Here is a 56,818-nt window from a genome sequence, read left to right as displayed (position 1 = left end):
GCGTGTATTTCGGGCTGGACCGTGGCGCGGTCGTGTTGCTGCTCGGCGGCGGCGACAAATCGAGTCAACGGCGCGACCTCGACCGTGCAGTGGACGCCTGGCGAGATTATCAACGGAGGACGGAACATGACGAAGCCATGGCGTAGCCATGATGAAGCGACGGCGGAAATGCTGCGCAACGACCCTGCGTTCGCTGCGCTGTACCTGGAAAGCGTCCTTGCCGACGGCGATCAGGTGGATGTGCTTGGCGCACTTCGCCACATCGTCAACGCTTTCGGCGTCCAGCAAGTTGCGGCGGATGCCGAACTGAACGCAAAAACGCTTTATCGAACGCTTTCCGCGGAAGGCAATCCGGAACTGCGCAGCCTGACGCGCGTGCTTGCGGCGGTCGGGCTGCGCCTTTCAGTCCAACCGATCGTCAAAAAGCCGCGGCGTACCCGGACCCCACGATCGCCTTCTGCAACTGCTCGCTGAGCTTGAGGTTGCCCGCCACCAGTTGTCGGCCGAGGATGCCGCGCTGGTCCATCGGGCCCGTCGCGGCGCCACGGAAATCGGTGACGCGGCCACCGGCTTCGCGCACGAGCAGCACGCCCGCGGCGATGTCCCACGGCTTGACGCCCGCTTCGAAGTAACCGTCTGCGCGGCCGCAGGCGACGTACGCCAGGTCGAGCGCGGCCGAACCGGTGCGGCGGATGTCCTCCGCTTCGCGCAGCAATTCGCCGACGCACGCCAGGTGCGGCGCGAGGCGTTCGCGTTCGCGCGGCGGGAAGCCGGTGATCAGCATCGCGCCGGTGAGGTCCTTGCGTTCGGTCACGCGCAGCTTGCGATCGTTGAGCACCGCGCCACCGCCCTTGCTGGCGGTGAACAACTCGTTGCGCAGCGGATCGAAGATCACCGCGTGCTGCGGTTCGCCGCCTTCGACCAGCGCGATCGACACGCACCAGTGCGGGATGCCGTGCAGGTAATTGCTGGTGCCGTCGAGCGGATCGATGACGAAGGTCGAACGGCCGCGGCCGCTGGCGCCCGTTTCCTCGCCGAGGATCGAGCAGTCGGGCATCGCGCGCTTGAGTTCCTTGACGATCTCGGCCTCGGCCAGGCCGTCGACCTCGCTCGCGTAATCCATGCGTTCCTTCTCGACCACGTTGATGGCGTCGAGGCGGTTCATGTGGCGCAAAAGCACGTTGCCCGCCGCGCGGGCGGCCTTGACCATGACGGTGACTGCGGGTTTCTGCATGGACGGGGCCGATCGCGAGGGGCGCGGAGTTTAACATTCGCGCCATGAGCGAACCGATTCCGAATGCCTCCCCCCTCGAAACCCTCGCGCGCGATCGCGTCCGCATCGTGCTCGTCGGCACCCAGCACCCCGGCAACATCGGTGCGGCCGCCCGCGCGATGAAGACGATGGGCCTGGCCCGGCTGGTGCTGGTCGCGCCCGAAAAGGCGCCCGACCTCAACACCACCGCCATGGCCGCCGGTGCCGACGATCTGGTCGAACAGGCCCCGGTCTTCGCAACGCTGAGCGAGGCCGTCGCCGATTGCGCCCTCGTGCTCGGCTGCACGGCCCGCAGCCGGCGCGTGCAGCTGGAGCAGCTCGAGCCCGACGAAGGCGCCGCCCGCGCGCTGGCCCTCGCGGTGCAGGGGCCGGTCGCGCTGGTCTTCGGCCGCGAGCGCACGGGCCTGGACAACAACGAGCTCCAGCTCTGCCATGCCTCGATCCACATTCCCTCCGACCCGGCCTTCAGCTCGCTCAACCTCGCCGCTGCGGTGCAGGTGCTGAGCTACGAGGTGCGTCGCGCGGCGCTGGGCGGGCAGGGCGTCGCACGGCCCGCGCCCGCGTCGGCGGTCGTGGCATCGGAAGAAGGCCCCGCGCCCCACGCCGAACTCGAAGGCTTCTTCGCCCAGTTGTCCGAAACGCTGGAGGCCATCGACTTCCACAAGGGCCGCACGCCGGATTCGGCGATGCGCAAGCTGCGTCGCCTGTACCTGCGCGCGGGCCTGGGCAGTGCCGAAGTGCGCCTGCTGCGCGGGGTGCTGGCCGATACCCAGCGGATGGCGATGCTCGCAGGGCGCACGAACCCGCCCGCCGACGACTGACGAAACTGCGCTGGAACAACGACGTAACGCTGTTTCCTGCCGGTTAAATGGGCTAGGCTTCCAACACTTGGGGGAGTCAGCAGGGCTTTCGCTTTGGTTGCGTTCCGTCGCATTACCGCTGGGCTGTTGTGCCTCGCCGCGGTCCTTTCGCTCCCCCTTCTCCAGCGCGACGCCCGTGCGGCGGATGCGGTGAACGTGGACGACGCGCACGTCCTCGTGCTCGGCCGCATCAGCGACGACCCCAAGGAACATTACGAACAACTCAAGCCGCTGCTCGACTACGTCGTGCCGCGCATGGCCAACGTCGGCATCCGCGAAGGCCGCATCCTGATGGCCCACGACGTGCAGCAGATGAACAGCTATCTGCGCCGCGGCCGGGTCGACTGGGTCACCGAAACCGCCGGCACCGGCATGCTGCTGGAGCAGGGCTCGGGTGCGCGTCCGCTGCTGCTCACCGAACGCGACGGCGTCAGCCAGTACACGAGCGTGTTCTTCGTCCGCAAGGACAGCGGCATCCGCAGCCTGAAGGACATGCGCGGCCGGCGCGTCGCGTTCCAGAATCCGTATTCGACCAGCGCGTACTACGTGCCGGCTTCCGAACTGCTCGACCAGGGCCTCAAGCTCGAAATCCTGCTCTCGCCGATGGACCGCGCCGAACCCAATCGCGTGGGGTATCTGTTCGCGCGCACCGAGTTGAACATCGCCACGTGGGTGCACAAGCGCATGGTCGATGTCGGCGTGATGAGCAACCTCGACTGGCAGAATCCGCAGCGCGTGCCCGCGGCCTTCCGCGTCGACCTGCAGATCGTGCATGAAACCCCGCCGTATCCGCGCGCGCTGGAAATGGTGCGCGGCACGATGGATCCGAAAGTCGCCGCGCGCCTGCGCGAAGTGCTGATCGAAGCCTCGCACGATCCCGATGCGCGCGAAGCGCTGCTGCGCTTCTTCAAGACCACGCGCTTCCTGCCGCTCGACGATCGCGCGCAGCAATCGCTGCAGCGCATCGGCGATGGCGTGAAGCGGATCCGCGCGGAGGTCGAATGACCCTGCGTTTCGGCCTGCAGGCGAAGTTCCTTGCCGGCATGGCCCTGGTCCTGCTCGCCGTGCTCGCGCTGATGGCGGTGATGTGGCAGCGCCAGGAAACGATGCAGGCGCAGGTGTTCGACGTCGGCCGCCAGACCATGCGCGAATTGGTGGGGGAGCGCCTCAAGCGCCGCGGCGAAGCGGGCGTGACGGAACTCGCCGAATCGCTCACCAACCCGATGTACTACTCGGACCTGGATGCCATCGGCACGCTCGCACGCGCCGCGATGCGCCAGCCCGATGTCGCGTATGTCCTCGTGTACGACCCGCAGGGCCGCATCGTGCACGACGGCTCGGGCGACATCCCGGCGTTCGGCCAGCCGATGGGCGACGAGTTCGCCTTCGAAATCGTCAATGCACGCACCACGCACGTGCAGAGTTCCGACCAGGTGATCGACATCTCCGCGCCGATCATGATCGGCGACCAGCGCCTGGGCGGCGTGCGCGTGGGGTATTCGCTGTCGGCGATCAAGCGCGACGAAGACAGCGCGAACGGCGCGATGCACGCGCGCCTGGAAGCGATCGGCCGCAAGCACGTGGTGTGGATCACGATGATCGGCGCGGGGCTGCTCGCGCTCGGCGCGCTCGTCGTCGCGCTCGTGCAAAAAACGCTCGTGCGCCCGATCCGGCAACTGGCCGATGTCGCGCAGGAAATCGAGGCCGGCAATTTCGAAACCGATGCACCGGTGACCAGCCGCGGCGACGAAGTCGGCGACCTGGTGCGCGCCTTCGGCCGCATGAGCAGCAGCGTGGCGCGCCACGACCGCGACATCCGCCGCATGGCCTACAGCGATGCGCTGACGGGGCTCGCCAATCGCCTGGCGTTCCGCGAATCGCTCGATCGCCGCTTGCTGCAATTGCGCGGCGCGGGTCGGCAGTTGGCGTTGCTGTTCGCCGACATCGACGACTTCAAGCGCGTCAACGACACGCTCGGCCACGACGCCGGCGACGAAGTCCTCGTGCAATTCGCCAACCGCATCCGCGAAACCGTCGAACGCATGGGCGGCGATGGCGCGATGCTCGCGCGCTTCGGCGGCGACGAATTCGTCATCCTCATCGAGAGCGTGCTTTCGCCGACGGGCAACCACGGCGACGTGCGCACCGCCGCCAGCCGTCTTGCCGAAGCGCTGGTCGCCGAACTCAGCCGCCCGATCGTCGTGCAGGAACGCCAGGTGTTCCTCGGCACGTCCATCGGCATCACCTTGTTCCCGGAAGATGCGTCGGGTTCGACGATGCTGATGAAGAACGGCGACATCGCGATGTACCAGGCGAAGGTCGCCGGCAAGAACTGCCACCGCTTCTATTCGCGCGCGATGGACCAGGCCGTCGAACGCCGCGTGCGCATGGAGCAGGACCTGCGCGGCGCATGGGAACGCGGCGAACTCAGCCTGGCCTACCAGCCCGTCTACAGCCTCAACGACAACCAGCTGCGCGGCGCCGAAGCGCTGCTGCGCTGGCAACATCCGGAACACGGTGCGATCGCGCCGTCGGTGTTCATCGATGTCGCCGAACAGAGCGGCCTGATCGAAACCATCGGCCCGCAGGTGTTGCGCGCTGCGTGCGAAGACACGATGCGTTGGCAACAGGCGCATCCGAAGTCGAACAAGTTGTTCGTGTCGGTCAACGTGTCGCCGCGCCAGTTGCGCAGCGGCGATCTGCCGCGCGTGGTGGCGACGACGTTGAAGGAAACCGGCCTGGAAGCCGAGCGCCTGCACCTGGAACTCACCGAAACCGCGGTCATCGGCGACGAGATCCACGCCAGCGGTTTGCTCTCGCGCCTGCGCGCGTCGGGCGTGAAGATCTGGCTCGACGATTTCGGCACGGGCTTCTCGGGCCTGAGCCATCTGCGCCGCGTGCCGGTCGATGGCGTGAAGATCGATCGCAGCTTCATCGCCGACGTGTTGCGCGATCCGGACGATCTCGCGCTCACCACCGCGATCATCGCGATGGCGCATTCGCTGGGCATCACGGTGGTCGCCGAAGGCGTGGAGAAGGAAGGCCAGTTCGACATCCTGCGCGAACGCGGGTGCGATCTCGCGCAAGGCTACTGGCTCGGTTATCCGATGAACGCGCACGAGTTCGCGCAGTTGCTGGCGTAACGCAAACCGTCAGATCAGCAGGTCGATCCCGTGCGCGGCCTGCACCGCGAGGTTCCAGCTCAACGCGGCCGCGATCAATCCCACGACCCACGCGCAGATCATCAGCACGCCGTCGCGTTCCAGCAGCGCGAGTGCGAAGGCGAGCAGCGTGCCGCCGAACAGGTAGTTCGTCAGCGGAATCGGCAGCGACAACAGGAAGCCGAGCAACAACAACAGCAGGCCCGTGACGACGCCGGCGATGCGGCTGTCCAGCATCCACGGCATGCGCGGACGAACGAGTTTTTCCAGGCGCGACAACACCGGCGCCAGGCGCTTGTCGAAGGTCACGATCGCCCGGCGATGCACGCCGCGCTTGCCGATGAATTCCGGCAACCACGGCTTGCGCAGGCCGATGGCCAGCTGGATGCCGATGAACATCATCAGCGGCCCGCTGATCGCGCCGCCGATCGGGATCGGAATGAAAGCGGGCAGCACGCACACGAAGGCGAGCATGCCGAACGCGCGTCGGCCCAGGCCCGAGAGCAGGTCGCGCAGCGTCAACAATTCGTCGGGATTGCCTTCGGCGAGCGCGTCGAGGATGGCGCGCGTCCCGCGCTCACCGTTCGGGACGTTCTTCTCGCCCTCATGCATCGTGGGTTTCCCGATCCAGGCGTTGCAGCAGCAGTTTGTCGACGCGCGGGCCGTCGAGGTCGACCACTTCGATGCGCCAGCCGTCCCAATCGAAATACTCGCCGACGTTCGGGATGCGCCCGAAGTGCGCGATCGCCATGCCCGCGGCCGTGTGGTAGTCGAGCGTTTCGACATCCGGCAACGCGATGCCACCGAGCAATTCGCGCACGTCTTCGATCGGCAGCGCGCCATCGACCAGCAGCGAACCATCTTCGCGGCGCGCGACCATCGCGTCGGCTTCGTCGGTTTCCATCGACTGCAGGCGCCCGAGGATCGCGCCCATCACGTCGGTGACGGTGACCATGCCCTGGATTTCCCCGTACTCGTCGACGACCAGCGCGATGGACTGCTGTTCTTCGCGAAAGATTTCCAGCAGCTTGAGCGCGTGCGTGGATTCGGAAACGAAGACGGCCGGGCGGATGTCGCGGAACAATTCCGGTTCGGTCTTGGCCAGTTCGTCGAGCAGCGTTTTGACTTCGAGCACGCCGATCACGTCCGCATCCGTGCCGCGATACACCGGGTAACGCGAGTAGGGTGTCTCGCGCATGGTTTCGAGGTTTTCTTCGCGATCGGCCGCGGCATCCAGCCAGGCGATGCGCATGCGCGGCGTCATCAGGCTTTCGGCGGTGCGATCGCCCAGGCGCAGCACGCGCGTCATCATGTTGCGTTCGTCGGCGTCGATGACGCCCTGTTCGTGGCCTTCGCTCACGAGCAACTGGATTTCTTCTTCCGTGATCGCACCGCGCGCGTCGTCCTTGATGCCGAGGATGCGCAACACGAAGCGATTGACCGCGGACAGCGCGCCGACGAGGGGTCGGGCGGCGCGCGAGACCCAGTCGATCGGGATCGCGACAAGACTGGCGATGCGTTCGGGATTGGTCAGCGCCAGGCGCTTGGGGACCAGTTCGCCGAAGATCACCGACGCCGCGGTAATGAGGACGACGGCGACGGCCGTTCCGATCTTGCCCGAGTAGGCCTGGACCCAGGTCACGTCGGGCAGGTGCGTGGCGATCATCAGGCCCAGCGATTCGCCGCCGTAGAAGCCGGTGAGCACGGTGATGGCGGTGATGCCCACCTGGACGGTGGAGAGCAGGTTGTCCGGGTGTTCGGCCAGCGACAGCGCGGTGCGCGCGCCGCGGCTGTCTTCGGCCAATTGCTTGAGCTTGTACTTGCGCGAGGTCATCAGCGCCATCTCCGACATTGCGAAGAAAGCGTTCACGACGATCAACAGGGCGACGATCAGCAGCTCGAGCACGCGGGCGCGTCCATCCGGGCGAAGGGCGTGGGGTGTTCGGCGGCGGCGGTAGGGGCGTCTTCCATGGGCGTGCGCGGGGGCGCGGCGGCATCATAGCAGCCGCCCCGGAGGCGGGCTGTCATACGTTTGTAATACAACGGCCTGTCATAATTGCGCCTTCTTCCCGTCATTACCGTGAAACGGAGCCACCCCGCATGTTCTCCCTGCAGACGATCTTCGGACAGGGCAAGCAGTTCTACAGCCTGCTCAACGACGCCGCGGTCGCCGCCCACGACAGCACGGTGGCCCTCCACGACATGCTGAAGTCGCCGGAACGTACCCCGGCCCTGGAAGCGTTCAAGCTCGCCCGCCAGCGCGAGCGCGTGGCCTCCGACAAGATCAGCCAGGCGCTGGTGGACAGCTTCATCACGCCGATCGAGCGCGAGGACATCGAGTCGCTCGCCTCGGCGCTGTACAAGATACCCAAGCAGGTCGAACGCTTCGCCGACCGTTACGCGCTCGCGCGCCATCGCCTGGACGGCATCGACTTCGCGCCGCGCGCGGCGATGCTCGAGCAGGCCGCGCAGGTGGTGGTGAAGATGGTCGCCGAGCTGACGCAGTTGCGCCTGGAGCCGATGAAGCAGCTCAACGATCGCCTGCGCGTGATCGAGGCCGAAGCCGACCGGCTGATCCTCGAATTGCACCGCGACATTTATTCCGGTCGCCTGGATGCCGCGGAGATGTTCCTGCTGAAGGAATTCTTCGAGATCCTGGAGAAGGCGATCGACCGCTGCCGCGAGGCAGGCGTCGTCGCCTATTCGATCGCGCTCAAGAACAGCTGACGCAGGCGCCCGCATGCTCACCCTCGTGCTGCTCGTGGTGGCGTTCGCGCTGATCTTCGAGTTCATCAACGGTTTCCACGACACCGCCAATTCGATCGCGACGGTCGTCGCGACCAAGGTGTTGTCGCCGGGCCAGGCGGTGATCCTCGCCGCGGCCATGAACCTCATCGGTGCGTTCTACGGCACCGCGGTGGCGAAGACCATCGCGTCGGGCATCGTCGATACCAACGTGGTCGCCGTTACTTCGCAGGTGCTGATCTGCGCGCTGCTCGGCGCGATCGCCTGGAACCTCATCACGTGGTGGCGCGGCTTGCCGTCGTCGTCGTCGCACGCGCTGATCGGTGGTTTGTGCGGCGCCGCGTTGTCGGCCGCGCACAACAACTGGCATTCGCTGATCTGGTCCAAGCTCGGCGATGGCGACTGGGCGACCAACAAGGGCCTGCTCTGGAAAGTGTTCCTGCCGATGGTGAGCTCGCCGTTCTTCGGCTTCCTGCTCGGCGTGCTGATCCTCGGATTGCTGTACGCGATCATCGCCGGCTTTTATCGCATGGGCGGGCCGTTCCGCCGCGCGGCGCGCCCGCGTTGGGTCAACGCGTTCTTCGGCAAGGCGCAGTTGGGTTCGGCGGCCTACATGGGCTTCGCGCACGGCAGCAACGATGCGCAGAAGACGATGGGCATCATCGCGCTGGCGATCTTCGCCGCGCAGACGGAAGGTGCGTTGAACGGATTGCCGGATTGGCTGTCGTTCCTGCACCCGGATGGCGGCAAGGATTCGATCGACAGCTGGATCGTCGCGACCTGCGCACTCGTCATGGCGGCGGGTACGGCGGCCGGCGGTTGGCGCATCATCAAGACGCTCGGCCACAAGATGGTGAAGCTGCATCCGGTCGATGGTTTCGCCGCGGAAACCGCGAGCGCCACGATCCTCGTCACCGCCGCGCACTTCGGCATGCCGGTGTCGACGACGCATTCGATTTCCACCGCCATCATGGGCGTGGGCTTCGCGAAGAACCCTCGCGCGCTGAAGATCACCGTGATCGAGCGCATCGTGTGGGCGTGGATCCTGACGATCCCCGCGGCCGGCGGTATCGCGTACGGGATGTTCCGCCTGGTCGAGATGTTGGGCTGGGCGTAGTTGCGCGGGAGCTTTATCCCCCTCGAGCGCGCGTTGCGCGCTCGATCCCCCTTGGGAGGGGGATGACGGCGCGCGCTTCCTTGGATCAGGGGTGACGGCTTAGAGCAGGTCGCCGCCTGCCGACAGCATGCGTTCCATGCGATCGCCCATGCCGCCGATTTCCAGGATCAGGCGGTCGACTTCGGACGGCGACACGTGGTCGTACGGGCGGTTCTCGCACAACTGCAGGTACGGCACGCCGTCGAGTTCGCCGATGGCGAGATAACCCACGCGGCTTTCCCAATTGAACGCGAGCGCACGGCGCGCATCCAGGCCTGTCGTCGGCGCGACCGCCGTGCTCACGCGCAGGTAATTGCGACCATCGTCGTCGACCATTTCCGACAGGAAGATGGCCTGGTGACGCGTGCCCTGTTCGAGCGAGAGTTCGACGCACATGACGTAAGGCTCCGTCATCGTGATGCGGAAGCTGCCTTGGGCAAGGTGCGTACGGATCTGCTCGAAGTTCTGCATGCGGGGGTCCGGGGGGCGCGGAATCGCTATGCTAGACCCTCATGGCCGACCTGTCTCCCGCCGAGCGGATTCTTGCCGCCATTCGTGCGATTCCCCCGGGCCAGGTCGCGGGTTACGGCCACGTGGCGCGCCGCGCCGGGCTGCCGGGCCGCGCACGCATGGTCGCGCGCGTGCTGCGTGAACACAGCGCGCCCGACTTGCCCTGGCATCGTGTCTTGCGCAGCGACGGCAAGATCGCATTCCCGCCGAATTCCAAGGGCTATCGCGAACAGACGCAACGGTTGCGCGCCGAAGGCGTCGACGTGCGCGCAGGTCGCGTGCGCATCGCAGCGTCGGTTCCGGATCTCGACGGCAACCTCGACGCCGCACTCTGGCGGCCGCGCTGACATCAGCGCGGGCGGCGGCGCATCCACGCGGCGATGCTGCGGCGTTCGCGCGTGGCGGGCAGCACTTCGTGTTCGAGTTCGCTGAGGAAACAGATGCTGCCGGTGCGCGGCACGACGTCGATGTCGCCATCGTCGAGCGACAGGCGCAGCGCGCCGCCGTCGTCGTCGCGCCAATCGGGATTGAGATAGGACACGAAGGAGATCACGCGCGCGTCGTCGTCGCGGAAACGATCGCGATGCCGCGCGTAACGCGCGCCCGCGGGATACGCGGCGTAATGCGCTTCGACTTCATCGGCGCCGAGGAACAGGCGGCGGTTGAGTTCGATGCGCAATCCGTCGAGTGACGCCAGGAACGCGGCCGCTGCGCGGCCGGTGCGCGCGTCGTCGAGCCAGAGGGTCGCATCGCCACGGATTTCGGCGCGCTGCCCGAGCGAGGCGCCATGGCCGACCGCGGCGGAGGCGAGGGCACCGGCGGCTTGCAGCCGGTCGAGGTCTTCACGCAGCGCCCGCGCGGCGGCAGCGTCGGGGAAGTCGGGCAACCGGCACGCGCCGCGGGCGCGCAGGGCGTCGGCGATGGTCGCGACGTCGTGCACGGCGGCATGCGGGATCATGCCGCTATGATAGCCGCGCTCCCCCCGAATCCCCCGTCGAAGAGAGCCTCTCCCGCATGTTTCCCCGCCTGCCGCCCGTCACCAAGGCGTTGCTGATCGCCAACGGTGTTGTGTTCGCATTGCAGCTGCTGCTGCGCAACTCCAGTGCACTCGACATCTTCGAGCTCTGGCCGATCGGGCTGGACCAGCGCTACACGGACGCGTCGCCGTTCATGCCGTGGCAGCTCGTGACCTACGGGTTCATGCACGATCCGAACAGTGTCTTCCATCTGCTCTTCAACATGCTTGCGCTGGCGATGTTCGGTGCGCCGCTCGAGTACACGTGGGGCAACAAGCGGTTCGCGACGTATTACTTCACCTGCATCGTCGGCGCGGCGTTGTGCCAGCTCGGCGTGGCGTGGTGGTCGATGCAATCGGGCGGCGCGGTCGCCCCGACGCTCGGCGCCTCCGGCGGCATCTTCGGCCTGCTGCTCGCGTACGGGATGTTGTTCCCGAACCAGCGCGTGATGTTGTTGTTCCCGCCCATTCCGATGAAGGCGCGCACGCTCGTCATCGGGTACGGTGTCATCGAGTTGCTGCTCGGCATTTCCGGCGCGCAACCCGGGGTTGCGCACTTCGCGCACCTGGGCGGGATGTTGTTCGGCTGGTTGTTGATTCGTTACTGGCGCGGGCAGCCGCCGTTCGGCCGCCGCCCGCCACCTAGGCCGCGCATCGTTCGCTGATCTTGTGGTTCCACCAGACGGGCGCAGTGGCGCGCCGCATTGGAGGCCACATTGCTCCGTGACGAGCAAACACTCCGCAATGTGGCCTCCAACGCGACGTCCACTGCGCACCACGCTCTAGATTGCGCGACATCCGCTTTTGAGTTGGCGCGTCTCGATTTGATGGTGCCGCGCCAACTGCCAGCCCACCAGACGGACGGAACGTCGCCCACCTCGGCGCGCGCACCGTCGTGACTTCGTCGCCTCTGGCAGGCGCCGTTCCTCGCGGCGATCTGAGGGGTGAAGCGGCGGCGACGAGGTTCACTGGGTCGAAGACCAGATCCTGCTTGCACCAAGACGAGGTGCGCATGGGCGGAGCGAAACTCCGCTTTGCCATCAGATCGCCGCGAGGAACATCGCCTGCCAGAGGCGACCATGCATGACGATGCGAGCGCCGAGGTGGGGAATGTTCCGACCCACTGGAGTGCTGGCAGTTGGCGCGAATCGATCCACTAGCGACGCACACATTCAGCAAGGGCTGTCGCGAAACGCTCAGGCGTTACGCGCAGCGGTGCGTCGTGCTGGATGTCCTTTTGCGGAGCGTGGCTCGCTCTTCGTGTAGCAAAAGGACATCCAGTGCGGCGTGCCGTCGCGCCGCACTGGTGGAGCCGAACTACGGCCAGATGCGGATCGGATCCTTCGACACCATCGCGCTGCCGGCCTTGCAGGTGTAAGCCTCGCCGAACGCCGGGAGATTGATCAGCGGACCGTTGACGCGCCACTTGCCCGGCGCGTGCACGCTCGTCGCCGCACGTGCGGTGGCGTCCTGTGCGCTGCTCTGCTGCGCCCACAGGTTCGCCCAGCCCTGGTAGAAGGCCTTTTGCGCCGTGGCATCGGCGGCGGCGTTGCCGTTGCGCCATGCATCCCACGCCAATTCGATGCCCGACAGGTCCGCCATGTTCGCGTTGAGCGTCTGCGAGGCGTTGATCCTGACGCCCGTCAGCGCCGGATCTTCGAACTGTCCGTATTGCGCCGTTACGCGCTGGCCGAGCGCATTCCACGCATCGTTCTCCGCCGGCGTCCACCAGTCGCGAATGGTGTCCTTCGAATCGATCAGGCGCCCCTTGTTGTCGACCGCGTGGCCGAGTTCCATGCCGACCAGCGCGCCGAACGAACCGTACTGCGACGCCGGATCCGCACTCATGTCGAGCACCGGCGCCTGCAACATCGCGGCGGTGACGATCAGGCGGTTCTGCGCGATGTCGTAGGCGAGCGTCGGCTGCTGCGGCAGCACGTCCCAACGACGATCCGCGTTGCCGCGGCCGATGCGCTTCATTTCTTCGCGATGGCGCCAGGTCGAGGCGATCAGCATGTTGCCGCCGAAACTGCCGCGGCCCATCGGCTGCACGCTGTAATCCAGGTCGCGGCGCGGCGTGCCGATTTCGATCTTGAGCTTGTCGAGCTTGGCCTTCGCTTCGGCCTTCGCGCTCGCGCCCATCCACGGGCTGCGATCCACCGCGCGACCCAATGCGCCACGCACGTCCGTCGCGATCTGCTCGGCGCGCGCCTTCGTTCCCGCCGGCACGTAGCGCGCGGCGTATTCGTGGCCGAGCATCGGGCCGGCCGCGGTGTTGATCGCGTCGAGCACCTGGCGCCAGCGTTCCGGCGGCGTGGACTGGCTGCGCAGCACGCGGCCACGGAATTCGAATTCGGCGTCGCGCCAGGCCTTCGCAAGATACGGCGCCATCGCATTGCCGACGTGGAAGCGCAGGTACGCCTGCCATTGCGACGGCGGCAGGCTGCCGGCCATCGCTTCGAGTTGCGCGAACAACTGCGGGTTTGCGATCGACACCGTGTCGTCGGTGACGCCCTGTGCCTTGAGGAACTCGGCCAGCTGCAGGCGCTTGTAGGTCTTGGCGATGTCCGTCACCGCCACCGGCGCGTAGTTGGCCTGGTAGTCGCGCAACGACACGATCGGCTTGCTGGCCTGTGCGATGCGCGTTTCCAGATCGATGACGGCCTTCGCATCGGCATCGAGGCGATCGGCCGGCGTGCCCGACAGCGTGAGGATCTTCTTGACGTAATCCTCGTAGCGCGACATCACCGCCTTGGTGTCGGCATCGCCGCGCGTATAGAACGCAGGGTCGGGCATGCCCAGGCCGCCCTGGCTGAAGTAACCGATGTGGCGCGAGAGATCGCGCAGGTCGATGTCGGCGCCGAAGTTGAACGCGACCGGGATGCCGACCTGGTGCAGCGCCGCGATGGCCGGCGCGATGTCCTTCGCCTTGCGGATGCCGTCGATGCGCGAGAGCAGCGGTGCGACGGGATTTGCGCCGTCGCGTTCGACCGCGGCTTCGTCCAGGCCGCTCGCCCAGAAATCGCCGAGCAGCTTTTGCACGTTGCCTTGCGGGCCTTGCATCGCCGCGTCGAGCAGGTCGCGCTGTTGCTGCAGCGAACGCTCGGACAACTCGCCCATCGCCGACACGCTGCCCGTCGCCGGCACCGGATGCGCCTTGGCCCAGTCCGCGGTGGCGACGCTGTAGAAATCGGTGCACGCCGTCGGCGCGGGCGGCGCCTTGGGCTTGGCGGATTTCTTCTTCTTCTGCGCCATCGCGTCGGGCGAGGCCAGCCCCGCGACGAGGATCAGGCCGAGGGCAAGGGCGAGGGGTCTTTGCGTCATCGCGTGTGCAACCTGATGAAAAAGTCCGGACGAGTGTAGCAAGCGCTTGTCCACCAGCAGGATGAACGGAAGCGGCAGCGGATCACAAAAGGAAAAGGCCCGGTTTCCCGGGCCTTTTCTCGATCGCGCAAAGCGGGACGCCCTGAACGGATCAGGATTACCAGATCACGATCCGCTTGCCTTCGCCACGCACCATCGGGTCGGTCGGCTTGCACGAGAACGCGGTGGCGAACTCGGGCATGTTCGACGGCGCGCCGATCGCGCGGAAGCTGGCGAGCGCGTGCTCGTCGGTCGCGATGCGGCGGTCGATTTCCTTCTCCGTCATGCTGCGGCGCCACACGGTGCCGAAGTTGAGGAAGAAGCGCTGGTCGTTGGTGAAGCCGTTGGTCTTGGGATCCGGCGCGCCGTCGGTGGCCTTCTTCATCGCCTGGTAGGCGACGTTGAGGCCGCCGAGGTCGGCGATGTTCTCGCCCAGCGTCAGGTTGCCATTGAGCTTCTTGCCCGGCGCGGCTTCGTAACCGTCGAACTGCGCGACCAGCATGTCGGTCAGGCCCTTGAAGCCCTTCGCATCGGCCGGGCTCCACCAGTTCTCGAAGTTGCCGGTCGGCCCGAAGCGGCTGCCCTGGTCGTCGTAGCCATGGATCATTTCATGGCCGATGACCGCGCCGATGCCGCCGTAGTTGGTCGGATCGTCGGCCTTGGGGTCGAAGAACGGCGGCTGCAGGATCGCGGCCGGGAAGGTGATCTCGTTGGCCAGCGGGTTGTACGAGGCGTTGACCAGCTGCGGCGTCATGCCCCATTCGGTCTTGTCCACCGGCTTGCCGATCTTCGACATCTCGTACTTGTAGTTGTACTCGTTGGCGGCCAGCACGTTGCCGATGTAGCTGTCGCGTGAGGTTTCCAGGCCGTCCCACGGGCGCCACTTGTCCGGATAGCCGATCTTCGGCTTGAAGGCGGCCCACTTTTCCATCGCCTTCTTCTTGGTTTCCGGGCTCATCCACGCGAGGTTTTCCAGGCGCACCTTGAGCGCGTCGCGCAGGTTCTGCACCAGCGTTTCCATGCGCGCCTTGGATTCGGCGGGGAAGGCGACCTGCACGTACATCTGGCCGAGCGCTTCGCCGGCCTGGCTGTTGGTGGTGGCCAGCACGCGCTTCCAGCGCGGCTTCATTTCCTTCTGGCCGCGCATCGCCGCGCCGTAGAAGTTGAAGTTCTCCTGCACGAACGCGTTGCCCAGATACGGCGAGGCTTCATCGATCACATGGAAGCGCAGGTAGTGCTTCCACTGGTCGATCGGCGTGTCGCTGCGCATCTTGTTCCACTCTTCGTGGAAGGCCGGCATCGCGAGCGAGAACGCCTTCGGCGCCGCGACACCCTGCGACTTGAAGAACTCTTCCCACGAGAAGCCCGGCGTGAGCTTGTCGGCGTCGGCGAGCGAAACGGGGTTGTAGTACAGCGAGATGTCGCGCTGCATTTCCTCGCTCGACTTGGACACCTTGGCCAGGCGCGTTTCGAACGCCATCACGTCCTTCGCCTGCTTGGCGGCGTCGGCGGCGGGCGTGCCACCGAGTTCGAGCACCTTGGCGATGTGCTTTTCGTAGTCGTCGCGGTTCTGCTTCTTGTCGGCGTCGAAGTAGTAGTTGCGATCCGGCAGGCCCAGGCCACTCTGCGTGGCGTAGGCGGTGTTCATCGACGAATCCTTGAAGTCGGCCTCGGGGCCGAAGCCGAACAGCGTGCCTTCGCCCTTCGACGCGGTGTCGCGCATGTAGGCCGACAGCGAATCGGCGTCGGTCAGCTTGTCGATCGCGGCCAGGCGCGATTCGATCGGCTTGATGCCCTGCGCTTCGATCTTCGCCTCGTCCATGCCGGTCGACCACAGGTCGCCGATGATCTTCTCCACGCCCTTGGCGTTGGCATCGGCGGCCGCCTGTTCGGCGAGTTGGCGCTGCACGGCGGTGGAGCGTTCGTCGAGCATTTCGAACGCGCCCCACGAGGTGCGGTCGCCCGGGATCGGGTTGGCGGCGAGCCACTTGCTGTTGACGTAGCCGTTGAAGTCGGTGCACGCGTTCTTCGACGTGTCGAGGTCGGCGGCCTGGAAGGAATTCACGCCCGGCAGCTTGCTCTCGTCGAGGGTGAGCTTCGGCGCGGCGCCTTCGCCCGGGGCGGCGGTGTCGCCGGCGGCTTTCTCGGCCGGCTTGCAGGCCGCGAGCGCGGCGACGATGGACAGGGACAACAGCAGAACCTTGGGTTTACGGCTCACGGGACACTCCGGATTGGGCATAGACGGGCGCCCACGCAAAGGGCGACAGCCGACTCTACCGTCTGCCGGGGGCACGGGCGGCGTGTCGAAGGTCACGCCGCCCGCCCCTTGAACGGAAGTTTTACAAGTCGAGCGGAATGATGAAGAAATCCGGGTACCAGTCGGGGTCTTCGATGAAGTTGCGCAGGTAGATCAGCGCGCCTTCCTCCCACAGCATCGTCGGGTGGTAATCGTCGGCGGTGGAGTTCACGCAGGGGCCGAGGTTGCGGGCCGAGGTGAACTGGCCATGGCGCTTGTCGCTGCGGTAGATGTCGCCCCAGCCGTAACCACCGGGCCGCGAGAGCGAGGCGAAGAGCAGCGTCTTTCCGTTCGGCGAGATCTCCGGGTTGTATTCCCAGTAGTCGTCGGTGTTGACCGCGCCCGACAACTTGTCGCCTTCGGAAAACGCGCCGTTCGACTGACGTCGGCTGCGCCACACATCCCACGATGCGTTGTCGCGGTTGCTGCCGTAGTAGAGGTTCCCGTCGCGATCGATGCTCGGATACAGCTCATCGGCATCGGTGCTCGGGCCGGCGAGATGCACCGGCGTGCCGAAGCCATGGCGTTCGTCGTAACGCACGCGCCACAGGTCGAAGTCGGCGCGCGGCGGATCGCCGGCGTTCACCGGCCTGCGCGAGGAAAAGAACACGGTCTTGCCGTCGGGCGAAAAGATCGTGTCGACGTCGTCGTAGGTGCCGGAGAAGGGTGCGAGCACCGGCGTGCTCCAGCCACGCCGCGTGGCGCGCGACATCAGCACGACGAGTTGTTCGCCCGCGAAACCGTTGCCGACGGCCCACAGGGCCAGGCTGCGGTCGGGGGAAAGCGTGAGGCGCGATTCCCAGTTGTTGCCGGGCATCGAGATGACGCCGGGCGCGAACACTTTCGGCGTGGGGCATTTCCCGCCGGCCAGCGCGGGCGCGGCGGCGGCGAGCAGGGCGGCGGCGAGGGACAGGGTGAGGACTGCGCGTTGCATGGACAGCTCCTTGGCGTGGATGCGGGGCGCATGGCGCGCCTTCGCCGCGCGGCCCGCAAGGCCGATGTGACCAACGCACCGCGCGGCGTGACGAACGCACCGGATCGCGGTTGCAACGCAAGCCCCCGGTGGTAGCGTGGCGTCCATGCAACGGCATCGCCTCCTGCTCATCGGTGCGGTCTGCCTGTGGTGGACGCTGGAAGGCGTGGTCACCGCGGGCCAACTGCTCACGATGCAGTTCTCCGACGAGACGCTCACCGTGGCCGATGCGCTCCGGCGCGGCCTGCTGTCGGCGTGGTTGTGGATCCCGTGTTCGCTCGCGTTGCTGTGGGTGTCCGAGCGCTTCCCGATCGAACGCGGCCGCATCGCGCAATCGATCGCGGTGTCGATGCTTGCCGCATTCGCGGTCGTGTTCTTCCGCGCGGTGACGATCTACGTCTGCAATCCGCTGCTCGGTTGGTACGCGACCTTGCCAGCGTTCTCCGACGTGCTGGTCACCAGCGTCTTCAACAACTTCCTGTTGTCGTGGCTGAACATCGGTGTCGGCCACGCGGTGCTGTACGCGCGTCGTGCGTGGGAACGCCAACGCCTGGCCGAACAATTGCAGGCGCGCCTGGCCGAAACGCAACTCGATGCCTTACGCGCGCAACTCGACCCGCACTTTTTGTTCAACGCGCTGAACTCCATCGCCGAAACCATCCACCGCGATCCCGATGCCGCCGATCGCATGCTGGTGGGCCTGGGCGAATTGCTGCGCAACAGCCTGGAGCGGCGCGAAACACGCGTGGTCACGCTCGACGAAGAATTGCGGCTGCTGCGCCATTACCTTCAGATCGAACAGGCGCGCCTGGGCGATCGCATGCGCGTGCATTGGGACATCGCACCGCGCCTGGACGATGCGCTCGTGCCGCCGATGCTGTTGCAGCCGCTTGCGGAAAACGCGATCCGCCATGCGATCGCGGCGAAGATCGCACCGGGCGTGCTCGAAGTGCGCGCGTGGTGCGACGGCGACACGCTGCATCTGGCGATCCGCGACGACGGCGCCGCATGCGCGCCATCTCCACGCGAAGGCGTCGGCCTGTCGAACATCCGCGCGCGCCTGCGCCTGTTGTACGGCGACGCGCAGGCCTTCGAACTGATCGCCCTGCCCACCGGCGGCACGGAAGCGCGCGTGCGCCTGCCGCTGTCGCGCGATGCCACCGCGAAGGTCGCCGCGTGACGCTGCCCTTGCGCGCCGCGATCATCGACGACGAACCGCTCGCCCGCGCGCGCCTGGGTCGTTTGCTGGCTGCGGAAGCGGATGTCGAAGTGGTCGCCGAATATGGCGATGGTCCGACCGCGGTCGCGGGCCTGCGTGCGTTGCCCGTCGATGTGTTGTTCCTCGACGTGCGCATGCCGCAGGTCGATGGCTTTGCGATGCTCGAACGCCTGCCGACGTCGCAACGGCCGCAGGTCGTCTTCGTTACTGCGTACTCCGAGCACGCCGTGCGTGCCTTCGACGCGCGCGCCGTGGATTACCTGGTGAAGCCCGTCGCCCCCGATCGCCTGGCACGTTCGATCGAACGCGTGCGCGATGCGTTGTCGGTCCAAGCCGCGCCGTCGGCGCACTATCCCGATCGCATTGCCGTCTCCGATGGCCAGCGCTTGCGCATGATCGCGGTGGACGAACTCGAATGCGTCATTGCGCAGGGCAATTACGTTGAGCTGCGCATGGGCGGGCGCGCGCTGCTCGTGCGCGAGACGATGGCGCACGTGCTTGCGCGGTTGGATCCGCGGGTGTTCGTGCGCATCCATCGCTCGCGCATCGTGCGCATCGCGCAGATCGACCAGGTCGAGCCGCACGCGTCCGGCCAGTACGTCGTGCGGATGCGCAGCGGCTTGCGACTGACGTCGGGCCGGAGCTATCGCGCGGACCTGCGCCGCGCACTGGGATTGCCGGAAAGCGAGCGGGTGTCCGCGAACTAGGCGGCGGCGACTTCGCGCAGCTCGTGCGCGCGCGCTTCACCGAGATAGGCCGTGATCGCACGGCGCAGCGCATAGATCAGCGGAATCAAGACGATCGCCGCCAGCATCTTGTACGCGTAGTTCACCGTGCTGACTGCGAGGAAGAGCGAGATCGGCCAGTGCTGCGGCCCGATCACGAACGCGATGTAGAGCACGACGAAGCTGTCGACGAGTTGCGACACCGCCGTCGATCCGGTCGCGCGCAACCACACGTGCTTTTCGCCCGTGCGTTCGCGGATGCGATGGAACACCGAGACGTCGATCAGCTGGCCGATCATGAAGGCGACCACCGAGCCGCCGATCGTCCACAGCCCTTGCCCGAACACCGCCGCGAACGCCTTCTGGTAATCCGGCACGCCCTGGGATTGCGCCGCTTCGACCCACCAATCCGCGGGCGCGAGCGAGATCGCGGCGAAGGCGAAGAGGAACCCGTAGATGATCAACACGACGGCGATCCACGAAATCATGCGCACGCCGCGCTTGCCGAAGAACTCGTTGATCACGTCGGTGAAGATGAAGACCATCGGCCACAACAACGTGCCCGCGGTGAAACTGAGCGACCCCGTCTGCCCGAACAGGTTCCACTGGAAGGGCGCGATGCCGAGCGTGTCTTCGAGCGCGAAGATCTTGACGCCGATGAACTCGGCGAGCACCGCGTTGACGCAGAAGAACGCGGCCAGCGCGATGAACAGCCGCGTGGCACGGTCGGCGAGGGGATTGGGATACATCAGGGCGCGGGATGCTCACCGCGCGGAGGCGGCGCGAAGGGAATCGAATCCGGCGACACCGCGCCACCGGAGATGATGAAGCTCATGGCCTGGTCGACGGTCCAGTCGGTCGGCGTCATTTTTTCGACCGGCACGATTTCCAGGTAACCGGAAGTCGGGTTCGGCGTGGTCGGCACGTAGACCGCGGCGAGTTCGCGCCCGGTGCCGTGTTCGCGCATCACGCGCGTGACGAAGCCGACGCTCTTCATCTCGGTGTGCGGGAAGTCGATCAGCACCACGCGCTGCGTGCCGTCGGGTTTGGTCTGCAGGATATCGAGCAACTGGCGCGCGCTGCCGTAGATCGTCGAGGCGAGCGGGATGCGCTTGACCAAGCCTTCGAACCACCGCAACACCGTCTGCCCGACGACCACGCGGGCCATCACGCCGGACATCAGGATCACGGCGAGGGTCGCGAACAACGCGATCGCCGTCTGCACCCAGGGTTCGATCAGCCACCCCAGCGCCCGCGGATTGACCTCGGCGAGCGTTGCGAGCAGCGGACCGATCAGCGGCCGGCTGGTGTCGGACAACAACACGAAGACGAACTTCACGACGACCCACGTCAGCCAGATCGGCAACAGGGTCAGGACACCGGTGATGAAAAGCCGGCGGAGGCTGGGACGGGGGGAGGGTTTGCGCATGGCACCATTATGGGGCGCCACGCGGTCAGTCATGCACCAACTTCACGGTAATGTCGTCGTAGCCGCGCGCGCGCTCGATCGTCCGCGGCTTCGGCCCGCGCCAACCCGTGCCGGCGACCGAACCGTCGCGCAGCCACGTGGCGAAATTGCGGGCCCCGGTTTGCGACGGCGAGGCGCCCACTTCGTTGCTGGTCGGCAGGCGCACCTTGCTGCCGTTGCGGCTCGCCCAATGCGTGTAGGCCACGGCGTCTTCGTAGGAGATGCAGACCACCGGTTGCGTTTCGGCCTGTTCGAATCCCGGCTCGCGCCAGGTGCGCGGCTTGACGATGCGCAGCAGCGACATGCGTTCGCGGCACAGCGAGGATTCGCGGCCGGTGGCGGCGACGAAGCGCGCGTATTCGGCCCGAGTCAACGTGCGCATCGACGATTGCGACGACGCGCTGCTCGAGGTGGCGGCGATCGCCGTTTCAGTCGTATCCGCGCTGGCGACCGTGATTTTCTCCGCGCGCGCACGCAGGGTGTCGCCGAGCGCCTGGTCGCCCGCGAACTCGTTGGCGAGCGCGGCGGCGGCGAGGGCGTCCTTGCGGTTGCGGCTCTTCTCGTCGGCGACCACGCGCTTGCGCAGCGCTTCGGCCGCCTTCTCGTGGATCCCGTGCAGGGCTTCGGTGCCGAGCGGCGCGGTGCGATCGGCGAATTGCGTCGCGCGCTGCAGGTATTCGCGCGCACGGTCCTCGTCGCCGCGACGCAGGCGCATCGCCATCTCGTCGCCGAGCGACGCGAGCACGCCGACCACGAGCGGCGGCAGGCCCGCGTGCGCCGGGTCGGAATCCCACGCGGCGAGCACGCTGTCGTAGGCGTTGTCGCCCTGCGGCGTGGTGAGCTTGCGCGAAGCGAGTTGCTTTTCGGCGGAGGTTACCCACTGCTGCGCCGGCGATTCGGGCGGCGGCCGCAGCATGCGATCGGTCACGACCGGCACGATCGGCTTGCGCACTTCGGGCAGGGTTTCGACGCGGAAGAAATCTTCCCCGCCGTTGTCGTGTTGCGAGGCCACGCCGATCATCGCCGCGCACAGCAATCCGCCGCCGATCAACAACGGCTTGGGCATCAGGCGCGTGCGGCGCCAGACTTGGGCGAAATTCGCGAACATCGCCGCGAACGAGAAGCCACCGCGTTCGATGCGATCCAGCGCTTCGAGCATCTGCTGCGCGCTGCGGAATCGCGCGGTGCGCGACTTGGCGAGCGACTTGTCGATGAAGCGCTGCCAGTGCATCAGTTCGGCGGGCAGGCGCGGAATCGGATCCTTGGCGTGCATCACCGCCATCGACAACGCATCGGCGGCGTTGTACGGCAACACACCGGTGAGCATTTCCCAGGCGAGCACGCCGATGCTGTACAGATCGGCGCGACTGTCGACGTCTTCGCCGCGCGCCTGTTCCGGCGGCATGTACGCGGTGCTGCCCACCGCGAGTCCCGTCATCGTCAGGCGCGGATTGATGCCCTTGCGTAATGCGATGCCGAAGTCGGCGAGCTGCGGGCGCTCGGCATCGTCGAACAACACGTTCTCGGCCTTGACGTCGCGATGCACGACGCCGCGCATGTGCGCGTAGTCGAGCGCTTCCAGCAGCGAACGCAGCGTGGCGATGACGCGGGACTGATCCTTGGTGCGGCCGTCCTGCCGCGCGATCCGCAAACCGAGATGGCCGCGGCCGAGGTAAGGCATCGCGTAGAAGGGCAGGTCGTCGGCGGTGCGGCCGACTTCGTAGATGCCGACGATGTTGGGGTGGTCGAGGCGGGCGATCGTGCGCGCTTCATTCTCGAAGCGGCGGCGGCTGACCTCGTCGGTCAGCGCCTCGGGCAGCATCACCTTGAGTGCGACCTTGCGGCCGAGCGACTCCTGCTCGGCGAGGTACACCGTCGACATGCCGCCCTGGCCGATCTCGCGCAGCAGGCGAAAGCCCGCGATGCGCGGCAGCGCATTGGTGGCGTCGTGATGCGACGACGTATCCACGCTCATTGTTCACGGTCCCCTGTTCCGTCGCGGAAGAATACGCTGCGCAAACACGGCCAGCCAGCCGCGGGGAGACCGCTGGCGGCCATGTTCCTGATGGGTTCATGCACCGCCGACCGTGAAGGGCGTCTTCACGCGACGTGTTGCGTCGCAGCGTGACGTGCAGAGTCCTTACGTGATGTCCGTCACCCGTGCGTGGGTCACACCAGCAGCAGCGAGGCCATGCGACGGCGTACGCGGCCGACGAGTTCGGCGTCGTCGACCACCTGGAAGGCATCGATGAGCGCCTTGCGCGGCAGGCCTTCGTCGAAGGTGCGGTCCAGCCGCAGCATCTCGAGGAACTGTTCCAGGCCGGCTTCCGCATCGCCGGACACGATGCGATGCACGCCGAGCAGATGGCGCGCGCGCAGGTCCTTCGGGTCGCTGGAAATCGCCGCTTCCAGCACTTGCGGTGCGGGGGCGTCCTTCAACAGCGCAGCGAAGCCCAGGCGCGCACGTGCACGCACTGCGCGTTCGTCCTGCGCGAGGTTGGCGGGCAGGGCATCGAGCAGTTGTTCGGCCTCGTGCGCATTGCCGGTTTGCAGCAGCGCGAGGGCGAGGTCGAGGCGATGTTCCGGCTTGTCGGCTTCGGTTTCGACGAGTTTGCGCAGGCGCATCACTTCGGCATGCGGATCGGCCGGCGGTTCGGGTGCGATCTCTTCAGGCGCCGCGTCTTCCTGCGGCGCGCCCGGCACGATGCCGTGGTGCGTGAGGAATTCGCGCAACTGGCCTTCGGGCAGCGCACCGGGGAAACCGTCGACGAGCTGACCGTCCTTCACCAAATACACGGTGGGGATCGAGCGCACCTGGAAGGCGGCCGCGAGTTGCTGCTCCTTGTCGACATCGATCTTCGCCAGGCGGAACGCGCCGTTGTATTCGCCCGCGAGCTTTTCGAGGATCGGGCCGAGCGTCTTGCACGGTCCGCACCACTCGGCCCAGAAATCCACGAGCACGGGGGTTTGCAGGGAGCTCTGCAGAACCTCGGACTCGAAGGTCTCGGCAGTGGCGTCGAAAACGTGCGGGGAAGCGGTGGTGGCCATGGCGGTTCGCGAGGTGGGATGCGCCGGAGATGGGGACGGCCCTGCTTGCCGGCAAGCCCGCACGCTAGCATGGGGGCATGCCGACTCCATCCACTTCGCCTGCACGCCTGCCCTCCGTCCGCCTGCTCACGGCCCTCGCGCTGCTGGGCTTCGTTGGATCGCTGCTGGGGTTCGGCGCTGCGCTCGACGGGTTTTCGCATGCGGACCAGCCCGTCGCGCTGCTCGGCGCTCGCGGCGTGCCGCGTTGGTGGGCCTTCGATCTGTTCGGCTTCGTGCTGCCGGGTTTGCTTGCGTGGGCGGCGACGGTGCGCCTGTCGATCGCCGATCGCGCACGCGATGCCGACAGCCGCGCGCTGGGCGTGGGCTGGACCTTGTGTGCATTCGCGGCGCTGGCCTTCGCGGCGCAAGGTGCGCTGCCGGTGGATGCGACGCGCGGCCTGGACTACGGCCTCGGCAAGATCCACACGGCCGCGTGGACCGTGTGGTGGATCGCGTTCGTCGCGGGGAGCGTGTTGCTCGCGGTGACGTGGCGCGAACGCGTGGCCCTGCGATTCGCGACGGCGTTCGTTGCGGCGTTGGTGTTGGCGCTCGCGATGTTCGTCGCGGTGCCCGATGCGCCGGCGATGGGGCAGCGGATCGGGATCGTTGCGTGGCTGGCGTGGCTCGCCTGCGTCGCGTGGGGTGTGTTGGAGCCGCGGAAGACATCAACCGGGTGAAGCCGGGCAGGTCGCGACGGGGATCGTGTCTGCAGATTCTGTCGCGATCGTGCAGGGAGATGGGTGACCGTCGAGGAACCACGCGTCGCCATCGGCGGGCACGCGCGCCACGCCGTCGCGACCCACGAGCCCGCGCGTCGTCCCCGACGCATCGACGATGCGCGCGCCCATCGGCGGCGACCGGCCATCGCCACGCACGATGCGGACGAAGTGCATCGGGCGATACGCGCTCGCGAGCGGGACGTCGATGATCGCGCCGGCGCGCGGGACGACATCGCGCTCCGTCCAGTCGAAGGCGACGTCCGTCGACGCGCCGCGCACCTCGATGCCCACGCGATTGCGCCGATAGGGCGACAACTGCGGCACCAGCGCATGCCCGCGCCGATCGAGCCGGACATTAGGCGCCTGCAGCACGTGCGCTCCCCCGCCATGCTCGGCGCGAACGAGCGCGATGGTGTCGCCCAGCCTCGGACCGAAGGTGACGCCATGCGCGTGCGCGAGCAAACCGCCCTCGGCGTTGATCGACGCCTGGCGCATCACCGGCGACACACTCAGGCCGGCATCGACATGGCCCGCACGCCCGGCGTGGGCGAGCGACGCACTCGTGGTCGTCGTGCTGCCGCGTGCCTCGCCGGCATGCGCAAAGCCGAGGTTCCAGGCGTTTCGATCGTCGAAGACACCGCTGATGCCCGATTGCAGGTCGAAACGCCCCGATCCTGCGCGCGCGTGGGTGTTGGCGAACGATGTCGCGCTGCCGATGCGCAAGGGCACGGTGAGGGAAAGCACCGCGTCGTGCGTGGCACGCTGGGCGATCCGGTGCGTTTGCTCGATGCTGGCGTGCAGGCTCGCGCCGTTGCGCCCGGTGGGCATCGACCAACCCAATTGCGCGCTGCGCTGCTTGCCCCGGATGGCGTGGAAGCGACGATCGACGAGGGCCAGGCGCAGCCCGTGGCGTCGGTGGCCGAAGGTCTGATGCAGTGTGGCGTCGAAGCGCTGGCGCTCGCGATGCGGGCCGTGCGGCCGCAGGACGTGTTGCAGCGCATGGAACGACGCAGGCGTGTGCTGCGCGCTGACTTGCAACGTCGTTCGCGCCATTGCCTGCGTCATGAAGGCCGCGCGCGTGCCGGCGCCGCGCGCAAGCCCCGTGTCGCGCGATGTGCGCGCATGCAGGCGATCAAGCGAAAGCGCGCCCACGCGGGAAGCGAATGCGATGCCGCCGAGGACTTGCGTGTGACCCGCCGTTGCCTGCGCGGCGGCGCGCGCCGTGATGCGATCGTGCACGCCGGCTTCCAACGCACCCGCGACCACCGGTGCGTCCCATGCATCCGCATTGCGCAACACGCCTGCGACGAGGCCGAATCGCTTGTGCCCGACACGCAGCAACCCGGGCATCGCGGCGTAAGGCACGAGGAAGGAGCGCACGCTTCCATCCGCTTCCACGATACGAACGTCCAGATCGCCGCCGCGTCCGAGGGGAATGACGTCCTCGAGCGCGAACGGCCCGGGCGGCACCGTCGTATCGAACAGCAGCCGCCCGGCCTGGCGCACCTGCACGCGCGCGTTGGTGTCGGCCACGCCGCGGATCGTCGGCGCGTTGCGCAGATGGGACGCAGGCAACATGCGATCGTCGGATTGAAAGCGCACGCCGCGCAGCGCGATCGGGTCGAGCAGCAATCCGGTCGCGTTGAAGTCGCCGAGCGTCAGGCGGGCATCGAAGCGCGACACGTCGCGCTCCAGGTGCGCGGAGAGAGTGTCACTCTCGCGCGGCCGTGCCGGGCGCCATAGATGCGTGCTGCGATGGCGCAGCCGCCATGCGCCCGCGTTCATTCCGGTGTCGAGCCGCAGGCTGCCCTGGTGGAAAGGTGATGCACCGCGCGCCTCCGTTCGCAACACGGTCGCGCCGTACGACAAACGGAATGCGGGGATGCCGGTTTCGAGGACTGTCGTGTCGACGGCAGCGTCTCGCCGCGCCAGCAAGGCCTGCGGGATCGATATGTGCAATGCGAACTCGCCCGGTTCATAGCGTGCGCTTGCGGCCGGGTGCAGCGTCGCGATCCCGGCGCACGACTCGTGTGCCAGGGACTCGCGTCGCGGCGTTGAAAGGCGCGCGATCCCCACGCCAAGCCACGCGACGAAGTTGGTTTCGAAGCACGGCTGGGCATCGGCACCCGCGAAGCGCACGCGGCGGCGCCCCAGCAGCGCGCCATTCCGCCAGACATCGACGTCCTGCTCGCCCGCGTGCACCGGATGGCCGGTCTCGAACACGGAGACGTCGACATCGCGCGCATTCCGCAACATCGTCGCGTCGAACTTGACTTGCGGTGACGCCGCTTCACCCGCATGCGCCGCCGAGCAGGCGAAGGCGAGGGCGAAGACAGGCCGCACGCGCATCATCGAACCGTCGCGTCGGACAGCGCGCTCTCGAACCGATCGCGCCCACCCAGGTCGTTGATCGCCTCGAAGGCGATGCGCCCGCCGCGACGCGCGGTCTTCGGACGCACGACAAGACGGTCGAACGGGGCGACCATGACACCCTGCACATCCCAACCGTCGCCGTCGGCGATGCGCGCGATCGTGACGTGATAGGGCGTCGGGTTCTCGATTTCGATCCTCGCCTCGTCGAGCACGCGCCATCGCAACGCCGCCGGTGCTTTTGCCGGAACGCCTGCAAGCCCGATGGGCCGATGCAGCAACTTCACGCGCGTGCGCAATGCGATCTTCATCTCCGACATGTCCGCCTCCGCTGGCGGGTCCGGCGGCACGTCCAACACGTTGAGCCAGAACAAGGTCTCGCGATCTTTTGGCAGCGCGCCCGGCAGGCGATGCAAGCGCAGCGCTTGCCCCTTGCCCGGGTCGATGCGGAACAGGGTCGGATCGGGCGCGAAGGGCACCTGCGCGCCGACCGTCGGCGATTCGACCCAGGTTTCCACCAACACCGCATGCGCATGACGGTTGCTCAAGCGCACCGTGACGTCGCGCGCATCGCCCGGAAAGACGACGCGCGTGTTGGCGAGAACGACACCCGCGTGCGCGACTTGCGCGCACGCGAGTGCCTGCAACGCGACCCAACAGGCCGCGATGCGAAGGCAAAGTCCCGGACTCACGGATAGTGCAGCGAGTACACGACGCTGGAGGTCACCACGCCCGCCAATGCGCTCACCGGGCCGACGTTCTGGTACGCCACCTGGTAATCCATGGTTTCGAAGGTCTGGTAGAGCGTGTTGTCGTCGCGCTGGGTTTCGCTGCCGACCGCGATCTGCGAGCCGTCGCCGTTGAACAGTGCGAGGTTGACGTCTGCCAGGCTCGTGGTCAGCGTGCCCGAGGCCGGATCCACCGTCGGCCCGCCTTCGAAGAACACGCGCACGCCGTTGGCGACGGACGTGCAATTGGCCAGCGCCATGCGGAAGTTGGTGCGGCCGGCCACGTCGCCCGGGCCGAGCTGGTTGGTGCTGACGATGGGCAGGCGAACGACGAAGTCCGATGTGCCGGTGGTGCCGCCGGTGACATCGCAGGTGGAATCGGTGATCTGGCCGTCGAACTGGATGGTGCCGGTGGTGGCGGCCGCGGACGGGGAAGCGAGGCAACCGGCGACGAGCAGCGCCGGGACGAAGCGAGACGCGAGGAAGCGGGACGGGAGAACGCGGGAATCCTTGGTTTGCATGGAACACTCCTTGTTGGGTGTGTCCCTATCCTCCCGATCGGCCGCTTCGATCGCAGTCGGTGAATCCCTCGCTGCGTTGTCAGAAAACCCTGAAACCCGGCGTCACCGCCAGCGCAGCTTCATCGCCAGGATCATCCCCGCCAGGCCCAGCGTCACCGTGTTCGACACGATCATCGGCCACGAATGCAGCGCGATCCCGTACAGCAGCCAGAACCCGATGCCCACGGTGAACACGACGTACATGTAGAGCGAGATGCTCCGGGTATCGCGCGTGCGCAGGGTTTTCACCGCCTGCGGCACGAAGGCCAGGGTGGTGAGGGTGGCGGCCACGTAGCCGGTCCAGGTGAGGTCGATGTCCATGCCGGCAGTATCGCCGAGGCCGCAAGCGCCGGCGGGGACCGCGCGGGGGCGCGGTCTGATAGGCTTTCGGGCCCTTCGTTGTGTGTGCAATCGCCCCCGATGTCCGCCCCCGAGACGCCCGCCTACGACCCCCGCACCCTCGAAGCCGCCGCCCAGCGCTTCTGGTCAGACCGCCGCGCGTTCGAAGTGTCCGAGGACGACCCGCGCCCGAAGTTCTTCTGCCTCTCGATGCTGCCGTACCCCTCGGGCGCGCTGCACATGGGCCACGTGCGCAATTACACGATCGGCGACGTCATCAGCCGCTTCCAGCGCATGAACGGCCGCAACGTGCTGCAACCGATGGGTTGGGACGCCTTCGGCCTGCCCGCCGAGAACGCGGCGATCAAGAACCGCACCGCGCCGGCGAAGTGGACCTACGCCAACATCGACCACATGCGCGACCAGCTCAAGACGATGGGTTACGCCATCGATTGGTCGCGCGAATTCGCCACGTGCCGCCCGGATTACTACGTGCACGAGCAGCGCATGTTCGTGCGCCTGCTGAAGAAGGGCATGGCGTATCGCAAGAATTCGGTCGTCAACTGGGATCCGGTGGACCAGACCGTGCTTGCGAACGAGCAGGTGATCGACGGCCGCGGCTGGCGCTCGGGCGCGATCGTGGAAAAGCGCGAGATCCCGCAGTGGTTCCTGCGCATCACCGATTACGCGCAGGAATTGCTCGACGGCCTCGACAGGCTGCCGGGCTGGCCCGACGCCGTGCGCACGATGCAGCGCAACTGGATCGGTCGCAGCGAAGGCCTGGAGTTCGCATTCAAGGTCGACGGCACCGACGAACAACTGCACGTGTTCACCACGCGCCCCGACACCCTGATGGGCGTGACCTTCATCAGCATCGCTGCCGAGCATCCGCTTGCGAAGCAGGCCGCCGAGCGCGATCCGTCGCTGGCCGCGTTCATCGATGAGCTGCACCACGGCGGCGTGTCGGAAGCCGAACTCGAAACGCAGGCCAAGCGCGGCCGCGACACCGGCCTGCGCGCGCTGCATCCGGTCACCGGCGAAGCCTTGCCGATCTACGTCGCCAACTTCGTGCTCATGAGCTACGGCACGGGCGCGGTGATGGCGGTGCCGGGCCACGACCAGCGCGATTGGGAAATGGCGCGCCATTACGGCCTGCCGATCCGCATGGTGATCGTGCCGGCGGAAGTCCGCGATGCGGTCGCCGAAATGACGCACGACCTCGCCGTCGGCGGCGATCCCATGGACGCCGCGCTGCATGGCGGCAATTCCGATGTCTACGAATTGCGCGCCGCGGTCGAAGTCGTCCAGGACTTCGAGCGCAAGATCCAGGAAGAGAGCGCGTACACCGAGCGTGGCTTGCTGGTGAATTCCGGCGAGTTCGACGGCATGGATTACGACGAGGCGTTCGATGCGATCGCCGCGCGCTTCCAGGCCGAAGGCCACGGCGCGCGCCGCGTGAACTTCCGCCTGCGCGACTGGGGCGTGAGCCGCCAGCGTTACTGGGGTTGCCCGATCCCGGTGATCTACTGCGCCAAGTGCGGCGCGGTGCCGGTGCCGGAAGACCAATTGCCGGTCGTGTTGCCCGAAGACGTCGCGTTCTCCGGCGTGCAATCGCCGATCAAGGCCGACCCCGAGTGGCGCAAGACCACGTGCCCGGACTGCGGCGGCGCGGCCGAGCGCGAGACCGATACGTTCGACACCTTCATGGAGTCGAGCTGGTACTACGCGCGCTACACGTCGCCGGGCGCAAGCGACATGGTCGATGCCCGCGCCAACTACTGGACGCCGGTCGACCAGTACATCGGCGGCATCGAACACGCGATCCTGCACCTGCTGTATTTCCGCTTCTATCACAAGCTTCTGCGCGACGCGGGCATGGTGCATAGCGACGAACCTGCGACGAATTTGCTGTGCCAGGGCATGGTGATCGCGGAGACGTATTGGCGCGACAACGCCGACGGCACGAAGGAGTGGATCAATCCCGCCGACGTCGATGCCGAGCGCGACGAACGCGGCCGCATCACCGGCGCGCACCTGAAGGCAGACGGCAAGCCGGTGCACATCGGCGGCGTCGAGAAGATGGCGAAGTCGAAGAACAACGGCGTCGATCCGCAGGCGATGGTCGACCGCTTCGGCGCCGACACCGTGCGCCTGTTCTCGATGTTCGCCGCGCCGCCCGAGCAGTCGCTGGAGTGGAACGAGGCCGGCGTCGAAGGCATGGCGCGTTTCCTGCGCCGTTTCTGGCGCGAGGTGTTGACGCATGTCGCGCAGCCGGATCATCCGGTCGTTGCGCCGGCGTCGCTCAACGCCGCGCAGAAGACGCTGCGCCGCCAGGTGCACGAAACGATCCAGAAGGTCGGCGACGACTACGGTCGCCGCCACAGCTTCAACACCGCGATCGCCGCGTTGATGGAACTGCTCAACCATGTCGCGAAGTTCGACGACATGAGCGAGCAGGGCCGCGCCGTGCGCCACGAAGCGTTGCAGGCGATGGTGTTGCTGCTCAATCCGGTCACGCCGCACGTGTGCCACGGCTTGTGGCAGGCGCTAGGGCATGCGGAGACGTTGCTGGAAGACGTGCCGTTCCCGAAGGCCGATCCCGAAGCGCTCAAGCGCGACGCGCTGACGCTCGCGGTGCAGGTCAACGGCAAGTTGCGCGGGACGATCGAGGTCGCGCCGGACACCGCGAAGGACATCGTGGAGGCCGCCGCGCTCGCCGAGCCCGCGGTCGCGCGTTTCCTCGAAGGGCAGACGGTGCGCAAGGTGATCGTGGTGCCCGGCAAGATCGTCAATATCGTGGCGTCGGCGTAGAGCCTCCACCAGGGCGGCGCATCGGCACGCCGCACCGCTGCGCACCACGTTTGATGGTGCCGCGACAGCCTTGATGAATGTGTGCGTCGCGACTTGATCGTTACGCGCCGACAGCCATCACACCCGACGGACGGAACCTCGCCCACCTCGGCGCGCGCACCGTCGTGCATCGTCGCCTCTGGCAGGCGATGTTCCTCGACGCGACCTGCGCCCCTCCCTCCGGGAGGGATTGACTCATCGAAGCGGACGCCACCTCGGTGAGGCGTCCGTCCGAAGCCACGCTGTAAGAGCGCGGCCTTGCCCGCCGCCGCCCCCTCGTCCAGACTGCCCGCCATGCGAATGCCCACCACGCTTGTCCGACTCACGGTGCTGTCGGCGCTGATCGCGCTGTGCAGCGCCTGCGGCTTCCACCTGCGCAATGCGCTCACCTTGCCGGTGGAACTCAATCCGGTGCGCGTGGTGTCGCCCGATCCGTACAGCCCGCTCGCCGAATCGCTCGCCGATGCGATGACGCGCGCCGGCGCGGTGCCCGCGACCGATCCCGCGCAGCCCTCGACCACCTTGCAGATCGTGTCCGAACGCTGGGGCGATACGCCGATCAGCATCGACGAACGCGGCCGCGCGCAGGAATTCAGCCTGCGCTACGCGGTGATTTTCGTGCTGCTGGACCAGGCGGGGAACGTCGTGGTGCCGCAGGGCGCGGTCGAACTCTCGCGCGACTACGTGGCGCCGCCGGCCGACGCGGTCGGCGCGACTTCCGAGCGCGAACTGCTCGCGAAGGAACTGCGCCGCGAAATGTCGACGGCGATCCTGCGTCGCGTGGGCGCGGCCTTGAACGTCACGCGCCCCGAAGTCCGCGGCAACGCGGCCGCTGCTGCGCCGGCACCTTCGACGACGGTGGAAGCGCCGGCGCCGGCCTCGACGCTCACGGCGCCTGCTGCGGCATCGACGTCGGCCGCGCCTGCGTCGCAACCCTGATCCGATGGCGGACCTGAGGCCCGATCGGCTCGCGGCGCAACTCGCCTCCGAGCCCCTGCGGCCTGCGTACCTGATCGCGGGGCCCGAAACACTGCTCGTGCTGGAAGCGGCCGACGCCGTGCGCGCCGCCGCGCGCGAGCAGGGCGTCGGCGATCGCGAGGTCTACGACATCGAAGGACGCGACCCGGATTGGGACAGCGTGGCCGCCGCATTCCAGGCGCCGGGCTTGTTCGCCACGCGGCGCGTGATCGAAATTCGCATGCCGAGCGGCAAGCCGGGCAAGGACGGCGCCGAACTGCTCACGCAATTCGCCGCGAATCCGCCGCCCGATGTCGTGTTGCTCGTCACCGCGGGCGAATGGAGCAAACAACATGGCGGCAAGTGGAGCGAGGCGCTCGCGCGCATCGGCCACCAACTCGTCGCCTGGCAAGTGAAGCCGCACGAACTCGCCGGCTGGATCGAAGCGCGCATGCGCGCGCGCGGCCTGCGCGCCGATCGCGATGCGGTGCAGGCCCTGGCCGATCGCGTCGAAGGCAATTTGCTCGCCGCCGCGCAGGAAATCGACAAGCTCTCGCTGCTGGCCGAAGGCCGCACGCTGGATGCGGCGACGATGGAATCGCTGGTGTCGGATTCGGCGCGCTACGACGTGTTTCGTCTGGTCGACGCCGCGATGAACGGCCAGCCCGCGCAAGTCTCGCGCATGCTGCATGGCTTGCGCGGCGAAGGCGAAGCGGTGCCCGCGTTGCTCGGCATGGTCGCGATGGAATTGCAGCGTGCGGCCGCGCTCGCGCGTGTCGCGGCGCGCGGTGGAAACCTGCAAGCCGAATTCAAGGCGCAGCGCATCTGGGATTCGAAACAGGCCGCGTACACGCGCGCGCTGAAACGACACGATGCCGCGAAGTGGGAACGCTTCGCCGCCGAAGCCGGTCGCGTGGATCGCATCGCGAAAGGCCGCCCGCAGTGGGGCCGCGATCCTACCGATGCGTGGCTCGCACTTGAGCGCGTGCTGCTCGCCGTCGCCGATCCGCGCGCATTGCGACTGCTGGGCTGACGCGTGACGCCGCTCGTTCTCTGCTACGGCGGCACCTTCGATCCCGTGCACACCGGTCACCTCGCCATCGCACGCGCGGTGCGCGATGCCCTGCATGCCGACGTACATCTTTTGCCCGCCGCCGATCCCCCGCACAAGGGACCGACGCACGCCGACGCCGAGCAACGCGCGCACATGCTCGAACTCGCGGTGCAGGGCGAAGCGGGCCTGATCGTGGATCGCCGCGAACTGCGTCGCGCGGGTCCGTCGTACACCGTCGATACCTTGCGCGAGTTGCGCGCCGAATACGGGCCGCATGCGCCGCTGGTGTGGATGGTCGGCGGCGATTCGGTGTTCGAACTCGCGACCTGGCATCGGTGGCGTGAACTGTTCGACCTCGGCCATCTGCTCGCGATCGACCGCCCCGGCGCGCCCATCGACCAGGACGCGCTCGCCGCGCGTGCGCCCGCGGTCCATGTCGAGCTCGCGCCGCGCTGGTGCCTGCCATCACAGCTGCACGCGCTGCCGGCGGGCGGGTTCGCCGAGTTCCGCCTGGGGGCGGAGCGGCCGGAGTCGTCGACCGAACTCAGGCGCCGGATCGCGGCCGACGACCCGCGCTGGCGCGACTGGGTGCCGGCGCCGGTTGCCGCATTCATCCACCAATCGGGCCTTTATGGACGCTCAGGCGCGTGATGCCGACGGTTTCACGCCTGCCGGTCGCAAGCGCCTCGTATAATCCCCGCCGTCTCCACCGAGCCAGCTGCCCTTGACCACCGCCGCGCAAGTCATCAAGACCCGTCTTCCCAATCCGCCGCCGCCGGCAGAAGTCCTCCTCCAGCACGTGCGCAACGCCGTGGAGGAGCTCAAGGCAAAAGATGTCGTCGAGATCGATGTCCGCGGCAAGACCAGCGTCACCGACCACCTGGTCATCGCGTCCGGCACCTCCACCCGCCACGTCAAGTCGATCGCCGACGAAGTCGTGCGCCACGCCAAGAAGCTCGACTGCATGCCGCTGGGCGTGGAAGGCGAGCGCGAGGCCGAGTGGGTGCTGGTCGACCTGGGCGATGTCGTCGTCCACGTGATGCTGCCGCGCGTGCGCGAGTTCTACGCGCTCGAGCGCCTGTGGACCGTCGGCGACCAGCCGCCGGAAGAGGAAGACGCGCTGGCCGCCGGCCGCGTCGAGTAATGCACGGCGTGCGGCAACGCACGCAGTCGCGATGAAGGCGCGGCTCATCGCCGTCGGCGAACGTCCACCGGCGTGGGTCGCCCACGGATTCGCCGAATACCGCAAGCGGCTTTCGCACTGGCTGCCGCTGGATCTGATCGAAATCGAACCCGGCGTGCGCGGCAAGGGCCGCGATGCCGCGCGTGCGACTTTCGAGGAAGGCCAGCGCGTGCTGGCCGCGATTCCCAAGGGCGCACTCGTGGTCGCGCTCGATGGGCGAGGGCGCACGTGGAGTTCGGAGCAACTCGCGCAACGCATGGAAACCTGGCGTGGCGCCGGGCGCGATCTGTGTTTCCTGATCGGCGGCCCGGAAGGGCATGCGAGTGAAGTGATCCAGCGGGCCGACGACACGTGGTCGCTCGGCCCGCTGACCTTGCCGCACATGTTGGTTCGCCTGGTGTTGGCGGAACAGTTGTATCGGGCGAACGCGATGCTCGCGAATCACCCCTATCACCGAGCGTAAGCCCCCACCCCCCTTCCCAAGGGGGGTCAATCGCGCAAAGCGCGATTGGGGGGGATAACGCCGAGGCGAACCGCTCTTGCTTCAAGCGCTGCGACACCCGACGCAACCCCACCCCAACCCTCCCCTGCACAGCAGGGGAGGGAGAAAGCATCACCGCAACACGAACTTCACCGGCACCAGGCCGATCGCCTCCACCGCGTACCCATCCTGCGTCGCCGGCTTGAACTTCCACTTCTTCAGGATGTGCTTGCGCGCGGCTTCATCGAGCGAGCGATTGCCGCTGCTCGTCTGCACGCGCACGTCCAGCGGCACACCGTCGACGCCGACCAACACTTCGAGGATCACCGTGCCTTCGATGCGGCGCGTCATCGCGTCGCGCGGATAGGCCGGCGGGGGCGCGCTCGCGTATTCGAGGCTGTCGGCGCGGATCGGGCCCGGGGGCGTCGTTTCGACGACGATCGCGGTGTCCGGCGCCGGGTCGTAAGGCGGTGCGATATCCACGCCGACCGGATCGACGACCGGCGGTTGTTCGACCGGCGGCGAGCGCGTGGGCGTGACCGGACGCGGTTCGATGCGGCGGTGGGTCTCCGGCGGTGTCGGCGGCGGCGGCGGATCGACGTGCTTGGGAATCACGAAGATCGGAATGGCCACGTCTTCTTCCACCATGGCCTGCGGCGGCGCCATCGGCATCAGCAACAACATCAACGCCGCGGCATGCAGCGCGATCACGCCGGCGATCGCGGTGATGCGCGCGGGACTCGGGCGTTCGAGCAGATGCCCGGCTTGCGCCTGGCGGCGGGGCAGGGACGGCGCGATCGTGTGCGACATGGCGTGGCCTCCGTGGTTGCGTGATCGAGTTGATTCCTCCAACGCGCGGGGTCTGGCAATGGGGTTGATCCGTCGGAAGGCGCGAAAGAACTGCGGGACCAGGAGACAACGGTGATTGCTGCAGTGCACCGCGGACCGGTATTCCGATTGCGACTCTTGACTCGGAAGGCCCATGAGGCTCGAACGCTGGGCGCGGCATCGTATCGACGGGTTGGCGGCCGACCTGCCGAACTTCGGCGGCGATGCCGCGTATCTCGGGGCGTGCGTCCGGTACCTGCGGGCCTTCGTGCTGCCTGACATTGCGGCAGCCGACCGCAGGTTTCCGCTGGAAGCCAAGGAACTCACGACGTCCGCCGCCTCGGCTGCTAATCGAGTGGCGCACCAACCCAAAGAGGAAGAGGCCGCGCTTCGGCACGCCCTCGGGTCCTTCGCCACGGAGCGTTACTCCATTCGACGACTATTCGTTCCGCTGGTCGCCGTGCACTTGATGGAGGACTTGAGGCTAGCGGCATCCGATGAACGACGTGCCTTGTTGATCGAGGCAGTGGCGGCAACCTTTCGATGCATCGAGAGGAATGAGGCGCTGGCGTGCCCCTACGAGGCGGAACTGACCAGCGATCCGACAGGCGTGTACGCGCGGATGACACGTCAGACGAAACATGACTATCGGCTTCGCATCGAAGTACTGGCCGATCGGATGGGCCAGCCGCCAGATCAAGTCGCCAGAGATGCGACTGCCGCGGGGTCGCTTCTCAGGCGCAATCACGACGCGATGCGTTCGCTCGGGATGCGAGCGGTTGCTCACGCGGCGGGATTCTGTGCTGTGCTGGCGCTGCTCTCGGGGCTGTTCTGGTCCATGACGCCCGATGACGCGCACGCCTGGGCTATTTGGGCTGCCGTCGCGCTGGCCACGCTTTCAACATCCGAGATGGCAGCCCAATTCGTCGACCGCGTCGGCGGACTCGGACGTCGCCATCTGGATCACAGTCTCGACTTTGTTCAGGACGGCCTTCCCAAGAACTGCGCAACTGCGATCCTCGTGCCCATGCTGTTGCAGTCAAAGGACAACCTGCACGCGATCCTGAAACTGGCTGAGCGCAATTATCGGATCGCCAACGACACGAACGTCGCCGTGGTGTTGCTGGCTGACTTCTTGGACGCGAGGAACAAAGAGCCGTCGGAACTCGATCTGGAGCTGCTGTCTTACGGCGAAGCCGGCGTCGCACAGTTGAACGTCAAATACGGTCGCGATGCATTCTTCCTGATCGCTCGTGGACGCGAGTTCGCTCCCGATGATCGCGAATGGCGCGGATCCGAACGGAAGCGGGGAAAGATCGAGGCTTTCTCCGCGCTGGTTGCGGGTCGGGCCAATGCCTTTCTCAATGTCGATGCTCAGAGGGCCGAATCGTTACGTCGCTTCAAATTTGCTTTCTGTATCGACGAAGACACCAAGCTGACCCGTGATTGCGTCCAACATCTCGCCGGGGCGCTTGCGCATCCGTCCAATGCGCCGATGCTCCGCGTCAGGGGTGGTCGACGCGAACTCGTTTCCGGACATGTGGCGGCTGTGCCCGCGATCATGGCGTGCAAAAAGGACGCATCGCGTTATCCCATTCCCGGGCTTGCGGCCCGAACGACGATCGATGCCGATTCCAAACTCGACATAGCGTTCAGAAGCACAGCGTTCGATGTTTTCGGAGTGGAGCTCAATCGCGGGAAGATTTTCTACGACATTCGTGCGCACGACGCGCTGTCGGAAGGACGCTATCCGATCGGCGTGCTTCTTAGCCACGACACGATCGAGAGCGATGCGCTGCACCCGCTCTTCGTAGGAACCGCAGCGTTGGCAGAATCGGTGCCGGACTCAATGCTCGACTCGGCCATCCGCTCGCATCGCTGGATGCGAGGGGATTTGCAGAATCTGGCGGTCTATCTCTTCGGCCACCGACGCAGCGCAGACGTCGGTCTGTACTGGAAGATCGTGGTGCTCCACCAGATCCGAAACCTTTCGTTGCCGATCGCCACCTTCTCCCTGGCCGCATGGGCTGCCATGGACGGAGCGCCTTGGCTGCTGACCCTTGCATGGGGTGCAATCGCATTCCAGGCCGTTCTGTTGCTGGTCTTGGGCGCCGTTCAACAGCCGGCTCGGATCGGCAGGATCGTTGTCGCCACCGTCGCGGACGTCGGGTTCAAGCTTGCCTCACTGCCGTTGATGGCTGCCGTGGCCGTTGACGCCATGGTCTGCGTGGGTTGCAGCCTGGTAACGCGACGCGGATTGATGCGATGGCGCGCGTCGTCGTTCAAAGGGGATCGCTCGGGGCGTCGCTTCCTGTATGCGATGGACCTGCTCGGCGTCGCGTCCGCGGTGATGTCGGTGGGGCTGATCTACCTGGATCGCTTCAACGCAGGAAGTGCTTCAATCCTGGCGATATGGATGGCGGCCCCGCTTCTGATCCGACGACACCGCAAACGGCCCAGCTAGAATCGAAGCGTTACGTAGTGGGGAGACTGTGCCACCCGTCCCTCAGCAGGGTAGAGGACAATCGCGGAACCCGAGTAGCGCTCGGCCAATGCCGACACGCAAATGCGAGACCGACCCGATGCAGGGTCGAAGATTTCGGCCTTGGTGGAAGTCTGTCGGCGAAGGACGACGTAGTGGCCCGGATAGAGGTGGATGATCGACGGAACGTCGAGGCCGGCCAGGTCGGACAGCGTGGCGTCAATGGCGACTGCGGCGTGCCCCAAGTCCGCAAACACCGTTAGCAGGGCGTTGACGCTCAGTCCGATCTTGCCGACATCGTAGCGTCCACGAAGGTGCGACATTGTCACGGGATGTCCGTAGAAGCTGGTCAGCATGCTGATGCAGGCAAGACCGCACTCCATCGGGTGCGCTTGATACACCATGGGCAGTGGCGGGGTGATGCGCAGCAAAGTCAGACGGGGCCTGGGGCGCGGATCAAGCAACGCGGGGCTCCTCCGCCGGCATGGGCAGGCCAGCCGATATCAAGGATTCGGCAAGCTCGTCCAGCATCTCGGGCGCTCGTGGGTCTCCACCCGAGCCCGCATGATCAAGCGCTTCGTGTAGACGTCCCTGCACCCGTTCGCGCGTCAAAGGGCGATTTGCGAGAGCCTGACGCGCCAACGCAACGTGCTCCTGCAAGCGCGTGGAACAGGCTCCATCTGGGGGCATCGCGTGGCGATTGCGGCCCTGCTGGACCCGGAACTGAGAACGCGCGAAATGCAGTGCGCTGCGTCTGAGCGACGCTTCGCTTTCACTCTTCAAGCCGAACACATCAAGCGTCTCGCTTGCGACGGTTGTCGCGTAGGCACGCAGAGCGGCCTGCCACACGTTTCGTTGGAGCGCATCGCCATCTTCGATCGCGCCATACTTCCTGAAGTAGTAAGCGAGCGATCGCAGTATGTCGCGGAGTTGTTTCATCTCCTCGCCAAAGCGAACGCCGTTGTCCGTGAACGAGGCGGGCGACCAGTCGGCCAGTTGGCGCGTGGAGCCGAAGTCGAGAAGCAATCCACGTGTGGTCGCGTTTGCCGAATACAGGCCGCCATGGAACAAGCGATGCACATGTCCGTAGGCGATGTGACCTGCCAATGCTGCGAACGCCGAACGCAGGCCTTTTCGCGCGGCATTCTCGGTGGACGCGAACTTATTTACGGCCAACGCCGTGCGCTCGGCGTCGATGACCTGCGCACGAGGCATCGACGCAAGCGGCTCGAAGAACGTGGCGCGCTCGAAGTGCGCCAACCGCGCTTCGAACGGCCGCACCAGGAGCGCCCGGCGCGTGCGTGGGTCGACGGGGTCGGCAAAGATACCCGTGTCGAGCACTGCAATCGTGGGAACTGCGGAGCCTGGGCGCCTTCGCTCCATGATTTCCGACCAGATCGCCTCGCGAAGTGCCTCCTCGATGAGCAAGTGTCCGTTTGCGTGCTGCCAGTCTGCTCGCTTGCCGACCAGCGGCGTTCTTCCGATACCTTTCACGCAGAAGCCGTGTGCGATGCCTGCGCGGCCGCCACCGCCGTTGGGTGAAAGTCCGGTCGCGCCGTATCGCTCGGCATGGAAGACGGATGCTTCGGAAGAGAATGCGCGTGCATCCACACCCTCTTCGAAGACCGCGAACGCGAAGCGCCGAATCAACCATGCTTCAACTTGTTGGCGGGCGCCGGACTCGCGAACATCGAATCCATGCGAGAGGAACCAGCGCGAGTTGAGCCAGACAGCGATCGGCGAACGCAATTGCCTGACGGGGAAAGCCACGAATGTGGGTTCGCCAAAGTCGGGAGTCGCTTCAAGTACCTCGATCGATCGTGCAACGTCAGCCGGGTTTGCGGCTGAATGAGCGCGTTTGTCCCGTTGCCCGTCGATAGGCGACCGAATCAAAGGACTTGAATACTGAGCGACGAAGGATTCTCGAAACTTTGTGTGCATAACCGCGCCGCGCTCCGAAGTCCACGATCCAAAGGCACTCGCCCTCGTTCCATTCCGAGATATGGAGCATCGTTCGAGGGTCCGCCGACACCCGCGCCAATACGTCTTGAGACAGTTGCGCCCACGCCACATAGGCGAGCGGAACGCCGTCGCGGTCGTACAGGACCGCGACTTGCTCCAACAGCAGAGCGGGTTCGATCCAGACCGCCAGCGAGGCGATCTGGAACCTGCGATGCAGGGGGCTCTGCAGCATGACGCCGGCGATTTCGCCCAGGCGCGCGAAATACTCGTTGGACGCGCCGCCGACGGGCTCAAGTGTCGGCGCATGAAGCGCAGCCATCGATCAGCTCGCGGGGCAATGCGCCGCCGCGCCTTCCCGCATCCGCTTCACCGCATGGACGCCCCAACCATTGGCGCGATTCTCGTCCGTGTTCGCCTCGGTAAATGCGTGATGCTGGTGGTAGGTTTCGTGTGCGATCACGTACGCAAGGTGCTCAGCGCGCGTGAGCTCGCCCGTCAGGGTGCCGGGTTGGTTCGTCAGGGGATCGATATAGCCAGGCATGATGCTGCCCGGAACCATTCCACCTGCGTAGACGTAGGTCACGCCCTTACCGTTCGAAGCGCTGATGGTCAGGCCGCCGACCTGCGCGGTGTAGCCGGGAACGCCGGATGTCGAGTTGCCCTGCCCGCCGCGGTGAATCCAGGAGGTTTGCCCATTGCTTAGCGACGGATTGCGAAACACGCGTTGCGGCAGAACATGCAGTGTGTATGAGGGCTTGAATCCTTTACCGGGGAGCGCGGTCGCATTCGCCACGCATGTCACCCGCTCCTTCGTCGGTACCTGATCGGCCGGAATCGAACGGAACATCGATTGGTAGTAGGCGTAGCACCATGAGCAACCGCCCGAGGTTTCTTCCTTGAGGAACCCGCTCAGGCCGGGCATGTAGTAGCCCCCGCTACCCGTGACCCTGCTACCTGTCACTGTCACAGTGTCCAATGTCTGTGTGTAGTTGCCATCGCCGCCGAAGATGGCGTCCATCTCGGCATCAGTCAGCATTCGCATTGCAGGTTCCTTTTGCACCGGGGGGATCAGTAAGCGCGCGCCTCAGCGGTCGCACGCGGGAAGGGGGGCGGAATAGGGGCGAGATGCGAAGGACTTCGCGAACGTCGCCTTTGCCCACGCGTCTTCCGCGGCTTGTTCGTCGGGCTTCAACTCGTGCGCCAGTCGTTCTATGGAGGTCGTGATCGACCTTGCTTCGGGCTCGCGTGCGAACAAGGCCTGCAACTGGAGATAGGCGTAAGCCTTCCTGGCGTCGTAAGGAAGGCCGATGGCGACAAGGCCGTGGCCATGCGTCGCGCGAATCGCACCAGCCAAGCGCACCATGTCCAGATCGCCTGCGTCGATGCCCGTCGTCACAAGGCCCTCGACATTCGAGACGTAGATGTCCTGAAGGCGCTGATGCGGCGCGTCGTCCCCGACGGATGACGGCCAAGGAGCAAGTACGAAGCACCGCGCCGCCATCCTGTCGCCGGCGAGCGCTGCGGCCAACGCAGACTCGTAGAGCGCAATGTTGGATTCAATCGTGCGGGGGCGAACCGGCTCGCAGCGCTGCGCGTTGTTCTCGACGAAGGCAACGGTTGCTTCGGCGTCGCGAAGATCGTCGGAGGACATCAGCTTGCGTGTCTCGTCTCGGTTCAACCACGAGTACGGGTCGGTCTTGAGCTCACTGACGAAGTCACGATGCCTCGCATATTTCTCGCAAGCGTTGAGGTTGCGGAAGGCAACGATGCGTGGATCCAGCGAGCGCTCGTCGGCCTGGAGAGGCCGTATTGCCTTCGCAGAGGAGGGAACGCTGCGCTCGACAACTGCGCTCGGGCCTGTGCGAAGCCCGCTCGATTCAAGCCGCTTCTGAGCCGACTCTCCAGGCTTCATGCGAATGGCGAAGCCACCTGCGACCAAGCCGAGCGCAAGAACCATCGCAACAATGACGCGCGGGTTGGGCATTCGCGATCCACGGCTCTGTGGTACTTGCGTCGAACCATACCCAAGTCGATCGGAAGCTACAGCGCAGCGGATGCAATACGAGACGATTCGTGTCGTTCTGTGGCCCGAGGCGTGCACGGCACGGTATCGAGCTTGGTGCAGGGGTCCACTTTGCCGCCAATCTGATACTTGGCGTCAAGGTATGGGGGAGGGGCGGAAGCATCGAAGGCGCGTCTGCGATCTTTGGAAAAGCGCAAACTTTTCTCCGGCGCGTTGAGTCTATCGCCCTCCTTCACTGTCCAGACGACAAGAAACCCGCGTGGACCTTAGCAGCTACGTTGCGATCGGTGGACGACCGACGAGAGGCTGCCATCAAGGCGGGGCGTCCTTCTCCATTTACTCACCGCTGTCGAAAAACAGAAGAACTGGTCATCCCGGGTCTTTGGCGGCTACGACTTCGGCTGCTGCGACTGTAATGTCTTCGGGCGGCTTGGCGTACACGAACTGGTAGAGCCCTTCCCTCGCGCGGTTGACCGACTGCGCCTGAGCGAGAAGTAGCCCTCCGAGGTTGGGCTGGGCTAAATCCGCACCAAGCGCTTTCTTAATTGGCGCACCCGCGGGCATCAGCAGCACGCGGGTCGTTTCCATGTCCGCAAAAGCTGCGGAAATTTGCCTAGCCAAAACCTCATCAAACAGGTGAAGTTGCGACGACGCTTCGGCAATGCGCTCGTGGTCAAGTGCCACGCCCCATTCGACGGCGGTATTGAAGCGCGCGACGGATTTCGGCTCAAGATTCGCGAGCCGGCTCGCGACTTCGGCATTCAAAGCGGTGCGGTTCAGACGAGCGGCTAACAGAGTGCCGTAAGCCCTCGCTCGCGACTTTCGTTGCTTGGCTGCGACAAGCGTTGGCCAAACTCCGACATAGAGTGCTATGAGGGCAGCAATCGCCGTGATTACGGCGCCGGCCGCTTGCCAATCGACATCGTATTGGAAGCAAGTCATTTCGCCCTCCATGTTCTGTGAATTGCTCGGAGGCTCCGATTGCAGGACGGATCAGTGGCCCTTCGGGCCGACGATTACACGGACCTTCAACTTTCCCGAATGGGATTCCAGGTCCCGCTCTAGCCCAACCGGGTTCCCTATTCTCCCTTCCGGGTCATAAATGAAACATACGAGCAGCCCGCAATCTGGATGTCGTTCGTACCTTGCGATATCAATAAGAATCTGAGCACCCAAATCACTCATGCTCATCGAAGAACGCGTCTTCTTAACTTCTACAACTATTCGTTCCTGCTTGAGCAGGAAGTCAACTCGCGACGATCCGCCTGCGTAGCTCGGCGTCCATTCCTCTGCGCGAATATCATCAAAGTGCAGCTTGAACGCTGCATGCAGCAAATCTTGCACGTCGTATTCGTCATCAATCTCAAGGGTTGGGCGTTTTGCATGACGCGAGCGCAACTGCCGGGCCATCGAATGAAAACGCAAACACACCTGTTCGATTAAAGATAGGTAGTCAGGCCGATCCGTTTGTTCTTCCGGGCCGACCTCATACTCGTTAATCTCATCAACCATCGACGCAAGAATTGCTTCGGCTTTGTCCAGCCCCTGCAGGAACGCCTCGTGAAATTTGTAGTCAGGGGTTCCCGTAGACCAAGCCCCAAGGCTGTACGAGATTTTTGAGAAGTCAGTGAAGTGGCGGCTTGAGTCGCCAAAAATTCTCTGAATTGCAATCTCCGTATCACGCTTCCATTTCGCAAACGCAGGGTCGCTGGACCCAAGTGCGCGAAGCTCACCTGTTGCACCTTTCTGGCGCTCAAGGATCTCGATTGCTCGATTCGGTTCCAAGACTCCCCTCCTTTGGCGGCACCCCTAATTCACCGCCTCAACCAGTTGTTCGCGGAGTGTTTGAATTTCCGCGCGCGCCGCTTTCTGGTAGACCAACTTCTTCTGCTTGTAAACCTTCACAATCTCTTCTTCTTCGGCCGTTAGATCACGAGAAACATCAACGTGAAACTTGATGGCAGCATTCCAGAGTTCAATTGCCGTGTTTACCAGATCCTTACTGCCAAGAATCATCAGCAACGCATAGCTGTCGCCCCATCGCTGAAGTGACTCGCTATGCTCTTGCTCTGTTTTCTGGCTCGGTTTTGATACCAGTGAAGCCTTCTTCTCAATAATGTCCTGAGTGCATGCAAGGTATGAGGCGCAAGACCGCTGCGGCTCCTCAAGTTGCTCCGCGATGACTTGGCGTTTGTGCTGCCGTTCCGCCCGGCCCTCGTCTCGCTTAGCTTTATCAGCTTCGCGTCGCCGTTCATCCTGCCGATCTTCGCGTTGAATCTTTCTCGCCCAGAACGCGCCCAGCGCACCGACTAGAAGCGGACCCACAACACCCCAAATGCGAATAGCGTCGTCGCCATCCATTCTCCTGCCCCCTGAACAGCCGTGCAAAACTGTCGCATATAACCCGATTGCCCCGATGTAATGCTTAGTAGCCGGGGCCGGATTTGAACCTGCGCCCCTACTGCCGCCCGGACCCCGGCCCCTTCGCCGGGTCCGCTTGCTCATCCGTATCGCGATCGATGCCGGGTTCGTCCGGCTGATTCCCCGGCTTCGGCACCTTCGCCTGCGCATCGCCCTTGTCGCGCGGCTGCGTTTCGGCGTATCCGGGATTACGGCCCGCCCGCGGGTCTGCCGCGGGCGGGGTGTCGCGTTGCTTGTCGGCCATGGCGCTGTCCTGCGAGTGCGCGCGATGCGCGATGGCCGCAGTGTTACTGACCCAGTTCGAAAACCACGTCAAGGCTCACCGACAGCGTGGTTTCGCCCGGCGCGACCGAGGTCTCCTTGGCCATCGCCATGTCGCTGGCCTGCGCACGCATCATGTACGGCATCGGCGGACGCGCCGTGCCGCCTTCGGCGATGCTCACCACGCGGCGCACGCGCAGGCCCATTGCCTTGGCGTAGGTTTCGGCGCGTGCCTTGGCCTTCTCCAGCGCGGCCAGGCGCGCTTCGTCGAACGCAGGTTCCGGCTTGTCGACGTCGAAGGTCGGGCCGTTGATCTGGTTGGCGCCGCTGGCGACGAGCGCATCGAGCACCTTGCCGAGTTTGCCGATGTCGCGCGCCTTGACGTTCACGGTGTTGCTGGCCTGGTAGCCGGTGATCGTCGGCGGCGTGTTCTCGGCGTACTTGTATTGTGGCTGCACCGAGATGCCGGCGGTCTGGATGTCGCGCTCGGCGATGCCGGCCGCGCGCACGGCCTTCATCACCGCGTCCATCTGCGTGGCGTTGTCGCGCATCGCGGCGTTCGCATCGGCGGCCTGCGTGACCACGCCGGCGGAGATCGTCGCCACGTCGGGCACGCGGCGGGACTCGGCCTGGGCCGACACCGAGAGCAGCGTGCCGTCGGCGGGAATGGGGGCGGTCTGGGTGGCGCTCTGGGCGTGGGTCGGCATGGCGGATCCGAAGGTGAGGGCGAGGCCGAGGGCGGTGGCGAGCGTCAGGGGTCGAAAGGTCATGCAAGGCTCCATGGATGGGGGTGTGCTTTCCGTATCGCGGCACTGTCGTGCGGCGGAGTGAACGAACTGTGAGCCTTTACGGGGTCAAGCCGAAACGGCGCGAATGTCGGCGTACAGCCGCGGGTTAGACTCCCGCCGATGCTGCATCTCGCCTCGCGTTCCCCTCGACGCTCCGAACTGCTGTCCCGCCTGGGATACACGTTCGGCACCCTCGAGCTCGACATCCCCGAACACCGCGGTCCTTCCGAAGGCGCGGACGACTACGTGCGTCGCGTCGCCCGCGAGAAAGCGGGCGCCGGCCTGTTGCAGGTGATGGCCACCTCGGGCGCGGTCGTGCTCGGCGCCGATACCGAAGTCGTGCTCGACGACGAAGTCTTCGGCAAGCCGCGCGATGCCGACGACGCCGCCGCGATGCTCCGCCGCCTCTCCGGCCGCACGCACCAGGTGATCTCCGCCGTGAGCGTGGTGAGCGCCGGACGTGAAGCGCAGGTCGTCTCCGAATCGCAGGTGACCTTTGCCACGTTGTCGGAAGAGGACATCGCCGCATACCTTGCAAGCCACGAGTGGAACGGCAAGGCCGGTGCCTACGGCATCCAGGGGCGCGCGCAGGTGTTGATCGCGCACCTGGCCGGGAGCTTCTCCGGCGTGATGGGCCTGCCCATGTACGAGACCGCGCGCTTGCTGCGCGAATTCGGAATCACACCGACCGGGGACGCACGCGCATGAGCGAAGAGATCCTGGTCAACGTCACCCCGCGCGAAACCCGCGTGGCCGTGGTCGAGAACGGCATGCTGCAGGAGCTGCACATCGAACGCGGCTGGAGGCGCGGCGTGGTCGGCAACATCTACAAGGGCCGCGTACAGCGCGTGATGCCCGGGATGCAGGCGGCGTTCGTCGACATCGGCCTGGACCGCGCGGCCTTCCTGCACGCCAACGACATCGTGCGCGCCGCACCCGCGGTCGCCGGCGAAGACGCCCCGATGCCGCCCGCGCAGTCGCGCCCGATCCTCGATTTGTTGCGCGAAGGCCAGGACGTCATCGTGCAGGTGGTGAAGGACCCGATCGGCAGCAAGGGCGCGCGCCTGACGACGCAACTGTCGATTCCTTCGCGCTACCTCGTGCTGCTGCCGCAGTCGCGCGTGGTCGGCGTGTCCTCGCGCATCGAAGACGAAGCCGAACGCGCGCGCCTCAAGGGCCTCGTCGCGGAATTCGCGGGCGGTGGCGAGCAGGGTTACATCGTGCGCACCAATGCCGAAGGCCAGCCCGCCGAAGCGCTCGCCGAAGACATCGCCTACCTCAGCCGCGTGTGGGCGCTGGTGGAAGACCAGCAGGGCACGACGAAGGTCGGCGCCTGCATCTATGAAGACCTCACGCTGCCGCTGCGCGCGGTGCGCGACCTGATCCGCCGCGACGTGGAAAAGGTGAAAGTCGATTCGCGCGAAACCTGCGACCGGCTCCAGACCTTCGCCGCCCAATACATGCCGGGCCTGGCCGAAAAGATCGAGCCCTACAGCGGCGCGCGCCCGATCTTCGACCTGTACGGCGTCGAAGACGAAATCCAGCACGCGCTCGAAAAAGAGGTTCCGCTGAAGTCCGGCGGCTATCTCGTGATCGACCAGACCGAAGCGATGACGACGGTCGACGTGAACACCGGCTCCTTCCTCGGTCAACGCAATCTCGAGGAAACCGTTTACCGCACCAATCTCGAAGCTGCGCAGGCGGTGGCCCGCCAACTGCGCCTGCGCAACCTCGGCGGCATCATCATCATCGACTTCATCGACATGACCGACGCCGAGCACCGCCGCCAGGTGCTGCGCACGCTCGAGAAGTCGCTCGCCAAAGACCACGCCAAGACCACGGTGTACGACTTCTCGCCGCTCGGCCTGGTCGAGATGACGCGCAAGCGCACCGTCGAATCGCTCGAGCGCCAGCTGTGCGAGCCCTGCCACGAATGCGGCGGGCGCGGCACGCTCAAGACCTCCGAAACCGTGACCTACGAAATCTTCCGCGAGATCACGCGCGCGGTGCGGCAGTTCGAAGCCGCGCGCCTGCTGGTGATCGCTTCGCCGAAAGTGGTCGCGCGCATCACCGACGAAGAAAGCGCGGCGGTGGCGGAGCTGGAGGAATTCCTCGGCAAGTCGATTCGGTTCCAGGCGGACGAGCAATACCTGCAGGAGCAGTTCGATGTCGTGCTGCTCTGAGAGCGGAACGCGGGAAACGGGAAACGGGAAACGGTAGATGCCGACTCCCTTTCGACGCCGGATGCGGCATGCGCGACGCTTTGTCGGCTACGGCGCGCTCGTTGCGGTGATTTTCGTCGCGTTGCTGGTCGGCATCGCGAAGCAGTTGTTGCCGCTCGCCGAGCGGCATCCCGATCGCATCGCCGCGTGGCTCAGCGAACGCGCGGGGCGGCCGGTGCATTTCGCGAAGGTCGAAACGGCGTGGACGCGTCGTGGTCCGTTGCTGCGCCTGGATGATTTGCGCCTGGGCGACGGCGCGCAATCGGTCGTCATCGGCGATACCGAAATGCTCGTCTCTCTCTACGGCGGCCTGTTGCCGGGCGGCACGTTCTCCGAATTGCGCCTGCGCGGTTTGGACCTGACGGTCGAACGCGCGGCCGACGGCTTCTGGTCCGTGCGCGGCTTGCCCGGACAGCAACAGGAAGGCGGCGATCCCTTCGCCGCGCTCGAACGCCTCGGCGAATTGCAGATCATCGGCGGGCGGTTGCATGTGATCGCGCCGACGCTCGGCATCGACGCAAAGGTGCCGCGCATCGATCTGCGCCTGCGCGTGGAAGGCGACCGCATCCGCAGCGGCATGCGTGCGTGGATGCGACCGAATGTCTCGCCGCTCGACGCCGCGCTCGACTTCGATCGCAAGCTCGGCGACGGACACGCCTATGCCGGTGCGATGAAAGCCGATCTCGGCGCGTGGGCGCCACTGCTGCACATCATGGGCGTGGAAGCGCAATCCGGTCGCGGGCGTGCGCAAGCGTGGGCGGAACTGCGCGGACATCGCGTTGCGTCGATCATCACCGACGCGGCGCTCGACGACGTTGCCCTGCGCGGCGCGCCCTTGCGCGATGCGAGCGGCGTGCGCGTGCCGCAGGCGCGCTTCGGGCACGTGGAAATGCGCGCGCGCCTGAAACACGCCAACGGCGAATGGCGCTTCGACGCACCGAAGCTGCGCATCCATTCCGACGGCGGCCAACAAACACTCGACGGGTTGCTGCTGATCGGCGGCACGCGTTTCGGCCTGCGCGCCGATCGCGTCGCGGCCGGTCCCTTGCTCGCGGCCGCCGCGCTCAGCGATCGCATGGACGCCGGCTTGCGGCGCTGGATCCTGCTCGCGAAACCGCAGGCGCTCTTGCAGCAGGTCGAAGTCGTCGGCATGCAGGCGGGTGCATTGCAGGCGCACGGCACGATTTCGGGCGTGGGCTTCGCGCCGGTCGGAAATTCGCCCGGCATGCGCAATCTCGCGGGCGACATCCTCGGCGATGCCGACGGCCTGGTGTTCACGGCCGATCCGAAATCCACCGTCGATTTCGATTGGCCGGCCGGCTTCGGCGTCGTGCATCCGGTGGCGCTCACCGGGCGCATCGCGTTGTGGCGCGAAGGCGCGGGCTGGCGCGTGGGCACCGATGCGTTCCGCGTTCGCGGCCGCGACTTCGGCGTGCATGCGCGCGGCGGCCTGTGGTTCCAGAACGACGGCACGCGACCGTGGATCGACTTCGCGGTCGACATCGATCCCACACCGCTTCCGACAGGCAAGGGCTTCCTCGTCCGTCATTTGATGCCAGACGCGACGGAACGCTGGCTCGACACCGCGCTCGTCGGCGGCACGCTGAAGAACGGCCGCGCGATCATCTCCGGCGATCTCGACGACTGGCCCTTCCTGCACCAGAACGGCCTGTTCCGCGCGGACGCCGAACTCGAGGACGCGATCGTGAAGTTCTCGCCGGACTGGCCCGCGACCGATGGCCTCTCAGGTCCGATCAGCTTCGTCGGCAACGGGTTTTCCGTCGAAGGCAAGGGCGCGCTCGCGGGCGTCGGGATTTCGCAGATCCGCGCGGGCATCCCGGATTTCAGCAAGTCGGAACTGTACGTGCAGGCCAATGGCGGGAGCGATGCATCCAAGCTGCTCAACCTGCTGCAACACAGCCCGTTGAACAAGGACAACGCCGAAACCCTGGCGAACATCGAAGCCAGCGGACCGGCGGACGTCACCTTCGACATGCTGCTGCCGTTGCATGCCACGACGGTGCCGGGCCGCACGAAGGGCACGGTCGAACTCAAGGGCGCGCGCCTGCGCGAGAAGCGTTGGGACCTCGCGTTCGAAGACGTGCGCGGCAAGGCGGATTACGGCGACGGCGGCTTCGCGGCGAATGCGTTGTCGGTGCTCCACGACGGGCAGCCGGGCACGCTCGGCCTGCGCGCGGGCACGGCCTTCGTGCGCGACAAGGCGCAGGCGTTCGAAGCCGACATGCAGGTGACGATGGACGCGAAGGCGCTCATCGATCGCGCGGGGAACCTGGGTTGGTTGCGCGGCTATGTCGAAGGGCGGTCGCCGTGGACGGTCGCCGTTGCATTGCCGAAGGCGACGGGCGCGAATGCGCCGCCCACGAAATTGACGCTGCGCTCCACGCTCGTGGGCACGACGCTCGATCTGCCCGCGCCGTTGCGCAAGCCGGCGAGTGCGGCCTTGCCCGCGACCATCGAAGCCGATCTCCCGCTGGGGGAAGGTGAAGTGCGCGTGGCATTCGCGAAGGTCGCGGCCTTGCGTTCGCGCACGCGCGGCGACCAGACCGGATTGCGCGTCGAACTCGGCAGCGATCGCGTCGACGAACCACCGCCGGCCTCGGGGTTGATCGCGACGGGGCATGCGCCGTCGCTCGATCTCATCGATTGGATCGGCATCGCCGAAAGCGGCAAGGGCAACGACGCGGGCGCGAAGGGCAACGCCATGCCGCTGCAGCGCATCGACCTGCGCACCGATCGCCTGGTCCTGCTCGGCGGCGTGTTCCCCGATGCGCGCGTGCAGGTCACGCCCTCGGGCAACAACGCGGCCACGGTCGTCGTCAGCGGCCCGGCGCTCGCCGGCACCGCGACGGTGCCCGACGCGAAGGGCGCGGCGATCAGCGGCCGCATGGAACGCGCGTACTGGAAGTCGCCGGCGAAATCCGCCACGGCTACGCCTGCCGCACCGCCGGTGCCGGATGCGCATCCGATCGACCCTGCGTCGATTCCGCCGCTGGCCTTCGACGTCGCCGACCTGAAGATCAACGCGCTGTCGCTCGGCAAGGCGACGATCCGCACGCGCCCGACCGCGACCGGCATGCGCTTCGACACCCTGCAGGCGCAATCGGACCAGCACAAAGTGGCCGTGACCGGCGATTGGAGCGGCATGGGCGCCGCGGCGCGCACGCGCGTCGGCCTGCAGATCGAGAGCCAGGACTTCGGCAAGTTGCTCGACGGCTTCGGTTTTGCCGGCCAGTTGGCGAGCGGGAAGGGCACGGCGAAGTTCGATGCCACCTGGCCCGGCGCGCCGCGCGAGTTCGGCGCGCGCGGCGTCGAAGGCACGCTCGCGCTCGACGTGAAGGAAGGCACGCTGCTGGAGATCGAACCCGGTGCGGGCCGCGTGCTCGGGCTGCTGAGCATCGCGCAGTTGCCCAAGCGCATGCTGCTGGACTTCCGCGATTTCTATTCCAAGGGCCTGGCGTTCAATCGCATCGACGGGCATGTGCGCCTGTCGCAGGGCAAGGCGCGCACCGACGACCTCACGATCGACAGCCCCGCGGCGCAGATCGAGATCCGCGGCGCCGCCGATCTGCAGACGCAGACCTTCGACCAAACCGTCGAGGTCGTTCCGCGCGCCGGCAACCTGCTCACCGTCGCCGGCGCGGTCGTCGGCGGCCCCGTGGGCGCAGCGATCGGCGCGGCGGCCAACGCGGTGCTGAAGAAGCCGCTGGGCCAATTGGCCGCCAAGACCTATCGCGTGACCGGCCCCTGGAAGGACCCGAAGGTCGAAGTCACCAAGAAATCCGCGCCGCAGGGGCGTTCCAGCGCATCGGCCGACGATTCCCCGAACGGATGAGCCGCCGCAAGCGGTTGCGTCACGCGCCCTGAAGCACCATCTCCCTCTGCATCCCCCGATGCATCGCCACGGATCGCCCATGACCCTGCCGCTGAAAATCGCCGAAACCCGCCTGCTCGTTCCCGCCGGTCTGGCCACCGGGACACTCGATGCGGCCTTCGGCACCTTGCTCGGCCCGGGCATCGATTTCGGCGACCTGTATTTCCAGCACGCGCGGCGCGAGAGCTGGACGATGGAAGACGGCATCGTGAAGGACGGCGCGCATGCGATCGAGCAGGGCGTCGGTGTTCGCGCGATCTCCGGCGAGAAGACGGGCTTTGCGTATTCCGATGAAATCGACACGCCTGCATTGATCGAAGCGGCGAAGTCGGCGCGTGCGATCGCGCGCGATGGTTCGTCCGCGTCACCGCGCGCGTTGGTGCCGGGCTCCGGTCGTTCCCTCTATGCAGCCGAAGATCCGATCGATGGCATGGGCAACGAAGCGAAGGTCGAAGCGCTGCGCGAAATCGACCGCTTCCTGCGCGCCGCCGATCCGCGCGTGAAGCAGGTGATGGTGTCGCTGGCCGGTGGCGTCGACACGGTGCTCGTCGCGCGCAGCGACGGCGTGCTCGCCGCCGACGTGCGTCCGCTCGTGCGCCTCAACGTGCAGGTCATCGTCGAACAGAATGGGCGCCGCGAAAGCGGTTACGCCGGCGGCGGCGGGCGCTATTCGTACGCCGAACTGTTCGCCGACGGAAAGCCGCAACATTTCGCGCGCGAAGCCCTGCGCCAGGCGCTGGTGAATCTCGAAGCGATCGACGCGCCCGCGGGCGTCATGCCCGTCGTGCTCGGCAACGGTTGGCCCGGCGTGCTGTTGCACGAAGCGGTCGGCCACGGCCTGGAAGGCGACTTCAACCGCAAGGGCACGTCGACCTACGCCGGCCGCATGGGCCAGCGCGTCGCGTCGCCCGGCGTGACCATCGTCGACGACGGCACGCTGCCGAATCGTCGCGGCTCGCTCAACATCGACGACGAAGGCACGCCGACGTCATGCACCACGCTGATCGAAGACGGCGTGCTCGTCGGCTACATGCAGGACACGCACAACGCGCGCCTGATGGGCATGCAGCCCACCGGCAACGGCCGCCGCGAATCCTTCGCGCACCTGCCGATGCCGCGCATGACCAACACCTATATGCTCGCCGGCGACCACGATCCCGAAGAGATGATCCGCTCGGTGAAGAAGGGCCTGTACGCGGTGAATTTCGGCGGCGGCCAGGTCGACATCACCAGCGGCAAGTACGTGTTCTCCGCGACCGAGGCGTATCTCATCGAAGACGGCAAGATCACCGCGCCGGTGAAGGGCGCCACGCTGATCGGCAACGGCCCGGAAACCATGCAGCGCGTGAAGATGATCGGCAACGATCTCGCGCTCGACGAAGGCGTGGGCGTGTGCGGCAAGGACGGGCAGAGCGTGCCGGTCGGCGTCGGGCAGCCCTCGTTGCTGATTGATCAGCTCACGGTGGGTGGGACGCAGGCGTGAAGCCCTTCGCGCGAGAGCGGGAATGGGGAATAGGGAATCGTCGTGGCGCAGTGGCTGCAGACCCTGCGAAATTACGATTCCCTATTCCCCTATTCCCCATTCCCTTCTTCGGGCGCGGCCTGCATCGCCTCGCGCACCACCTGGTAGATCTCGCGGAACGCGCGCGGCGGCTTGTTGCGATTGCGTTCCTCGATCGCATTGCGCACCAGCGTGCGCAGGCGCTGGCGGTCCGATTGCGGGAAGGCGTCGAGGAATTCGGCCAGCGCTTCGTCGCCGCCGTCGATCAGGCGGTCGCGCCAGGCTTCGACGCGGTGCATCGCCGCCACTTCCTTGCGCGAGGCCTCGCCCTTTTCGTCGAGCGCATCGCGGATGGCGTCCAGCGTTTCTTCGTCTTCCCGGCGCATCTGCTTGGCCAGGAACTGCAACTGCCGCTTGTGCGCGATGTGCGCGGTGATGCGGCGCGTTTCGAGGATATGCGGCATCAGGCTTTCGGGAATCGGCAGCTTCTCCAGCTGGGCGTCGGTCAGCACCGCCAGCCTGCCGCCCAGTGCCAGCACGTCGAGCGCCGCACGGCGCTGGTCGCTGCGGCTGGGGCTGAGGAATTCGCCGGTTTCGGGGTCCTTGCCGCGCATCGCTTCATTCCTGTCTCTGTTCGCTTTCAAGGATAGACCATTGGCCAACCTCCCCCTGTCGACGACCGCTTCGGTCCCCACCCGCGACGAGAGCGTCGCCCGCCTGGGCCAGCTTTCGGACATCGCGCGCGAGCTGCTCGATCGCTGCCGCGCCGCCGGCGCTTCCCAGGCCGAAGTGTCCTGTTCGCAGGAGCACGGCCTCAACGTCAACGTGCGCATGGGCGCGGTGGAAACGGTCGAGTCCACGCGCGACCGGGGCATCGCGGTCACCGTCTATTTCGGCAAGCGCAAGGGCAGCGCCAGCACGGCGGACCTGCGCGACGAGAGCCTGGCCTCCACGGTCGAGCAGGCCTGCGCGATCGCGCGGCACACCGAGGACGACGTGGCCTCGGGCCTGGCCGAGCGGGAGTTGATGGCGCAGGACCTGCGGGAGTTCGATGGTTGGCATCCGTGGGACGTCGATGCCGATCGCGCACTCGATATCGCGCTCGCGTGCGAGCAAGCCGGCCGCGAGCAGGACGCGCGCATCGAGAACAGCGACGGTGCGTCGGTCGGCAGCAGTGAGTCGCTCGGTGTGTATGCGAATTCGCACGGGTTCCTCGGCGCCGAGCGCAGCACGCAGCACACGATCGGTTGTGCGTTGATCGCCGGGAAGGGCGATCAAATGCAGCGGGATGGTTGGTATACGACGGCGATCTCCGCGGACGATCTGGAGTCGGCGGTGTCGGTCGGTCGTCGTGCGGCCGAGCGTGCGGCGTCGCGTTTGGCGCCGCGGTCGTTGCCGACGGGCGAGGTGCCGGTGTTGTTCGAGGCCGAGGTCGCGCGTTCGTTGGTCGGGCATTTGCTCGGTGCGGTGTCGGGTGGTGCGTTGTATCGGCGCGCGAGTTTCCTCGTCGATTCGGTGGGGACGCAGTTGTTCCCTGATTGGTTTTCGATCGAGGAAGATCCGTTCATCGCGCGCGGGTTCCGTTCGGCGTCGTTCGATTCGGAAGGCGTGGCGACGCGGGCGTCGTCGTTGATCGACCGGGGCGTGTTGCAGCGTTACGTGCTCGGGAGTTATTCGGCGCGCAAGCTCGGGTTGCAGACGACGGCGAACGCCGGTGGCGTGCACAACCTGCGGATCAAGGCGAACGCGGGGAATTTCGATTCGATGGTGCGCGGGATGTCGCGTGGGTTGTTGGTCACCGAGTTGATGGGGCAGGGTGTCAACGCGGTGACGGGTGATTACTCGCGTGGCGCTGCGGGGTTCTGGGTCGAGGAGGGCGAGGTGAAGTTCGCGGTCGACGGGATCACGATTGCCGGCAACTTGAAGAAGATGTTTTCCGCGATTGAAGCGGTGGGCACCGACGTGGATCCGCGCTCGCATATTCGCTGCGGGTCGATTCTGGTTGGGCGGATGACGGTGGCTGGGGAGTAACGCGCCAAGAGCGTGGCTCCATCATTAGCGCGCCGCCCGAACGTGAGTAGTTCCAAATTTTTTGGGAAAAAATCTGAAACTACTCACGCTGGGGCATCACCTTGCGGGTCGCTTCGATCAGGGGCTTTCGCCCGAGCATTCATTGGGGGCTGCAAAGCAAGCTTTGCAGGTGGCCGATCGTTTTCGTTTAGCGACGAGCCTGGTGGTTTGAGCTTTCGCCGCTCAGACCCGAAGCGCCAGGTCGCAAACCCAAACGCCCACGTCGTCGGACCGGAAGCGCCACTCCGCAGAACCCTAAGCTCCGGGTCGTTCGACCTGAAGCGCCTCCTCGCAGACCCTAAAGTTCAGGTTTTCGGGCCTGACGCGCCACTTCGCGGACCCGAAGCTCCGGGTCGTTCGACCTGAAGCGCCACGTTGCGAAGCCGAAGCTCCACGTCGTTAGACCCTAAGCACCACGTACGCCGACGCGAAGCACGAGGTCGTGCAACCCGAAGCATCGAATCGCGGACTCGGAAGGCCAGGTTGGCAACGTGGCGTTTCGAGTTGCAGACCTGAAGCGAGCAATCCCGACAGTGTTGGCAGTTCCGCGAGTGGTGAGAACTGTCCGTCTCGGAACGGGCATCCGTCTGCTTGGTTGCACCCAAAGACGATTGCAGGATCGCTCTCGGAGTGTAAGAACTCCTGTCAGATGCGGCCGCCATGGCGGCTGTCCTTCGGCGCGTGTACTGCGTCGGGTGGGGGCGGAATACGAGACCCCGAAAGGGGGAATAACGCCCAGCCGACTTCTGACGGTTTCTTACCCTCCCGACTCCTTCCCGCCTGACGGCGCGAAGGCCTCAACTGCAATCGACCGGAGGTTCCCATGCGAAATCCACAACGCACCGTGCTGGTGGTCAGCGAGACCGCCAAGTTCGACCTCATCCGGCTGCGCGAGCACTTGCGTCTGCTCTCCAAGCTCACCGACACAGGTACCGCGGCGAGTGGCTACGACCAATTGCTTCATCCGGATGCGCTGGGCTGGTGGTTCTCGCGAATCGCGCGTGACCTGGACGAAATCGTGGAGGAAATCCACTACTGCCCGGATATCGACCGCGCAGCGCAGCAGGGATGAAATGCACTACGCCGGCGCGAAGGGGCGCGCGCCGGTGCTAGCCCGCGCAGATTCACGTGGAATGCGGATGTCCGCTTTCGGCCAAAAGCGGACATTCGACGCCACCCTTTAGAATGCAGCAGCTCCCGCCGCAGAGGCCGCCAATGCAGGTCTGGATTCGTTCTGTCGCAATCGATGATCAAGGGCTCTTGCAGGTTGAGCCTG

53 protein-coding genes (1 of these 53 cut by a window edge) are annotated in these 56,818 nt (G+C 66.2%); 25 read left to right on the top strand and 28 right to left on the bottom strand.

Annotated elements, in window-relative coordinates; all coding sequences use genetic code 11:
• A protein-coding gene (locus tag GN331_RS14380; protein ID WP_156642994.1) for a type II toxin-antitoxin system RelE/ParE family toxin crosses the window boundary here: on the top strand, positions 1 to 146 show its final stretch. 199 nt of this gene lie to the left of the window's left edge; 146 of the gene's 345 nt are visible here — the last part of the coding sequence; the start codon falls outside the window, past its left edge; it ends in the stop codon at positions 144 to 146.
• A complete protein-coding gene (locus GN331_RS14375; protein WP_156642993.1) occupies positions 127 to 474 on the top strand; it encodes an addiction module antidote protein in 348 nt (115 codons plus the stop codon). Before GN331_RS14380 ends, GN331_RS14375 begins: the two co-directional genes overlap by 20 nt.
• Here GN331_RS14375 and GN331_RS14370 read toward each other — a convergent pair.
• Positions 419 to 1,234: an inositol monophosphatase family protein gene (locus tag GN331_RS14370; protein WP_156642992.1), complete on the bottom strand. Its 816-nt coding sequence runs from the start codon at positions 1,232 to 1,234 to the stop codon at positions 419 to 421. The two genes, GN331_RS14375 and GN331_RS14370, sit on opposite strands and share 56 nt — an antisense overlap.
• A gap of 44 nt (positions 1,235 to 1,278) precedes the next feature.
• On the opposite strand from GN331_RS14370, the gene GN331_RS14365 reads away from it, so the two are divergent.
• From GN331_RS14365 to GN331_RS14355, 3 genes are all read left to right on the top strand, one after another.
• Positions 1,279 to 2,094, top strand: a complete 816-nt coding sequence (locus GN331_RS14365) for an RNA methyltransferase (RefSeq protein WP_156642991.1) — start codon at positions 1,279 to 1,281, stop codon at positions 2,092 to 2,094.
• Between the two features lie 111 nt (positions 2,095 to 2,205).
• A complete protein-coding gene (locus GN331_RS14360; protein WP_425489304.1) occupies positions 2,206 to 3,138 on the top strand; it encodes a phosphate/phosphite/phosphonate ABC transporter substrate-binding protein in 933 nt (310 codons plus the stop codon).
• On the top strand, positions 3,135 to 5,276 hold the full coding sequence (locus tag GN331_RS14355) for a putative bifunctional diguanylate cyclase/phosphodiesterase (RefSeq protein WP_156642989.1): 2,142 nt from the start codon (positions 3,135 to 3,137) through the stop codon (positions 5,274 to 5,276). The genes GN331_RS14360 and GN331_RS14355 overlap by 4 nt, the downstream gene beginning before the upstream one ends.
• A 9-nt stretch (positions 5,277 to 5,285) precedes the next feature.
• Here the strand turns inward: GN331_RS14355 and GN331_RS14350 are convergent, their stop codons facing one another.
• Complete coding sequence (locus tag GN331_RS14350; RefSeq protein ID WP_156642988.1) at positions 5,286 to 5,906, bottom strand: exopolysaccharide biosynthesis protein; 621 nt, start codon at positions 5,904 to 5,906, stop codon at positions 5,286 to 5,288.
• Positions 5,899 to 7,200 (bottom strand): hemolysin family protein, encoded by a 1,302-nt coding sequence (locus tag GN331_RS14345; RefSeq protein ID WP_331713497.1) that lies wholly within the window; start codon positions 7,198 to 7,200, stop codon positions 5,899 to 5,901. The genes GN331_RS14350 and GN331_RS14345 overlap by 8 nt, the downstream gene beginning before the upstream one ends.
• 194 nt (positions 7,201 to 7,394) lie before the next feature.
• On the opposite strand from GN331_RS14345, the gene GN331_RS14340 reads away from it, so the two are divergent.
• A complete protein-coding gene (locus GN331_RS14340) occupies positions 7,395 to 8,021 on the top strand; it encodes a DUF47 domain-containing protein (protein ID WP_156642987.1) in 627 nt (208 codons plus the stop codon).
• Positions 8,022 to 8,034: 13 nt separating this feature from the next.
• Complete coding sequence (locus tag GN331_RS14335) at positions 8,035 to 9,156, top strand: inorganic phosphate transporter (RefSeq protein ID WP_156642986.1); 1,122 nt, start codon at positions 8,035 to 8,037, stop codon at positions 9,154 to 9,156.
• A gap of 99 nt (positions 9,157 to 9,255) precedes the next feature.
• On the opposite strand, the gene GN331_RS14330 is transcribed toward GN331_RS14335, so the two are convergent.
• Positions 9,256 to 9,666, bottom strand: a complete 411-nt coding sequence (locus tag GN331_RS14330) for a hypothetical protein (protein ID WP_156642985.1) — start codon at positions 9,664 to 9,666, stop codon at positions 9,256 to 9,258.
• Positions 9,667 to 9,707: 41 nt separating this feature from the next.
• Here GN331_RS14330 and GN331_RS14325 point away from each other — a divergent pair, with 41 nt between their 5' ends.
• Positions 9,708 to 10,052, top strand: coding sequence for an MGMT family protein (locus tag GN331_RS14325; RefSeq protein ID WP_156642984.1), 345 nt, complete (start codon positions 9,708 to 9,710; stop codon positions 10,050 to 10,052).
• Between the two features lie 2 nt (positions 10,053 to 10,054).
• Here the strand turns inward: GN331_RS14325 and GN331_RS14320 are convergent, their stop codons facing one another.
• Positions 10,055 to 10,663, bottom strand: coding sequence for a 2OG-Fe(II) oxygenase (locus GN331_RS14320; RefSeq protein WP_156642983.1), 609 nt, complete (start codon positions 10,661 to 10,663; stop codon positions 10,055 to 10,057).
• Positions 10,664 to 10,719: 56 nt separating this feature from the next.
• Here GN331_RS14320 and GN331_RS14315 point away from each other — a divergent pair, with 56 nt between their 5' ends.
• On the top strand, positions 10,720 to 11,385 hold the full coding sequence (locus tag GN331_RS14315) for a rhomboid family intramembrane serine protease (RefSeq protein ID WP_156642982.1): 666 nt from the start codon (positions 10,720 to 10,722) through the stop codon (positions 11,383 to 11,385).
• Positions 11,386 to 12,037: 652 nt separating this feature from the next.
• On the opposite strand, the gene GN331_RS14310 is transcribed toward GN331_RS14315, so the two are convergent.
• From GN331_RS14310 to GN331_RS14300, 3 genes are all read right to left on the bottom strand, one after another.
• Positions 12,038 to 14,044: a M13 family metallopeptidase gene (locus GN331_RS14310; protein WP_156642981.1), complete on the bottom strand. Its 2,007-nt coding sequence runs from the start codon at positions 14,042 to 14,044 to the stop codon at positions 12,038 to 12,040.
• A gap of 157 nt (positions 14,045 to 14,201) precedes the next feature.
• Positions 14,202 to 16,280: a M13 family metallopeptidase gene (locus GN331_RS14305; RefSeq protein ID WP_197427183.1), complete on the bottom strand. Its 2,079-nt coding sequence runs from the start codon at positions 16,278 to 16,280 to the stop codon at positions 14,202 to 14,204.
• Between the two features lie 142 nt (positions 16,281 to 16,422).
• Positions 16,423 to 17,313, bottom strand: a complete 891-nt coding sequence (locus tag GN331_RS14300) for a TolB family protein (protein WP_197427159.1) — start codon at positions 17,311 to 17,313, stop codon at positions 16,423 to 16,425.
• 145 nt (positions 17,314 to 17,458) lie between these two features.
• On the opposite strand from GN331_RS14300, the gene GN331_RS14295 reads away from it, so the two are divergent.
• Positions 17,459 to 18,532, top strand: coding sequence for a sensor histidine kinase (locus GN331_RS14295; RefSeq protein ID WP_156642978.1), 1,074 nt, complete (start codon positions 17,459 to 17,461; stop codon positions 18,530 to 18,532).
• Entirely contained in the window at positions 18,529 to 19,278 is a 750-nt protein-coding gene (locus GN331_RS14290; RefSeq protein WP_197427158.1) for a response regulator, read from the top strand. The genes GN331_RS14295 and GN331_RS14290 overlap by 4 nt, the downstream gene beginning before the upstream one ends.
• Here GN331_RS14290 and GN331_RS14285 read toward each other — a convergent pair.
• The 4 genes from GN331_RS14285 to trxA form a co-directional block, all read right to left on the bottom strand.
• Positions 19,275 to 20,045, bottom strand: a complete 771-nt coding sequence (locus GN331_RS14285; RefSeq protein WP_156642976.1) for a queuosine precursor transporter — start codon at positions 20,043 to 20,045, stop codon at positions 19,275 to 19,277. The genes GN331_RS14290 and GN331_RS14285 overlap by 4 nt on opposite strands.
• On the bottom strand, positions 20,045 to 20,758 hold the full coding sequence (locus GN331_RS14280; RefSeq protein ID WP_425489297.1) for a DUF502 domain-containing protein: 714 nt from the start codon (positions 20,756 to 20,758) through the stop codon (positions 20,045 to 20,047). The genes GN331_RS14285 and GN331_RS14280 overlap by 1 nt, the downstream gene beginning before the upstream one ends.
• Entirely contained in the window at positions 20,751 to 22,739 is a 1,989-nt protein-coding gene (locus GN331_RS14275) for a bifunctional serine/threonine-protein kinase/formylglycine-generating enzyme family protein (protein WP_156642974.1), read from the bottom strand. Before GN331_RS14275 ends, GN331_RS14280 begins: the two co-directional genes overlap by 8 nt.
• A 194-nt stretch (positions 22,740 to 22,933) precedes the next feature.
• Complete coding sequence (gene trxA, locus GN331_RS14270; protein WP_156642973.1) at positions 22,934 to 23,812, bottom strand: thioredoxin; 879 nt, start codon at positions 23,810 to 23,812, stop codon at positions 22,934 to 22,936.
• A gap of 77 nt (positions 23,813 to 23,889) precedes the next feature.
• Between trxA and GN331_RS14265 the strand changes: the two genes are divergently transcribed.
• The gene (locus GN331_RS14265) at positions 23,890 to 24,528 is read left to right on the top strand and encodes a DUF998 domain-containing protein (protein ID WP_156642972.1); all 639 of its coding nucleotides are present in this window, start codon (positions 23,890 to 23,892) and stop codon (positions 24,526 to 24,528) included.
• On the opposite strand, the gene GN331_RS14260 is transcribed toward GN331_RS14265, so the two are convergent.
• From GN331_RS14260 to GN331_RS14245, 4 genes are all read right to left on the bottom strand, one after another.
• Positions 24,517 to 26,919, bottom strand: coding sequence for a fimbria/pilus outer membrane usher protein (locus GN331_RS14260; RefSeq protein ID WP_197427157.1), 2,403 nt, complete (start codon positions 26,917 to 26,919; stop codon positions 24,517 to 24,519). The genes GN331_RS14265 and GN331_RS14260 overlap by 12 nt on opposite strands.
• Entirely contained in the window at positions 26,919 to 27,632 is a 714-nt protein-coding gene (locus tag GN331_RS14255; protein ID WP_156642970.1) for a fimbrial biogenesis chaperone, read from the bottom strand. The genes GN331_RS14260 and GN331_RS14255 overlap by 1 nt, the downstream gene beginning before the upstream one ends.
• The gene (locus GN331_RS14250) at positions 27,629 to 28,189 is read right to left on the bottom strand and encodes a fimbrial protein (protein ID WP_156642969.1); all 561 of its coding nucleotides are present in this window, start codon (positions 28,187 to 28,189) and stop codon (positions 27,629 to 27,631) included. The genes GN331_RS14255 and GN331_RS14250 overlap by 4 nt, the downstream gene beginning before the upstream one ends.
• A gap of 102 nt (positions 28,190 to 28,291) precedes the next feature.
• Complete coding sequence (locus GN331_RS14245; protein WP_156642968.1) at positions 28,292 to 28,549, bottom strand: SemiSWEET transporter; 258 nt, start codon at positions 28,547 to 28,549, stop codon at positions 28,292 to 28,294.
• Between the two features lie 99 nt (positions 28,550 to 28,648).
• Between GN331_RS14245 and leuS the strand changes: the two genes are divergently transcribed.
• From leuS to rlmH, 6 genes are all read left to right on the top strand, one after another.
• Positions 28,649 to 31,378, top strand: coding sequence for a leucine--tRNA ligase (gene leuS, locus GN331_RS14240; RefSeq protein WP_156642967.1), 2,730 nt, complete (start codon positions 28,649 to 28,651; stop codon positions 31,376 to 31,378).
• A gap of 333 nt (positions 31,379 to 31,711) precedes the next feature.
• Positions 31,712 to 32,356 (top strand): LPS-assembly lipoprotein LptE, encoded by a 645-nt coding sequence (locus tag GN331_RS14235; RefSeq protein ID WP_231734526.1) that lies wholly within the window; start codon positions 31,712 to 31,714, stop codon positions 32,354 to 32,356.
• Positions 32,357 to 32,360: 4 nt separating this feature from the next.
• Entirely contained in the window at positions 32,361 to 33,407 is a 1,047-nt protein-coding gene (gene holA / locus GN331_RS14230; protein ID WP_156642966.1) for a DNA polymerase III subunit delta, read from the top strand.
• A 3-nt stretch (positions 33,408 to 33,410) separates the two neighbouring features.
• Positions 33,411 to 34,079, top strand: coding sequence for a nicotinate-nucleotide adenylyltransferase (gene nadD, locus GN331_RS14225; RefSeq protein WP_331713496.1), 669 nt, complete (start codon positions 33,411 to 33,413; stop codon positions 34,077 to 34,079).
• A gap of 73 nt (positions 34,080 to 34,152) precedes the next feature.
• On the top strand, positions 34,153 to 34,572 hold the full coding sequence (gene rsfS, locus GN331_RS14220) for a ribosome silencing factor (protein ID WP_156642965.1): 420 nt from the start codon (positions 34,153 to 34,155) through the stop codon (positions 34,570 to 34,572).
• 31 nt (positions 34,573 to 34,603) lie between these two features.
• Positions 34,604 to 35,074, top strand: coding sequence for a 23S rRNA (pseudouridine(1915)-N(3))-methyltransferase RlmH (rlmH, locus tag GN331_RS14215; protein WP_156642964.1), 471 nt, complete (start codon positions 34,604 to 34,606; stop codon positions 35,072 to 35,074).
• Positions 35,075 to 35,224: 150 nt separating this feature from the next.
• On the opposite strand, the gene GN331_RS14210 is transcribed toward rlmH, so the two are convergent.
• Complete coding sequence (locus GN331_RS14210) at positions 35,225 to 35,902, bottom strand: energy transducer TonB (RefSeq protein ID WP_197427156.1); 678 nt, start codon at positions 35,900 to 35,902, stop codon at positions 35,225 to 35,227.
• Positions 35,903 to 36,074: 172 nt separating this feature from the next.
• Here GN331_RS14210 and GN331_RS14205 point away from each other — a divergent pair, with 172 nt between their 5' ends.
• A complete protein-coding gene (locus tag GN331_RS14205) occupies positions 36,075 to 38,384 on the top strand; it encodes a hypothetical protein (RefSeq protein ID WP_197427155.1) in 2,310 nt (769 codons plus the stop codon).
• Here GN331_RS14205 and GN331_RS14200 read toward each other — a convergent pair.
• From GN331_RS14200 to GN331_RS14155, 10 genes are all read right to left on the bottom strand, one after another.
• Positions 38,381 to 38,866 carry a cysteine peptidase family C39 domain-containing protein gene (locus GN331_RS14200; RefSeq protein WP_156642961.1) on the bottom strand — a complete coding sequence of 162 codons (486 nt, stop codon included), beginning with the start codon at positions 38,864 to 38,866 and terminating at the stop codon, positions 38,381 to 38,383. The genes GN331_RS14205 and GN331_RS14200 overlap by 4 nt on opposite strands.
• Complete coding sequence (locus GN331_RS14195; RefSeq protein WP_156642960.1) at positions 38,859 to 40,172, bottom strand: hypothetical protein; 1,314 nt, start codon at positions 40,170 to 40,172, stop codon at positions 38,859 to 38,861. The genes GN331_RS14200 and GN331_RS14195 overlap by 8 nt, the downstream gene beginning before the upstream one ends.
• A 58-nt stretch (positions 40,173 to 40,230) precedes the next feature.
• Positions 40,231 to 40,683 (bottom strand): toxin-activating lysine-acyltransferase, encoded by a 453-nt coding sequence (locus GN331_RS14190; protein ID WP_156642959.1) that lies wholly within the window; start codon positions 40,681 to 40,683, stop codon positions 40,231 to 40,233.
• Between the two features lie 3 nt (positions 40,684 to 40,686).
• Entirely contained in the window at positions 40,687 to 41,406 is a 720-nt protein-coding gene (locus GN331_RS14185; protein ID WP_156642958.1) for a hypothetical protein, read from the bottom strand.
• 42 nt (positions 41,407 to 41,448) lie between these two features.
• Positions 41,449 to 42,348: a hypothetical protein gene (locus GN331_RS14180; RefSeq protein ID WP_156642957.1), complete on the bottom strand. Its 900-nt coding sequence runs from the start codon at positions 42,346 to 42,348 to the stop codon at positions 41,449 to 41,451.
• Between the two features lie 408 nt (positions 42,349 to 42,756).
• Positions 42,757 to 43,329 (bottom strand): hypothetical protein, encoded by a 573-nt coding sequence (locus GN331_RS14175; RefSeq protein WP_231734525.1) that lies wholly within the window; start codon positions 43,327 to 43,329, stop codon positions 42,757 to 42,759.
• A gap of 51 nt (positions 43,330 to 43,380) precedes the next feature.
• Positions 43,381 to 44,172 carry a PD-(D/E)XK nuclease domain-containing protein gene (locus GN331_RS14170; protein WP_231734524.1) on the bottom strand — a complete coding sequence of 264 codons (792 nt, stop codon included), beginning with the start codon at positions 44,170 to 44,172 and terminating at the stop codon, positions 43,381 to 43,383.
• 24 nt (positions 44,173 to 44,196) lie between these two features.
• Positions 44,197 to 44,748, bottom strand: a complete 552-nt coding sequence (locus GN331_RS14165) for a hypothetical protein (protein WP_156642955.1) — start codon at positions 44,746 to 44,748, stop codon at positions 44,197 to 44,199.
• A 97-nt stretch (positions 44,749 to 44,845) separates the two neighbouring features.
• Positions 44,846 to 45,052 carry a hypothetical protein gene (locus GN331_RS14160; protein ID WP_156642954.1) on the bottom strand — a complete coding sequence of 69 codons (207 nt, stop codon included), beginning with the start codon at positions 45,050 to 45,052 and terminating at the stop codon, positions 44,846 to 44,848.
• Positions 45,053 to 45,095: 43 nt separating this feature from the next.
• Entirely contained in the window at positions 45,096 to 45,839 is a 744-nt protein-coding gene (locus GN331_RS14155; RefSeq protein WP_156642953.1) for an SIMPL domain-containing protein, read from the bottom strand.
• A gap of 138 nt (positions 45,840 to 45,977) precedes the next feature.
• On the opposite strand from GN331_RS14155, the gene GN331_RS14150 reads away from it, so the two are divergent.
• From GN331_RS14150 to tldD, 4 genes are all read left to right on the top strand, one after another.
• Positions 45,978 to 46,565: a Maf family protein gene (locus GN331_RS14150; RefSeq protein ID WP_156642952.1), complete on the top strand. Its 588-nt coding sequence runs from the start codon at positions 45,978 to 45,980 to the stop codon at positions 46,563 to 46,565.
• Entirely contained in the window at positions 46,562 to 48,040 is a 1,479-nt protein-coding gene (rng, locus tag GN331_RS14145; RefSeq protein WP_156642951.1) for a ribonuclease G, read from the top strand. The genes GN331_RS14150 and rng overlap by 4 nt, the downstream gene beginning before the upstream one ends.
• A gap of 37 nt (positions 48,041 to 48,077) precedes the next feature.
• Positions 48,078 to 51,932, top strand: coding sequence for a YhdP family protein (locus tag GN331_RS14140; protein WP_156642950.1), 3,855 nt, complete (start codon positions 48,078 to 48,080; stop codon positions 51,930 to 51,932).
• Between the two features lie 79 nt (positions 51,933 to 52,011).
• The gene (gene tldD, locus GN331_RS14135) at positions 52,012 to 53,454 is read left to right on the top strand and encodes a metalloprotease TldD (protein ID WP_156642949.1); all 1,443 of its coding nucleotides are present in this window, start codon (positions 52,012 to 52,014) and stop codon (positions 53,452 to 53,454) included.
• An 89-nt stretch (positions 53,455 to 53,543) separates the two neighbouring features.
• On the opposite strand, the gene yjgA is transcribed toward tldD, so the two are convergent.
• Positions 53,544 to 54,086 carry a ribosome biogenesis factor YjgA gene (gene yjgA / locus GN331_RS14130; protein ID WP_156642948.1) on the bottom strand — a complete coding sequence of 181 codons (543 nt, stop codon included), beginning with the start codon at positions 54,084 to 54,086 and terminating at the stop codon, positions 53,544 to 53,546.
• Positions 54,087 to 54,141: 55 nt separating this feature from the next.
• On the opposite strand from yjgA, the gene pmbA reads away from it, so the two are divergent.
• Complete coding sequence (gene pmbA / locus GN331_RS14125) at positions 54,142 to 55,503, top strand: metalloprotease PmbA (RefSeq protein ID WP_156643190.1); 1,362 nt, start codon at positions 54,142 to 54,144, stop codon at positions 55,501 to 55,503.
• A gap of 862 nt (positions 55,504 to 56,365) precedes the next feature.
• Entirely contained in the window at positions 56,366 to 56,614 is a 249-nt protein-coding gene (locus GN331_RS14120) for an XAC0095 family protein (protein ID WP_156642947.1), read from the top strand.
• Positions 56,615 to 56,818: the final 204 nt, after the last annotated feature.

The sequence above is a fragment of the Noviluteimonas gilva genome, from assembly GCF_009740395.1.
Lineage (GTDB): Bacteria > Pseudomonadota > Gammaproteobacteria > Xanthomonadales > Xanthomonadaceae > Noviluteimonas > Noviluteimonas gilva.
Note: the sequence above shows the minus strand (reverse complement) of the source record. Positions and strands in the feature narration are given on the sequence as shown.

Bases quoted from the DNA above. Each gene is read 5' to 3' on its own strand.
- GN331_RS14375 (WP_156642993.1), top strand. From the start codon at position 127: ATGACGAAGCCATGGCGTAGCCATGATGAAGCGACGGCGGAAATGCTG.
- GN331_RS14370 (WP_156642992.1), bottom strand. From the start codon at position 1,234: ATGCAGAAACCCGCAGTCACCGTCATGGTCAAGGCCGCCCGCGCGGCG.
- GN331_RS14365 (WP_156642991.1), top strand. From the start codon at position 1,279: ATGAGCGAACCGATTCCGAATGCCTCCCCCCTCGAAACCCTCGCGCGC.
- GN331_RS14355 (WP_156642989.1), top strand. From the start codon at position 3,135: ATGACCCTGCGTTTCGGCCTGCAGGCGAAGTTCCTTGCCGGCATGGCC.
- GN331_RS14350 (WP_156642988.1), bottom strand. From the start codon at position 5,906: ATGCATGAGGGCGAGAAGAACGTCCCGAACGGTGAGCGCGGGACGCGC.
- GN331_RS14340 (WP_156642987.1), top strand. From the start codon at position 7,395: ATGTTCTCCCTGCAGACGATCTTCGGACAGGGCAAGCAGTTCTACAGC.
- GN331_RS14335 (WP_156642986.1), top strand. From the start codon at position 8,035: ATGCTCACCCTCGTGCTGCTCGTGGTGGCGTTCGCGCTGATCTTCGAG.
- GN331_RS14330 (WP_156642985.1), bottom strand. From the start codon at position 9,666: ATGCAGAACTTCGAGCAGATCCGTACGCACCTTGCCCAAGGCAGCTTC.
- GN331_RS14325 (WP_156642984.1), top strand. From the start codon at position 9,708: ATGGCCGACCTGTCTCCCGCCGAGCGGATTCTTGCCGCCATTCGTGCG.
- GN331_RS14320 (WP_156642983.1), bottom strand. From the start codon at position 10,663: ATGATCCCGCATGCCGCCGTGCACGACGTCGCGACCATCGCCGACGCC.
- GN331_RS14315 (WP_156642982.1), top strand. From the start codon at position 10,720: ATGTTTCCCCGCCTGCCGCCCGTCACCAAGGCGTTGCTGATCGCCAAC.
- GN331_RS14310 (WP_156642981.1), bottom strand. From the start codon at position 14,044: ATGACGCAAAGACCCCTCGCCCTTGCCCTCGGCCTGATCCTCGTCGCG.
- GN331_RS14300 (WP_197427159.1), bottom strand. From the start codon at position 17,313: ATGCAACGCGCAGTCCTCACCCTGTCCCTCGCCGCCGCCCTGCTCGCC.
- GN331_RS14295 (WP_156642978.1), top strand. From the start codon at position 17,459: ATGCAACGGCATCGCCTCCTGCTCATCGGTGCGGTCTGCCTGTGGTGG.
- GN331_RS14285 (WP_156642976.1), bottom strand. From the start codon at position 20,045: ATGTATCCCAATCCCCTCGCCGACCGTGCCACGCGGCTGTTCATCGCG.
- GN331_RS14280 (WP_425489297.1), bottom strand. From the start codon at position 20,758: ATGACTGACCGCGTGGCGCCCCATAATGGTGCCATGCGCAAACCCTCC.
- GN331_RS14275 (WP_156642974.1), bottom strand. From the start codon at position 22,739: ATGAGCGTGGATACGTCGTCGCATCACGACGCCACCAATGCGCTGCCG.
- trxA (WP_156642973.1), bottom strand. From the start codon at position 23,812: ATGGCCACCACCGCTTCCCCGCACGTTTTCGACGCCACTGCCGAGACC.
- GN331_RS14265 (WP_156642972.1), top strand. From the start codon at position 23,890: ATGCCGACTCCATCCACTTCGCCTGCACGCCTGCCCTCCGTCCGCCTG.
- GN331_RS14260 (WP_197427157.1), bottom strand. From the start codon at position 26,919: ATGCGCGTGCGGCCTGTCTTCGCCCTCGCCTTCGCCTGCTCGGCGGCG.
- GN331_RS14250 (WP_156642969.1), bottom strand. From the start codon at position 28,189: ATGCAAACCAAGGATTCCCGCGTTCTCCCGTCCCGCTTCCTCGCGTCT.
- GN331_RS14245 (WP_156642968.1), bottom strand. From the start codon at position 28,549: ATGGACATCGACCTCACCTGGACCGGCTACGTGGCCGCCACCCTCACC.
- leuS (WP_156642967.1), top strand. From the start codon at position 28,649: ATGTCCGCCCCCGAGACGCCCGCCTACGACCCCCGCACCCTCGAAGCC.
- GN331_RS14235 (WP_231734526.1), top strand. From the start codon at position 31,712: ATGCGAATGCCCACCACGCTTGTCCGACTCACGGTGCTGTCGGCGCTG.
- holA (WP_156642966.1), top strand. From the start codon at position 32,361: ATGGCGGACCTGAGGCCCGATCGGCTCGCGGCGCAACTCGCCTCCGAG.
- rlmH (WP_156642964.1), top strand. From the start codon at position 34,604: ATGAAGGCGCGGCTCATCGCCGTCGGCGAACGTCCACCGGCGTGGGTC.
- GN331_RS14210 (WP_197427156.1), bottom strand. From the start codon at position 35,902: ATGTCGCACACGATCGCGCCGTCCCTGCCCCGCCGCCAGGCGCAAGCC.
- GN331_RS14205 (WP_197427155.1), top strand. From the start codon at position 36,075: ATGAGGCTCGAACGCTGGGCGCGGCATCGTATCGACGGGTTGGCGGCC.
- GN331_RS14190 (WP_156642959.1), bottom strand. From the start codon at position 40,683: ATGGCTGCGCTTCATGCGCCGACACTTGAGCCCGTCGGCGGCGCGTCC.
- GN331_RS14185 (WP_156642958.1), bottom strand. From the start codon at position 41,406: ATGCGAATGCTGACTGATGCCGAGATGGACGCCATCTTCGGCGGCGAT.
- GN331_RS14180 (WP_156642957.1), bottom strand. From the start codon at position 42,348: ATGCCCAACCCGCGCGTCATTGTTGCGATGGTTCTTGCGCTCGGCTTG.
- GN331_RS14175 (WP_231734525.1), bottom strand. From the start codon at position 43,329: ATGACTTGCTTCCAATACGATGTCGATTGGCAAGCGGCCGGCGCCGTA.
- GN331_RS14165 (WP_156642955.1), bottom strand. From the start codon at position 44,748: ATGGATGGCGACGACGCTATTCGCATTTGGGGTGTTGTGGGTCCGCTT.
- GN331_RS14160 (WP_156642954.1), bottom strand. From the start codon at position 45,052: ATGGCCGACAAGCAACGCGACACCCCGCCCGCGGCAGACCCGCGGGCG.
- GN331_RS14155 (WP_156642953.1), bottom strand. From the start codon at position 45,839: ATGACCTTTCGACCCCTGACGCTCGCCACCGCCCTCGGCCTCGCCCTC.
- GN331_RS14150 (WP_156642952.1), top strand. From the start codon at position 45,978: ATGCTGCATCTCGCCTCGCGTTCCCCTCGACGCTCCGAACTGCTGTCC.
- rng (WP_156642951.1), top strand. From the start codon at position 46,562: ATGAGCGAAGAGATCCTGGTCAACGTCACCCCGCGCGAAACCCGCGTG.
- GN331_RS14140 (WP_156642950.1), top strand. From the start codon at position 48,078: ATGCCGACTCCCTTTCGACGCCGGATGCGGCATGCGCGACGCTTTGTC.
- tldD (WP_156642949.1), top strand. From the start codon at position 52,012: ATGACCCTGCCGCTGAAAATCGCCGAAACCCGCCTGCTCGTTCCCGCC.
- yjgA (WP_156642948.1), bottom strand. From the start codon at position 54,086: ATGCGCGGCAAGGACCCCGAAACCGGCGAATTCCTCAGCCCCAGCCGC.
- GN331_RS14120 (WP_156642947.1), top strand. From the start codon at position 56,366: ATGCGAAATCCACAACGCACCGTGCTGGTGGTCAGCGAGACCGCCAAG.